The organism is Actinophytocola algeriensis (assembly GCF_014203735.1).
In the GTDB taxonomy this organism is placed as follows: domain Bacteria; phylum Actinomycetota; class Actinomycetes; order Mycobacteriales; family Pseudonocardiaceae; genus Actinophytocola; species Actinophytocola algeriensis.
On sequence record NZ_JACHJQ010000008.1, the window covers coordinates 286,839 to 331,692 of the forward strand.

At 71.0% G+C, this 44,854-nt stretch carries 39 protein-coding genes and 2 pseudogenes (1 of these 41 running past the window's edge); 16 read left to right on the forward strand and 25 right to left on the reverse strand.

What is annotated here, in order from left to right:
- On the forward strand, window positions 1-39 hold the end of the coding sequence (locus tag FHR82_RS34915) for an MAB_1171c family putative transporter (protein WP_184814879.1). It extends 1,065 nt beyond the left edge of the window; 39 of the gene's 1,104 nt are visible here — the last part of the coding sequence; its start codon lies off the left edge, out of view; it ends in the stop codon at window positions 37-39.
- On the opposite strand, the gene FHR82_RS34920 is transcribed toward FHR82_RS34915, so the two are convergent.
- Window positions 25-591 carry a hypothetical protein gene (locus tag FHR82_RS34920; protein WP_184814880.1) on the reverse strand — a complete coding sequence of 189 codons (567 nt, stop codon included), beginning with the start codon at window positions 589-591 and terminating at the stop codon, window positions 25-27. The genes FHR82_RS34915 and FHR82_RS34920 overlap by 15 nt on opposite strands.
- A gap of 92 nt (window positions 592-683) precedes the next feature.
- Between FHR82_RS34920 and FHR82_RS34925 the strand changes: the two genes are divergently transcribed.
- A complete protein-coding gene (locus FHR82_RS34925) occupies window positions 684-1,109 on the forward strand; it encodes a DUF1707 SHOCT-like domain-containing protein (RefSeq protein WP_221464663.1) in 426 nt (141 codons plus the stop codon).
- Here FHR82_RS34925 and FHR82_RS34930 read toward each other — a convergent pair.
- Window positions 1,106-1,519, reverse strand: coding sequence for a CBS domain-containing protein (locus FHR82_RS34930; RefSeq protein ID WP_184814881.1), 414 nt, complete (start codon window positions 1,517-1,519; stop codon window positions 1,106-1,108). The two genes, FHR82_RS34925 and FHR82_RS34930, sit on opposite strands and share 4 nt — an antisense overlap.
- A 442-nt stretch (window positions 1,520-1,961) precedes the next feature.
- The gene (locus FHR82_RS34935) at window positions 1,962-2,324 is read right to left on the reverse strand and encodes a DUF5997 family protein (RefSeq protein ID WP_184814882.1); all 363 of its coding nucleotides are present in this window, start codon (window positions 2,322-2,324) and stop codon (window positions 1,962-1,964) included.
- Window positions 2,325-2,372: 48 nt separating this feature from the next.
- On the opposite strand from FHR82_RS34935, the gene FHR82_RS34940 reads away from it, so the two are divergent.
- Window positions 2,373-3,071 carry a LysR family substrate-binding domain-containing protein gene (locus FHR82_RS34940; RefSeq protein ID WP_184814883.1) on the forward strand — a complete coding sequence of 233 codons (699 nt, stop codon included), beginning with the start codon at window positions 2,373-2,375 and terminating at the stop codon, window positions 3,069-3,071.
- A 42-nt stretch (window positions 3,072-3,113) separates the two neighbouring features.
- Here the strand turns inward: FHR82_RS34940 and FHR82_RS34945 are convergent, their stop codons facing one another.
- From FHR82_RS34945 to FHR82_RS34960, 4 genes are all read right to left on the reverse strand, one after another.
- On the reverse strand, window positions 3,114-3,782 hold the full coding sequence (locus FHR82_RS34945; RefSeq protein ID WP_184814884.1) for a response regulator transcription factor: 669 nt from the start codon (window positions 3,780-3,782) through the stop codon (window positions 3,114-3,116).
- Window positions 3,779-5,209 carry a sensor histidine kinase gene (locus FHR82_RS34950; RefSeq protein WP_225943848.1) on the reverse strand — a complete coding sequence of 477 codons (1,431 nt, stop codon included), beginning with the start codon at window positions 5,207-5,209 and terminating at the stop codon, window positions 3,779-3,781. The genes FHR82_RS34945 and FHR82_RS34950 overlap by 4 nt, the downstream gene beginning before the upstream one ends.
- The gene (locus FHR82_RS34955; protein ID WP_184814886.1) at window positions 5,193-5,528 is read right to left on the reverse strand and encodes a hypothetical protein; all 336 of its coding nucleotides are present in this window, start codon (window positions 5,526-5,528) and stop codon (window positions 5,193-5,195) included. The genes FHR82_RS34950 and FHR82_RS34955 overlap by 17 nt, the downstream gene beginning before the upstream one ends.
- A 102-nt stretch (window positions 5,529-5,630) precedes the next feature.
- A complete protein-coding gene (locus FHR82_RS34960) occupies window positions 5,631-7,328 on the reverse strand; it encodes a tetratricopeptide repeat protein (protein ID WP_184814887.1) in 1,698 nt (565 codons plus the stop codon).
- 512 nt (window positions 7,329-7,840) lie between these two features.
- Here FHR82_RS34960 and FHR82_RS34965 point away from each other — a divergent pair.
- Window positions 7,841-9,433, forward strand: a complete 1,593-nt coding sequence (locus FHR82_RS34965; protein WP_184814888.1) for a glucuronyl esterase domain-containing protein — start codon at window positions 7,841-7,843, stop codon at window positions 9,431-9,433.
- An 84-nt stretch (window positions 9,434-9,517) separates the two neighbouring features.
- On the opposite strand, the gene katG is transcribed toward FHR82_RS34965, so the two are convergent.
- The 4 genes from katG to FHR82_RS47725 form a co-directional block, all read right to left on the reverse strand.
- The gene (katG, locus tag FHR82_RS34970; RefSeq protein WP_311771419.1) at window positions 9,518-11,752 is read right to left on the reverse strand and encodes a catalase/peroxidase HPI; all 2,235 of its coding nucleotides are present in this window, start codon (window positions 11,750-11,752) and stop codon (window positions 9,518-9,520) included.
- A 34-nt stretch (window positions 11,753-11,786) separates the two neighbouring features.
- Window positions 11,787-12,215: a Fur family transcriptional regulator gene (locus FHR82_RS34975; protein WP_184814889.1), complete on the reverse strand. Its 429-nt coding sequence runs from the start codon at window positions 12,213-12,215 to the stop codon at window positions 11,787-11,789.
- 54 nt (window positions 12,216-12,269) lie between these two features.
- Window positions 12,270-12,938 carry an HNH endonuclease family protein gene (locus FHR82_RS34980; protein ID WP_311771420.1) on the reverse strand — a complete coding sequence of 223 codons (669 nt, stop codon included), beginning with the start codon at window positions 12,936-12,938 and terminating at the stop codon, window positions 12,270-12,272.
- A 63-nt stretch (window positions 12,939-13,001) separates the two neighbouring features.
- Window positions 13,002-15,368, reverse strand: coding sequence for an SGNH/GDSL hydrolase family protein (locus tag FHR82_RS47725; RefSeq protein WP_311771421.1), 2,367 nt, complete (start codon window positions 15,366-15,368; stop codon window positions 13,002-13,004).
- 135 nt (window positions 15,369-15,503) lie between these two features.
- Here FHR82_RS47725 and FHR82_RS34990 point away from each other — a divergent pair, with 135 nt between their 5' ends.
- Together FHR82_RS34990 and FHR82_RS34995 are read left to right on the forward strand one after the other, a co-directional pair.
- Complete coding sequence (locus FHR82_RS34990) at window positions 15,504-16,445, forward strand: DUF5829 family protein (RefSeq protein WP_221464665.1); 942 nt, start codon at window positions 15,504-15,506, stop codon at window positions 16,443-16,445.
- Between the two features lie 39 nt (window positions 16,446-16,484).
- Window positions 16,485-17,792, forward strand: a complete 1,308-nt coding sequence (locus tag FHR82_RS34995; protein ID WP_184814890.1) for an MGH1-like glycoside hydrolase domain-containing protein — start codon at window positions 16,485-16,487, stop codon at window positions 17,790-17,792.
- Here the strand turns inward: FHR82_RS34995 and FHR82_RS35000 are convergent, their stop codons facing one another.
- Window positions 17,793-18,281, reverse strand: coding sequence for a glutathione peroxidase (locus FHR82_RS35000; protein ID WP_184814891.1), 489 nt, complete (start codon window positions 18,279-18,281; stop codon window positions 17,793-17,795).
- 133 nt (window positions 18,282-18,414) lie between these two features.
- Here FHR82_RS35000 and FHR82_RS35005 point away from each other — a divergent pair, with 133 nt between their 5' ends.
- From FHR82_RS35005 to FHR82_RS35015, 3 genes are all read left to right on the forward strand, one after another.
- Entirely contained in the window at window positions 18,415-19,149 is a 735-nt protein-coding gene (locus FHR82_RS35005; protein ID WP_184814892.1) for an SGNH/GDSL hydrolase family protein, read from the forward strand.
- Window positions 19,150-19,164: 15 nt separating this feature from the next.
- Window positions 19,165-19,620, forward strand: a complete 456-nt coding sequence (locus FHR82_RS35010; protein WP_184814893.1) for a hypothetical protein — start codon at window positions 19,165-19,167, stop codon at window positions 19,618-19,620.
- 152 nt (window positions 19,621-19,772) lie between these two features.
- Window positions 19,773-20,648 (forward strand): DMT family protein, encoded by an 876-nt coding sequence (locus tag FHR82_RS35015; protein WP_184814894.1) that lies wholly within the window; start codon window positions 19,773-19,775, stop codon window positions 20,646-20,648.
- An 85-nt stretch (window positions 20,649-20,733) separates the two neighbouring features.
- On the opposite strand, the gene FHR82_RS35020 is transcribed toward FHR82_RS35015, so the two are convergent.
- Window positions 20,734-21,573 (reverse strand): poly(ethylene terephthalate) hydrolase family protein, encoded by an 840-nt coding sequence (locus tag FHR82_RS35020; RefSeq protein WP_225943849.1) that lies wholly within the window; start codon window positions 21,571-21,573, stop codon window positions 20,734-20,736.
- A gap of 135 nt (window positions 21,574-21,708) precedes the next feature.
- On the opposite strand from FHR82_RS35020, the gene FHR82_RS35025 reads away from it, so the two are divergent.
- The gene (locus tag FHR82_RS35025; protein ID WP_184814895.1) at window positions 21,709-23,202 is read left to right on the forward strand and encodes a serine/threonine-protein kinase; all 1,494 of its coding nucleotides are present in this window, start codon (window positions 21,709-21,711) and stop codon (window positions 23,200-23,202) included.
- Here FHR82_RS35025 and FHR82_RS35030 read toward each other — a convergent pair.
- Together FHR82_RS35030 and FHR82_RS35035 are read right to left on the reverse strand one after the other, a co-directional pair.
- Entirely contained in the window at window positions 23,194-24,465 is a 1,272-nt protein-coding gene (locus FHR82_RS35030; RefSeq protein ID WP_184814896.1) for a wax ester/triacylglycerol synthase domain-containing protein, read from the reverse strand. The two genes, FHR82_RS35025 and FHR82_RS35030, sit on opposite strands and share 9 nt — an antisense overlap.
- A gap of 30 nt (window positions 24,466-24,495) precedes the next feature.
- A complete protein-coding gene (locus tag FHR82_RS35035; RefSeq protein ID WP_184814897.1) occupies window positions 24,496-25,311 on the reverse strand; it encodes a hypothetical protein in 816 nt (271 codons plus the stop codon).
- 148 nt (window positions 25,312-25,459) lie between these two features.
- Here FHR82_RS35035 and FHR82_RS35040 point away from each other — a divergent pair, with 148 nt between their 5' ends.
- Window positions 25,460-26,650: a hypothetical protein gene (locus FHR82_RS35040; RefSeq protein ID WP_184814898.1), complete on the forward strand. Its 1,191-nt coding sequence runs from the start codon at window positions 25,460-25,462 to the stop codon at window positions 26,648-26,650.
- Here FHR82_RS35040 and FHR82_RS46720 read toward each other — a convergent pair.
- The 4 genes and pseudogenes from FHR82_RS46720 to FHR82_RS35055 form a co-directional block, all read right to left on the reverse strand.
- Window positions 26,638-26,838: a DUF397 domain-containing protein gene (locus FHR82_RS46720; protein ID WP_311771422.1), complete on the reverse strand. Its 201-nt coding sequence runs from the start codon at window positions 26,836-26,838 to the stop codon at window positions 26,638-26,640. The two genes, FHR82_RS35040 and FHR82_RS46720, sit on opposite strands and share 13 nt — an antisense overlap.
- The gene (locus FHR82_RS45385; protein ID WP_221464666.1) at window positions 26,741-27,781 is read right to left on the reverse strand and encodes a helix-turn-helix domain-containing protein; all 1,041 of its coding nucleotides are present in this window, start codon (window positions 27,779-27,781) and stop codon (window positions 26,741-26,743) included. The genes FHR82_RS46720 and FHR82_RS45385 overlap by 98 nt, the downstream gene beginning before the upstream one ends.
- Before the next feature lie 31 nt (window positions 27,782-27,812).
- Window positions 27,813-28,286, reverse strand: a pseudogene (locus FHR82_RS35050) (helicase HerA-like domain-containing protein); the annotation flags it as partial.
- 22 nt (window positions 28,287-28,308) lie between these two features.
- Window positions 28,309-30,195: pseudogene (locus tag FHR82_RS35055) on the reverse strand (MMPL family transporter); the annotation flags it as partial.
- Window positions 30,196-30,473: 278 nt separating this feature from the next.
- Here FHR82_RS35055 and FHR82_RS35060 point away from each other — a divergent pair.
- Window positions 30,474-33,437 (forward strand): alpha-L-rhamnosidase-related protein, encoded by a 2,964-nt coding sequence (locus FHR82_RS35060; protein ID WP_184814900.1) that lies wholly within the window; start codon window positions 30,474-30,476, stop codon window positions 33,435-33,437.
- Window positions 33,438-33,501: 64 nt separating this feature from the next.
- Entirely contained in the window at window positions 33,502-35,136 is a 1,635-nt protein-coding gene (locus tag FHR82_RS35065; RefSeq protein ID WP_260418155.1) for a rhamnogalacturonidase, read from the forward strand.
- On the opposite strand, the gene FHR82_RS35070 is transcribed toward FHR82_RS35065, so the two are convergent.
- Entirely contained in the window at window positions 35,121-36,086 is a 966-nt protein-coding gene (locus FHR82_RS35070) for a helix-turn-helix transcriptional regulator (protein WP_184814901.1), read from the reverse strand. The two genes, FHR82_RS35065 and FHR82_RS35070, sit on opposite strands and share 16 nt — an antisense overlap.
- 54 nt (window positions 36,087-36,140) lie before the next feature.
- Here FHR82_RS35070 and FHR82_RS35075 point away from each other — a divergent pair, with 54 nt between their 5' ends.
- A complete protein-coding gene (locus tag FHR82_RS35075; RefSeq protein ID WP_184814902.1) occupies window positions 36,141-36,866 on the forward strand; it encodes an alpha/beta fold hydrolase in 726 nt (241 codons plus the stop codon).
- Window positions 36,867-36,914: 48 nt separating this feature from the next.
- Here the strand turns inward: FHR82_RS35075 and FHR82_RS35080 are convergent, their stop codons facing one another.
- The 3 genes from FHR82_RS35080 to FHR82_RS35090 form a co-directional block, all read right to left on the reverse strand.
- On the reverse strand, window positions 36,915-38,045 hold the full coding sequence (locus tag FHR82_RS35080; protein WP_221464668.1) for a right-handed parallel beta-helix repeat-containing protein: 1,131 nt from the start codon (window positions 38,043-38,045) through the stop codon (window positions 36,915-36,917).
- Window positions 38,042-38,809: a GH12 family glycosyl hydrolase domain-containing protein gene (locus FHR82_RS35085; protein ID WP_221464669.1), complete on the reverse strand. Its 768-nt coding sequence runs from the start codon at window positions 38,807-38,809 to the stop codon at window positions 38,042-38,044. The genes FHR82_RS35080 and FHR82_RS35085 overlap by 4 nt, the downstream gene beginning before the upstream one ends.
- 149 nt (window positions 38,810-38,958) lie before the next feature.
- Window positions 38,959-39,552 carry a TetR/AcrR family transcriptional regulator gene (locus FHR82_RS35090; protein ID WP_184814904.1) on the reverse strand — a complete coding sequence of 198 codons (594 nt, stop codon included), beginning with the start codon at window positions 39,550-39,552 and terminating at the stop codon, window positions 38,959-38,961.
- Between the two features lie 61 nt (window positions 39,553-39,613).
- Between FHR82_RS35090 and FHR82_RS35095 the strand changes: the two genes are divergently transcribed.
- Window positions 39,614-40,927: a family 1 glycosylhydrolase gene (locus FHR82_RS35095; RefSeq protein WP_184814905.1), complete on the forward strand. Its 1,314-nt coding sequence runs from the start codon at window positions 39,614-39,616 to the stop codon at window positions 40,925-40,927.
- Here FHR82_RS35095 and FHR82_RS35100 read toward each other — a convergent pair.
- Both FHR82_RS35100 and FHR82_RS35105 read right to left on the reverse strand, forming a co-directional pair.
- A complete protein-coding gene (locus FHR82_RS35100) occupies window positions 40,897-42,042 on the reverse strand; it encodes an AI-2E family transporter (protein ID WP_184814906.1) in 1,146 nt (381 codons plus the stop codon). The two genes, FHR82_RS35095 and FHR82_RS35100, sit on opposite strands and share 31 nt — an antisense overlap.
- A gap of 56 nt (window positions 42,043-42,098) precedes the next feature.
- Complete coding sequence (locus FHR82_RS35105; protein ID WP_184814907.1) at window positions 42,099-43,772, reverse strand: DEAD/DEAH box helicase; 1,674 nt, start codon at window positions 43,770-43,772, stop codon at window positions 42,099-42,101.
- 107 nt (window positions 43,773-43,879) lie between these two features.
- On the opposite strand from FHR82_RS35105, the gene FHR82_RS35110 reads away from it, so the two are divergent.
- Entirely contained in the window at window positions 43,880-44,851 is a 972-nt protein-coding gene (locus FHR82_RS35110) for a hypothetical protein (RefSeq protein ID WP_184814908.1), read from the forward strand.
- The last annotated feature ends 3 nt before the right edge of the window (window positions 44,852-44,854 follow it).

Consider the following 44,854-nt stretch of genomic DNA (forward strand, 5'->3'; position numbering starts at 1 on the left):
TACCGCGACCTCACCCCACCGGACCTACACGTGACGTAGACAGATCGTGTAGTCCAGGTACCCACCCCAGGCACCAGGGTCATCCCACCCGTGCCACCCGTCCGAACCACAGAACGACGGATCGAACGTGTCCGAGTCGTACCCCGACACGATGTGCGTCGCGTTCTCGCAGTCCGTGAACACCGGATCCGACTCCTCACCCACACCCACACCCACCAGACAGTCGTTCGTCCTGGCGACACCACCGTCGTTCCCGTACCGGAACGTCAGGCACACCCGCGCGTCGTCGAAATCCACGCTCATCCGCACCCGCACGTCGTTGCCGCAGTCATCGGGATCCGTCACCCCCCGCAACACGTTCAGCACCTCGAACACGTAGTCCTCGCACGGCACCACCGACCAGTCCCCACCAGGCGCCTCCGCCCACGCACACTCCCCGGGCACCGCGTCGTACACCGAGCCGTACTCCTCCTCGGCGGTCGTCTCCTCCTCCTCCGTCGTTACCCGGCCCATCCCGCCCCGGCCCAACTCGGCCAGCACGCGGTACCGGCCCACCTCCCGAGGGTCCGACGCCCCCAGCGCTCCGATCATGACCCGGACGCTAAGCACGCCAGATGAGGTTCCTGTGACACACCAGCGCCCGCACTTACCGGCCACCGACCACACGATGACATCCTGTGCACATGGGTCGTGACGAGATGCGCGCCGCCGACAGCGATCGCCAGGCGGTGGCCGACAAGCTCAAGAAGGCACTCGACGAAGGCCGCCTCGAGCTGGCCGAGTACGACGAACGCCTCCAGCAGGCCTACGCGGCCAAAACCTACGGCGACCTCGACGGCCTGCTCGACGACATCCCCGGCACCGCCCCCGCCAGAACCCACACCACCGACCCGGCCCCACACACGGCCACCCCACTGCCCGCGGTCAGGTCCGAACGCGCGGGACAGCTCGTCAAGGCATGGCTCGGCGGCTTCGGCGGCATCTTCGTCGTCGGCACGGTGATCTGGCTGGTGTCCAGCATCGGCTCCGGCCACCCGCAGTACTTCTGGCCCGTCTGGCTCCTCATCCCCATGGTGCTCGGCGCACTCGGCCGATGGCGCCGAGGCTAAGGCACCCGCACCGGCAAGCCGGGCAACGTCACCGCACCGAACGACTCCCGCACCTCCGCGGACCTGCGCGCCCGCCGCAGATCCCGCCTCGACACCACACCGACCAGCCTGCCGTCCCAGTCGGTCACGAACAGCCGCCGCAACCCGGTCCTGGCAAGCACACCCGCCGCGAAACTCACCGGCTCGTCGGCATGCACCGCCCGCACCGGCGACCCCATCACCTCCACCGCGTGCCGCCCCCGCGCACGCACCCACCGCTCCGGCCCCACGAGATCCGCCTCGGACACCACCCCCAGCGGCAGCCCATTCCCGTCGACCACCGGCAACGCCCGCAGCCCACTCTCGGACATCGCCGCCACCACCGCCCCGACCGGCATCTCCGGCACGACGGTCACCACACGCCTCGTCATCACCGAAGCCACCGTCATCTCGTCCACTACTGCCGCCTCCTCAACCCCTGAACAGAGCAGACCCGCCAGCACCGGCCCGGACAAGGGGACCAATTCCCCTATCAACGGAGCCCAAAGACCCGTAACGACGGGCACACGCCAGAAGAGCGCTTTCACGGCGCAGGGGCCACGGTTCGGCTCGCACCGGACACAGTCGTCGCCGCCCGTCAGAGACGAGGACGGAAACCGGCCGAGCCTGATTCTTCCCTTCGTGGCTTCTTGTGAACGGGGCTCGTTGTGCGTTGCTGTGGCCCAGTGACATTTTGGCACTAAAATCGGACATCTATATAGCTAATAGTAGTTAATTATGAACGGAAGCCAGGCATGTGCCCATCGGGCCACAGGGCGAAGCATCAACCGGCAGGGACCGAAGTCCTCAGCCGTGCGACAGCCACGTCACCGCTCAGGGGCGCGGGCGGGACAGCTCGTTCCTGACCTCGTTCTGGATGGCGCGCTCGCGCTGCAGCCACTCCGGGTTGTCCGCCTTCAGCGCGTCGATCTGCTCGGTCGTCAGCGCTTCGGTGACACCGGCGCGGGCCAGGCCGCTGATCGACACCCGCAGCTTCGCGGCGACGACCTGACGCGGGTGCGGGCCGTTGCGGCGCAGGTCGCGCAGCCACTCCGGTGGGTCGGACTGCATGGCGTTCAGATCATCGCGCGAGACGACACCCTCCTGGAACTCGGCGGGGGTGGCCTCGAGGTACACGCCCAGCTTCTTCGCCGCGGTCGCGGGCTTCATCGTCTGAGGGGTCTTGCGCGCCGTCATGGCGAGGAGGGTAACGGACGCACCCCACACTCCCGGTAATCTGCCCACGTGACGGCACCAACGACGTTCACCCTCGGTTACGTGCCCGGGGTGACACCCGCGAAGTGGGTGCGGACCTGGCAGGAGCGGGTGCCCGGTGTGCCGCTGGACCTCGTGCAGGTGTCCGCCGCCGACGCGGCCGCCCTCGTGCGGGACCGGGACGCCGACGCGGTCCTCCTGCGGCTGCCCGCCGACCGGGACGGGCTGCACGCGATCCCGCTCTACACGGAGACGACCGTCGTCGTCTTCCCGAAGGACCACCACCTCGCCGCGGCCGACGAGGTGTCCACCGAGGACATCGGCGACAGCCTCGTGCTGCACCCGCACGACGACACCCTCGACTGGGCCGCGCCGCCCGGGAAGGTCGCCGACCACCGACCCGACACCACCAAGGACGCCGTCGAACTGGTGGCCGCCGGGGTCGGGCTGCTCGTCGTCCCGCAGTCGCTCGCCCGGCTGCACCACCGCAAGGACCTCACCTACCGGCCGCTCACCGACGTGCCGCAGTCCCGCGTCGCGCTGTCCTGGCCGGAGGCCGAGACCACCGACCTCGTGGAACAGTTCATCGGGATCGTGCGGGGCCGCACGGTCAACAGCACCCGAGGCGCGCAGCCGGAACCGGTGAAGAAGCAGCGGAAAGCCAAGCCGGTCACCAAACCGGCGGCCCCCAGGCGGGGTCAGACCCGCAAGCCGCGCCGCCGGTCCTGAGCGCGCCACCCCCGTCGAGCCGATCGTCGACGGTCGGGGACGTCACGGTCCGAGGCGGTAGCCCATGCCGCGGACCGTGGTGATCCGGTCGTTGCCGATCTTGCGGCGCAGCGCGCGCACGTACACGTCGACCACGTTGGAGCCGGGGTCGAAGTCGTAGCCCCACACGTGCGAGAGCATCTGCTCGCGGGTCAGCACCTGGCTCGGGTGCCGCAGGAACAGCTCCAGCAGCGCGAACTCCCGCGCGGTGAGGTCGACGGTGACCGCACCGGGCAGCTGCGCGCGCCTGGTGCGCAGGTCCAGCGACAGGTCACCGGCGCGCAGCACGGTCACCTCGGGCGCCCGGTCCGTCGGCCGCAGTCGCAACCGGACCCTGGCCAGCAGCTCCTCGAACCGGAACGGTTTGGTCATGTAGTCGTCGGCGCCGCCCTCCAGCCCGGCGACCGTGTCGTGCACCGAGTCGCGCGCCGTCAGGATGATCACCGGCGTGGTGACCTTGGTCTCCCGCATGGCGCGCAGCACGGCGAACCCGTCCCGGCCCGGCAGCCCGAGATCCAGCACGACCAGGTCGAAGTCGCCGGTCACCGCCCAGGACAGCGCGGTGTCGCCGTCGGCGACCACGCTGGTGCTGAACCCGTTGGCACGCAACCCCTTCTCGACGAACGACGCGATGCGCTGCTCGTCCTCGGCGATCAGGATCCGGCCGCTCATCCGACTTCCTCCACAATGGACGGGAGTTCGACACCGACCGTAGTACCCCGGCCCGGTTCCGACATTACGTGCACGACCCCGCGGTGTGCCTCGGCGATGGCCTTCACGATCGCGAGCCCGAGACCCGCGCCGCCCTGGTCCACGCGGCCGCCTGCGCCCCTGGCGAACCGGTCGAAGATCCGGCTCAGCTCGTCGGGTGCGATGCCGGACCCGACGTCGGTGATCCACAGCGACACCGACCCGCCGCGCAGGCTCGACCCGAGGCGGATCTCGTCGCCGGGTGTGGTGTGCTGCACGGCGTTCTGGGCCAGCTGCACGACCGCCTGCGTCACCCGCTGCGGGTCGAGCCACGCGTCGCCCTCGGCCACGGACTCGAGCTGCCAGGTCCGGTCGCCGAGCGCGCGCACCTTGGCGTCGATGTCGACGGTCAGGTCCGCGACCGGCACCCGTCGCGGGCGCAGGAAGTCCGGGCGCTGCGCGCGGGCCAGCAGCAGCAGGTCCTCCACGATCCGGCTCATCCGGTCGAGCTCGTCGGTGCACAGCCGGACCACCTCGGCCCGCTCGGCCGGGTCGTCGCCCATGACCTCCAGGTGCCCGCGCACGATCGTGATCGGGGTGCGCAGCTCGTGGCTGGCGTCGTCGATGAACTCGCGCTGCGCGGTGAACGCCTGCTCCAGCCGGTCGAGCATGGCGTTGAACTGCTCGGCCAGTGCGGCGATGTCGTCGCGGCCGTGCATCGAGATGCGCTGGGTGAGGTCCTCTTCCGTGATGCGTGCGGCGGCCTGCCGGACCGTGCGCACCGGCGCGAGGATGGCACCCGCGACGAGCCACGCGACGGCCACCGCGACCACCAGCCCGACGGCGCTGACCAGCACGAGGACGGTGACGGTCTCCTGGGTCTCCGCGTGCGGGCCGGCCATGAAGTAGCCGGTGACGAACCAGCCGCGCGCCCCGTCCTGCGTCACCGCGGTGATCTTGGCCCACCGGAACGCCCCGGCCGGGGTCACGTGCTCGCCGTACGTGCCGGGCGCGGCGACGAGGTCCCGCAGCAGCCGCCGGTCGTCGAGGACCTCGTAGGGCGGCTCGCCCTGCTGGACCGCGTGCAGCCGGTCGGTCACCACCACACCGAGGTGGACCTCGTCCGCGTCGGGGTACTGCATGGCGAGATGTGCCTGCAGCAGCTGGCCCGGGTCGTCGATCCGGAGGCCGGTGGCCGGGTCCTTGGCCCGTTGCGCGAAGGTGACGAACTCCCCAACCTCCTGTTCGATCGCCCGGTTCGCCCGGTCGTCCACCCCGGATCCGAGCCGCTCCGCGATCACGAGCACGACGGTCGCGAGGCACAGCGTCATCAGGCCGACCAGCCACGCCATGATCCGCACGCGCGCGGGCACCCGGGTGCCGCGCAGGCGCTCAGTCGTCGCTGTCATCGCCGTCATCGCCGTCATCGCCGCTGTCGTCGTCGTCATCGTCGTCGTGGACGGGCGGTGGAGGCGGTACGACCGTGGTGCGCGGCGGGGGCGGCGGGGGCTGGGTGGTGGTCAACGCGGGCGGGGTGGTCCTTGGCGGCAGTGTCGTGGGCGGGGTGGTCGGCTGCGGTGGGGCGGACTCACCGATCGTGACCTGCGGCGTCACCTGCGGCGGCTCAGCCCGCCCGGTGAGGGAGAAGACCGCGAACACGGCCGCGAACAGGGCAGCGGCCGCCACCAGGAGGGCTGCCGTTCGCCGCGACGGGATCACACGGCCCACCCTGGGTCCTGAGGTCACCGCCAACATGAAGCCATCATGAGAACTTCTTCATGAAGCTCCCCGGGGCGATGCCATCCCGTCGAGCGTTGGGTGGGCACGGCATCAGGCGTGCGTGGTGCACTCCGCGATGGCCGCGTGCAGTTCGGTGGTGAAGTCGGTGTCGGCGCCGTCGTCCAGCGACAGTGCCGCGGTGAAGTCGGCCGCGGCCGACTGCCAGTCGCCGAGTTCGCGGTGGGCGTGGCCTCGGTTGTAGCGGGTGACGGGGTCGTCGGTGACTGCCAGTGCCGCGGTGAGGTCGTCGACCGCCGATGGGATGTCGCCGCGGTCGAAGTGGGTGGTGGCGCGGTTGACCAGCGCCTCCGTGAGGTCCGGCCGGGCTTCGAGCGCCTGGGTGAACAGGTCGGCGGCGGTAGCGAGGTCGCCGCGTTCGGCGTGGACGAGGCCCAGAGCGCACAGCAGGTGCGGGTCACCGGGTGCGGCGGCCAGGCCCGCGCGGGCGTCGGTCTCCGCACCGTCCACGTCGCCCTGTTCGTACCGCAGCGCGGCGCGGTTGGTCAGCGCGTCGACGTGGGCCGGTTCCTGGGCGAGGACACAGTCCAGGTCGGCGAGCGCGGCGTCCGGTTCGCCCGTGGACTGGAGCAGGTCCGCGCGGTTGTAGTACGCCTCCGGCAGGTGCGGGTGCCACCGGATCGCCGCCGTGCAGTCGGCGATCGCCTCCTCGACGCGGCCCTCGGCGCGCAGCAGCGACGCGCGGTCGGTGTAGTACTCGGCGTTGTACGGGTCCAGCGCGATCACCGCGTCGAGATCGGCGAGTGCCGCGGCCGGCCTGCGCAGCGCGAGGTGGACCTGGGCGCGGTTGTGCAGCAGCCGCGCGCGGTCCTGGCGCCGCTCCCCCTCGGCGAGCACCCGGTCGAGGGCGGCGAGACCGTCGTCGATGGTCCGCAGCGCGCGGTCGTGGTCACCCGCCTTGCTGTCCAGCAACGCGAGGCCCTGACCGTGGAAGACGGACAGGACCGTCCGTCTCGGCTCGGGTAGCTCAGCGGCCAGGGCCATGGCCCGTTCGAGCCAGTCGCGCGCGGTCGCCGGGTCCGCGGGCAGGTGGCGGGTGTGCAGCACGCCGAGCGACGCGGACGCCGACATCACGATCGCGGGGTCGTCGGTGGCGGCCACCGCCGCCAGGTACAGGTCCCGTGCCGCGGCGGGTTCGCCGAGCGCGGTCAGGCAGGTCGCGAGGCCCGTGGTGAACGCCCACCACAGCCCGAGGTCCGTCGCGGGCGTGGTCCGGTCGCGACCGTGGGATGCGACCCGGCGCCCGTGGTCGTAGAAGCCCCTGGCGATGCTGAACCCCAGCGTGGCACGGAGTTCAGCCGGATCCTGGTCGGGCTCGGCCGGACTGGTCCTGCCGAGCGTCAGCGTCAGCCCGGGCACGGGGCGCAGCGCGTCGAGCAGTTCGACGACGGTGCCGTCCGCGCGGTCGGTGTTGGCGAACGCGACGGTAGCGGGTTCGACGGCGGCCCACGCGCGGACCAGCTCGGCGAGGCCGAACGCGAGCGCGCGGGTGCGTGCCGCCGGGTGGAAGCGGATCTGGACGTCGGCCGACTCGTCGAGCGCGGCCGCCGCCGACGCCGGCAGCACCGGCGCGAGACCGGGCACGGCGCTGACCAGCTCGACCGCGTGCCGGTCGACCAGTTCCGGTGCGCGGCCGAGGAGTTCCGCGACGACGACCTCGAGGAACTCGCCGGCACCGGCATACGGCCCGCCGGCCCAGGCGTCGCAGTCGAACGGTCCGTACTCCTTCATGGCACTCCCCGGCCGCGGCGGTCAGGTCACCAGCACCACTCGATCCACAGCCTGCGCGAACCCGCCGTCAACTTCGTGCTGCCCGCCTTCTTCGCGGTCACCTTCTTCATGCCAACCTCCCGGACACCGTGGCCATCATGATCACCGGGACGGTACCCGCGGCCGAACACACTGGTACAGAGCCATTCGCGGGAGCGCGGGCACGGTTTTCGCAGCGTGCACGGGGGCCCGCATACGTCCGCACGGCCGAGTCGCGTCGGCCCTTACGGCCCACCGGTTCGGGCTCGACCTTCGTGTGTGGGCCCGAAATTTCCGGAACATTTCGCACCGAATTCGCTGCTTCCGCCGAAAGGTTGACCGTATCTCGGGCATTGATCTAGCATAATTCCGAAACATTGTCGATAATTTCGAAATGCATCGACTCTCGCGGGCACGCGACGGTTCCTCATTTCACGGCGTCCTTTGTGGATGCCTGGTTTGTCGTGCCGCCATGACCCGGAAGGAGAGCCCTGATGTTCACCAGATCGATCGTCGCGGGGGCCGTGGCGACGCTCGCGATCGCGGGGGCCGTGTCGGTGGCCGCGAGTCCGCCATCCGAGGAGGTCGCCACCGGGGTCACCGTCACGGCCGCCGGTGTCGAGGACGACGGTGTGGACTGTCCGGTGACCCTGCCCGGCTCGCTGACCTCGGACTCCCGGCTGCCCGACCCGTTCACGAAGATCAACGGCAGCCGGCTCACGGCGAAGTCCGAGTGGCGGTGCAGGCGCGCGGAGATCAAGCGGCTCGCGGAACGGTACGTGTACGGCGAGAAACCCCCGAAGCCGTCGAGTGTCACGGGCACGGTGTCGAGCGGCAACATCACGGTGAACGTGTCGCAGGGCGGGCGGAGCGCGAGCTTCTCCGCGGGTGTGCAGCTGCCCAGTGGGTCCGGGCCCTTCCCCGCCGTGGTCGTGATCGGCGGGTTCGGCGCGGACACCGCGACCATCCGCGCGGCCGGTGCCGCGGTCATCAGCTACGACCCCCTGGCCGTCGGGCGGGAAGGCACGCCACGCAACAACAAGCAGGGCGCGTTCTACACGCTCTACGGCTCGGCGAGCAGCACCGGGCTGCTCGCCGCGTGGGCGTGGGGTGTCAGCCGGATCATCGACGTCATCGAGCAGTCCGGCGGCTCGGTGCTGCGGGCGGACGCGACCGGCGTCACGGGCTGTTCGCGGTACGGGAAGGGCGCGTTCGCCGCAGGTGCGTTCGACCAGCGGATCGCGCTGACCATGCCGATCGAGTCGGGCAGCGCGGGCGCACCCATCTTCCGCGGCCTCCCCGGCGAGTCGGGGTCGCAGCCGCTGAGCAGTGCCTACGGCGAGCAGCCGTGGCTCGGGGACGCGTTCGGCTCGTTCACCTCCAACCCGGCCACGCTGCCGGTGGACACGCACGAGGTCGTCGGCATGATCGCGCCGCGCGGCCTGTTCATCATGGAGAACCCGCACGTCGACTGGCTCGGTGCCCGCTCGGGCAGCGTGGCCGCGCTCGGCGGCGCGGAGGTCTACAAGGCACTCGGCGCGGGTGGCAACATCAGCTACTGGTCCGACGTCCAGGACGGCACGCACTGCGCGTCGCGGTCGGAGTGGCGCACGCCACTGCAGCAGAGCATCCAGCGGTTCCTGCTGGGCACGGGCAGCGCGCCAGCGGTGTTCCGGATCTCGAGCCGGAAGGCCGGCAACCTCGCCGAGTGGCGCACCTGGCAGACGCCGACCCTGTCCGACGGCCCGACCGACCCACCGCCGGCCGACCCACCGCCGGCCGACCCGCCGCCGGCAGACGGCTGCACGGCCACGGCGTCGGTCAACCAGTGGACGGGCGGATTCGTCGCCACGGTCCGGGTCACCGCGGGTGCCGCGGCGGTCAACGGGTGGACCGTGACGGCGACCCTGCCGTCGGGCGCGACCATCGTGAACAGCTGGGAGGCGACCCGCAGCGCGGGCACCGGCACGGTCGCGTTCACGAACGTCGGGCACAACGGCGCGATCGCCGCGGGCCAGTCGGTCGAGTTCGGGTTCCAGGGCACCGGGACCGGCACGGGCATGACACCCGGCTGCGCGGCCGGGTAGTCCGAAGTGGACTGAACAGCGAACCGCCCCGGGGCTGCGGAAGCAGGCCCGGGGCGGTTCGCTGTTCAGTCGGTCAGCGGGAGATCAGCCCAGGTCGAACCGGTCGGCGTTCATGACCTTGTCCCAGGCGGCGACGAAGTCGCGGACGAACTTCTCCTCGGCGTCGTCGCTCGCGTAGACCTCGGCGACCGCACGCAGCTCGGAGTTCGAGCCGAACACCAGGTCGACGCGGCTGCCGGTCCACCTGACCTCGCCGGTGGCGCGGTCGCGGCCCTCGAAGATCTCGCCGTCGCCGTTCGCAGGCGTCCACTCGGTGCCCATGTCCAACAGGTTCGCGTAGAAGTCGTTGGTCAGCGACCCCGGCCGCGAGGTGAACACGCCGAGCGAGGACTGCTCGTAGTTGGCACCCAGCACCCGCAGGCCGCCGACGAGCACCGTCAGCTCCGGCGCGCTCAGGCCCAGCAGGTTCGCACGGTCGATCAGCAGGTACTCCGACGGCAGCCGGTTGCCCTTGCCCCGGTAGTTGCGGAACCCGTCCGCCTTCGGCTCGAGCGCCGCGAACGACTCGGTGTCCGTCTGCTCCTGCGACGCGTCGGTGCGGCCCGGCGTGAACGGCACCCGCACGTCGTGGCCCGCGTCCCTGGCGGCCTTCTCGACCGCCGCGGCGCCACCCAGCACGATCAGGTCGGCCAGCGAGATCTTCTTGCCGCCGGTCTGCTCTGCGTTGAAGGCCTGCTGAACGCCCTCGAGCGCGGTCAGCACCTGCGCCAGCTCGTCCGGCTGGTTGACCTCCCACTCCCGCTGGGGCGAGAGGCGGATGCGGGCGCCGTTGGCGCCACCGCGCTTGTCGCTGCCGCGGAACGTGGAGGCCGACGCCCAGGCGGTGGACACCAGCTGGGACACCGACAGACCCGAGGCGAGGATCCGCTCCTTGAGCGCGGCGACGTCGTCGGCGTCCACGAGCTCGTGGTCCACGGCGGGCACGCGGTCCTGCCAGATCAGCTCCTCCTGCGGCACCAGCGGGCCGAGGTAGCGCTGGATCGGGCCCATGTCGCGGTGGGTCAGCTTGAACCAGGCGCGGGCGAACGCGTCCGCGAACTGGTCCGGGTTCTCGTGGAACCGCCGCGAGATCGGCTCGTAGATCGGGTCGAACCGCAGCGCGAGGTCGGTGGTGAGCATGGTCGGCGGGCGCTTCAGCTCACCGGTCTCCGGGTCGGGGATGGTGTTCGCCCCGGCGCCGTCCTTCGCCACCCACTGGTTCGCGCCGGCCGGGCTCTGGGTCAGCTCGTACTCGTAGCCGAACAGGTTGTCGAAGAAGCCGTTGCCCCACCGCGTCGGCGTCGAGGTCCAGGTGACCTCGAGACCGCTGGTGATGGCGTCGCGGCCCTTGCCGCTGCCGAACGAGTTCTTCCAGCCGAGGCCCTGCTCCTCGATCGAGGCGCCCTCGGGCTCGGCACCGACGTACACGTCGGGGTCGGCGGCACCGTGCGTCTTGCCGAAGGTGTGGCCACCCGCGATCAGCGCGACGGTCTCCTCGTCGTTCATCGCCATGCGGCGGAACGTCTCGCGGATGTCCCTGGCCGAGGCGAGCGGGTCGGGGTTGCCGTTGGGGCCCTCGGGGTTGACGTAGATGAGGCCCATCTGGACGGCGGCGAGCGGGTTCTCGAGCTCGCGGTCACCGCTGTAGCGCTCGTCGCCCAGCCAGGTGCGCTCCGGCCCCCAGTACACGTCCTCGTCGGGCTCCCATACGTCGGCGCGGCCACCGGCGAAGCCGAAGGTCGTGAAGCCCATGGTCTCCAGGGCGCGGTTGCCCGTGAAGATCATCAGGTCGGCCCAGGAGATCTTGCGGCCGTACTTCTTCTTGACCGGCCACAGCAGACGGCGGGCCTTGTCGAGGTTTCCGTTGTCCGGCCAGCTGTTCAGGGGTGCGAAGCGCTGCATGCCGGCACCGGCGCCACCGCGACCGTCCTCGATGCGGTACGTGCCCGCGCTGTGCCACGCCATGCGGACCATCAGGCCGCCGTAGTGGCCGAAGTCGGCGGGCCACCAGTCCCGCGACGTGGTCAGCACCTCGTCGACGTCACGCGCGAGCTCGTCGAGGTCGACGCTGTTGAACTCGGCCGCGTAGTCGAAACCGGGGTCCATGGGGTCGGCGACCGGGGTGTGCTTGCGCAGGATCGCCAGGTTCAGCCGGTTCGGCCACCAGTCACGGTTGCTCCCACCCTCGGTCGGGTGGTTGAAACGCCCCGTGGAGACCGGGCACCCACCGGCACCCAGCTCGTTCATCTCTCCGACGCGGGCGTCAGGACTGTCAGACACAGGAATCCTTCCGGGATGGGAACGTTCGTGTTGTTCAGGAACGGGTGGTGGAGCAGCCGGGGCACAGGCCCCGGTAGACGACCTCGGCCTCGTCGATCACGAACCCGTGGTCGTCGGACGCGGTCAGGCAGGGGGCGGCACCGACGGCGCAGTCGACGTCGGCGATGGCACCGCAGGACCGGCACACGACATGGTGGTGGTTGTCCCCTACTCGCGCCTCGTACCGCGCCGCGGAGCCCGGTGGCTCGATCCTCCGCAGCAGCCCGGCGGTGGTGAGCGCACGCAGGACGTCGTAGACGGCCTGGTGGGACACCCCGCCGAGATCCGAGCGCACGATACCGATGATCGAATCGGTGTCGGCGTGCGGATGGGCGTGCACCGCGGACAGCACCGCCAGGCGGGGGCGCGTCACACGCAGCGCGGCGCCGCGCAGCATGTGTTCGAAGTCCGATGTCACGGGCACGGCCGCAGTCTTGCGACTTTTCTGGAACCAGTCAAGTCTTGACTTCAGTCGATTTCAGGTCCGCGGGCAGTGGGTGAGCACGCCCCGCAACGCGGCCAGCTCGTCGCGGTCGACGGTCAGGTCGTACTTGTCCTTCGTGAGCACCCAGCGGATGGCGTACGCGCAGCGGTCCCGCTCCGGCAGCCAGGTCGCCGGATCCTGGTCCCCCTTCTGCCGGTTCGAGGTCGCGGACACCACGATGAGCTGGTCGAGATCGTTGGCGAACGCCTCCCGCTGGTCGCGGTTCCACGTCCTGGTGCCGCTGCGGGCCGCCTCCGCCAGCGGCACCAGGTGGTCGAGGTCCGTCTCGCTCGCGTCGTGGATCACGAGACCGTCGTAGCTGGACACCCAGGTGCCTGCGGTCGCCCGGCACTCGTCGTCGGTGACCACGTCGGTGCCTTGCCGTTGGAGCGCAATCTCGCGGGTGTTGCAGCTGTTGCCCTGTCCGGACCAGTGCGGCCACTGGTCGCGGTCGTAGCGGAAGCCGGTGTCCTCCTCCGCGACGGTCAGCGTGTCGAGCGTGGCGACCGCCGTCGCGGGATCGGCCGGCAGCGGGCCCTCCGGCGGACTCTGGTCGGCTTCGGTCGGGTTGTTGGTGAACCACCAGACGGCCACCGCCACCGCCAGGGCGACGAGCAGCCCCAGCAGGCGGTGGGTACTCCGGGAGCGGGCGCGTGGGGACACGGCGTGATCATCGCATTCGGACGGACGTTCTCCGGTGAGCGAAACGCTTGTGCGGGTGCCGGGTCAGCGGAGGACGCGCAGGTCGATCTCCTCCGCCATGGCCCGGTAGCCCGCGTCGGACGGGTGGAGGTGGTCGCCGGAGTCGTAGGCCGGTGCGATGCGTTGTGGGTCGGCCGGGTCACGGACCGCCGCGTCGAAGTCGATCACCGCGTCGAACACACCGCTCGTCCGGATGAAGTCGTTCACCGCCTGCCGCACCGATTCGCGCTCGTCGTTGTAGGAACGCCAGCCCTTGAACGGGGTGATCGTGCCGCCGACGATCCGCAGCCCCGCCGCGTGTGCCTGCGCGGCCACCTGTCGCAGCGCGGCGCTCAGCGCCACCGGGTCCGGGTGTGCCAGGTTGCCGATGTCGTTGATGCCCTCGAGCAGGATCACGGTCCGCGCGCCGGTCGGTGCCAGCATGTCGCGGGTCAGCCTGGCGAACGCGTTCGGGCCGCCGATTCCCGTTGTGCTGTCGAGGATCCGGTTGGCGCTGATGCCGCTGTTGACCACGCTGAGCCGGGTCGGGCCCGGTCGTGCGGCCAGCCGGTCGGCGAGCACGTCCGGCCACCGGACGTTCGCGCTGGTCGTGGACTTGTCGCCGTCGGTGATCGAGTCGCCGAAGGCCACCACGGCACCGTCCACGGCCGGAGCGTCGACCTCGACGGCCGTGACGTAGTGCCACGCCGGGGTCGGGGTGGTGAACGCGCTGCCCCGCTCGTCCGCCGCGTGGTCACCGCCCGAGGTGAGGAACGACGTCTGGTACGCCCTCGGGTGTGCGGTCACCGGGCCGGACGGGTCCGGGGTGAACACGGTGACGAGCAGGTCACCGTCTTCGGGCACCGCAAGGGAAACCGGGTCGCTCAGCACCTCGGCACCGGCGGGGATCGTCACCGACGGCGCGCCGTCGAAGGTCACCGCGCGCATCGTGCCCGCGACCGCGTCCGGCGCGGTCGGGCGGGCCGCTACCGCCAGCGTCACGCGGCCCATCGTCACCGGCACCGTGCCGTACACATTGGACAGGCGGATGCGGGCCGCGCGCCCGCCGACGCTCGTGTGCACGATGTTGCGGATCGAGTGGTTCGGTAGCCCCTGGTCGGTGCCCGGCAGCCGCTGTGCCATCGCCGTGTGCCACGTGCCGACCCAGTCCCCCGTGCGCCCTGGCCGGAGCTGGTCGAGGCGCACGGCCCCGGCCATCGCCCGGTAGCCGGCGTCCTCGGGGTGCAGGTGGTCGCCCGAGTCGTACTCGGCCCGCAGCCGGTGCGGGTCCGCCGGGTCGCGCAGCGCGGCGTCGAAGTCGGCCACCGCGTCGAACGCGCCGCCGTGGCGGACGAACTCGTTGACCGCGAGCCGCACGCCCTCCAGTTCCTCGGTGTAGTTGGAGGAGCCCGCGAACGGTGTCAGCGTGCCGCCGATGACCCGCAGTCCCTTCGCCTTCCCCTGCGCGGCGACCTGTCGCAACGCGGCGATGATCGGCGCCGGGTCGCGGTGCTGCGGCTGGCCGCCGATGTCGTTGATGCCCAGCAGCACCACCATCGCGCTGGCACCGGGCACGGACAGCGCGTCCCGGTCCAACCTGGACAGCGCGTTCGGGTTCCACGTGCTGTTGAGCAGCCGGTTCGAGCTGATGCCCGCGTTGACCACGCCCGTCCTGGCCGGGCCGGGCGCCGCGATCAGCCGGTCCGCCAGGTAGTCGGGCCAGCGGTGGTTCGCGTTGCGCGTCGAGCCGTTCCCGTCGGTGATCGAGTCGCCGAACGCGACGACGGTGCCCTCCGCGCGGCCCTGCACGTCGACACTGCCGACGTACGGCCAGAAGCCGACCTGCTCGGTGAACGCGGCACCGCCGGCGTCGGCGGCGTGGTCACCCGCCTGCGACAGGTAGGAGGTCTGGTTGGCGACCTGGTGGTAGGTCACCGGTCCCGACGGCAGCGGCGTGTACACGCTCACGAGCAGGTCGCCGTCTTCTGGCACCGCAAGGGAAACGGGGTCGCTCAGCACCTCGCCGCCCGCCGGGATGGTGAACGACGACGCGCCGCCGAAGGTCACCACGCGCATCGTGCCCTCGACCGCGTCCGCGGCGTCGGGCCGCGCGGCGACGGCGACCGTCACCGCGTCCATCCGGACCGCGGCGGTGCCGAGCACGTTGGTCAGCCCGACGCGCACCCGCGAGCCACCGACGCTGGTGTGCACGACGTTGCGGATCGTCCGGTCCGCGTACCCGGTGCCGACGTTCGGCACGGTGCCCGACGCCGAGGACGCCCACGTGCCCACCCAGTCACCCGGTGGGGCGGCCGGTCCGGCGCCGGCGGCGGGGCTCGTCGACCCGAGCACTCCGAACACCATGGCCAAGACCACGCCTGACGCCATCGCCGCCCTGCGGACGTAGGACATGGGACCTCCTCGCGGTAGTGGGCACCGCGAACGAGTGCACCGACAGACCTCTCCTCACGTCAAGGGATGTCCGGTTTTCTGTCCGACGACCACGGGTCAAGCGCGATTCGTGAGCGCCCCTCCTACGATGGCCCCATGTGCAAACGCGGGGTTTCGCGCACCCTCATGGCCATCACCGTCGCCGTACCGCTGCTCGTCGCCGGAGTCGCCGACGGGCAGGCCGAGAGCGGACAGCGGTCATCCGGCGGCCTGCTGCACTACAACCACGCCTACGGGGTGCTCGACCGCGACACCGCGCACGCCATCGAGCACTCCGACTACCTGCGGCGGTTCGCCAACTTCGAGCTGCGGACCACGACCGGCGCCGACGGCGCGACGTGGACCGGCCGCTACCTGCTCGGCCGCGAGACCTACCTCGAACTGTTCGCGGAAGGCGATCTCCCCGGCCAGGACGGCAGAGCCGGCGCGGGTGGCATGGGCCTGTCCACCGAGTGCGCCGACGACCTGCCCGAGGTCACCGCCGAGCTGCGCGACGAGGGCGTGGCGGACCCGATCGAGTTCAGCCAGACCCGCGACTTCGGCGACGGCGACCCGGTGCCGTGGTTCGACTCCCTGTTGACCACGCAGCGGTACGACGCGTTCGGGGTCTGGGCCATGGAGTACCGGCCGGAGTACTTCGCCGACCCGCGCAGCAGGACCGAACCCCCGGACCACCCCGGCGACGTGGGCCGCGAGCGCTACCTGTCCGACGACTACCGCGGCCACGTGATGCGCGACGTGACCGGCATCCGCATCGCGGTCACCGCCGGGGACCTGGCGAACACGGTGCCGCTGCTGCGGGCGGGCGACTTCGCGGTCCGGCACCGCCCGGACGGCGGCGTGACCGCCCGCGGCAGCGGCACGACGATCCGCTTCGACGTCGTCCCCCTGCACCAGACCGGGCTGCGGGAGGTCGAGATGTCGCTCAACCACCCGGTCTGGGAGCGGCACGAGGAACGCATCGGCCGCTCGACGCTCGTCGTCGGCCCGTTCGCCCGCGCCGTGTGGACCTTCGCGGGCCCGCACGACACGCCGTAGCCCGGAGCCGGACCGGCGGGTGGCCGGTACGTTGCTCACGTGGTGACACCGGCGCTCGACAGTGGTCAGCGAGTCCACGACGAGGCGTACACCAAGGCGGTGCGGGACGTCGCGGACAGCGTCGCGGGGCGCGTGTTCGTCGCGGGTGAGTCGTGGCCGACGCTGTGGGTGCGGGACGCGGCGTACGCGATCGACCTGGGCGCCGGGTTGCTGCACCCCGGCGTAGCGGGTACGTCGATGCGTCGTGTCGCCGACGGCGGCCGGTGGGAGCAGGACCGCGCCGCGCACTTCGGCCGGTGGCCGAACCTCACCGACGCCATCGTCGGCGCGGTCGGCGCGTGGGCCTGCTATGAGGCGACGGGCGACCTGGACTTCCTGTCGAGGAGCCACGAGGTGACCCGCGCCAGCCTGGCCAGGGCGGAACAGGAAGCGTTCGACGGTGGGCTGTTCCGGGGCTGCGCCAGTTTCATGGAGTCCAACAGCGGCTATCCCCCGCGGTTCGCGTTCCGCGGCCGCGCGGTCGGCGCGACGAAAGCCTTGAGCACCAACGTGCTCCACTACCGCGGCTACACGATCGCGGCCCGCTCCGCGACGCTGCTCGGGCAGGACCCGGCGCCGTTCGAGACCAGGGCGGCCGCGCTGAAGCAGGCGATCAACGAGCGGCTGTGGGTGCCGTCGCGGGGCCGCTACGCGTACTACGAGGACGCCGACGGCCGCGTCTCGGACCGGTGGGAGGGGCTCGGCACCGCGCTGGCGGTGCTGTGGGGCGTCGCGGACGACGCGCAGGCCGTCTTCCGCGCGGTCACCCCGACCCCGCACGGCCTGCCGTGCCTGTGGCCGCGGTATCCCCTGTGGTCACGGTGGCTGGTCAAGGACGAGTACAACTACCACAACGGGACCGTGTGGCCGTTCGTCCAGGGCTACTGGGGCTGGGCCGCAGCCACCCACGGCGCGACCGACGTGTTCGCGGCGGAGCTGGCGGCACTCGCCGACCTGGCGGCCCGCGCCCCGACGTTCCACGAGTTCTACCGGCCAGCCACGGGCAGCCCCGGCGGCTCGGCCCGGCAGTTGTGGAGCGCGGCGGGGTACCTGGCGCTGGTCCACCGCGGCCTGCTCGGTCTCCGCGTCGACGATGACGGGCTCCGGTTCGCCCCGGTGGTTCCCGAAGGGTTCACACGGGTGCGGCTGTCGAACCTGCCGTACCGCGACATGACGCTGGACATCACGGTGACGGGGACCGGCAACACCGTCACGTCCTGCGCGGTGGACGGCGTCGAACAGTCCACGATCCCCACCACACTGACAGGCCACCACCGCGTCGACCTCACCGTGGCGGACGGGCCCTGACTAGGACTCGCTGAGCGCCTTCTCGACGGCGGTGACCAGCGCGGGATCCTCCGGCGTCACCGCCGGTCGGAAGCGGGTGACCCTGCCGGCGGCGTCGACCAGGAACTTCTCGAAGTTCCACTGGATGTCGCCCGCCGCGCCGTCACTGTCCTGGGTGGTGACCAGCTCCGTGTACAGCGGGTGCCGCGCGTCGCCGTTGACGTCGGCCTTCGCCATCATCGGGAAGGTGACGCTGTAGGTGGTGGAGCAGAAGGTCTGGATCTCCTCGGCCGTGCCGGGCTCCTGCCCGCCGAACTGGTTGCACGGGACGCCGACCACCGAGAAGCCGCGGTCGGCGTAGCGCTCGTGGAGCGCCTCGAGACCCCGGTACTGCGGCGTGAGCCCGCACTTCGAGGCGACGTTGACGATCAGGAACACGCGACCGGGCAGACCGGCGAGGGTGGCCGGCTCACCGGCGAGGGTCTGCAGCGGGATGTCATGGAGAGGCACACCCCGACCCTATCCGTTTGTACGGATCGCACAAAAACCGGTGCGCCCCGCGGCATCCGGCCGAATTTCATTGCCTGGACTTCCCGCAGATATCTAGCATCACCGGTTTGTGAGACGCATGACGATTTCGGTCGTGATTTCGATCATTGTTTCCCTGTCCCTGGTCATACCGGCGGCCGCGCTCGAAAGACCGGCCGATGCCTGGTACGGACTCGAAGAACAAGGCGGGCCGTGGCACCCGGGCATGTACGTCATCGGCGACAGCATTTCCAACGGCGTCCCCTACGTCGCGACGGGCACCGCGGACGGGGCGCACGTGTGGGTGCGCTGGCAGGCCGGGTGGTCCACCTACCCGCACCGCAGGACCCTGTGGGGCGCGAGCAACCTCGACTCCTTCACCGACGCCGCACGGAGCCCGGCGTCGGTGGTGTTCGTGCAACTCGGCACCAACGACACCGGCTGCATGCGGGCGGGCAACGCGCTCTGCGGCGGCGACCACCCCGTCGACGAGGCCGCGCGGCAGAACGAGAAACTGCGGATGGTCATGGAAACCACGGCGGCCGCACGGCAATTGATCGACGCCGGGAAGTGCGTCATCTGGGCGGGCACCAGAGAAATCGACCGCGCCGGTTCCGCACAGGTCGACGCGGCCGACTTCAACGCCTGGCTCAGAAATATGCAAGGTCAGTTTCCCGGGCGTTTCCACTACGCGGACTACCACGCGTACTCCTTCGACAACGCCGCTCTCCGCCACAGCCTCGACGAGGCCCCCGGCGCCGACCGGGTCCACCCCGTGACCGCGGCGGGCAGGCAGGCGATCGCGAACCTCGCCGTCTACCTGGCCCGCGCCCTGTGCCACATGCCATGACAACCGGAGGACACCATGATCCGAAGACTCCTGGCCGTGCTCGTCCTCGCTGGCTCGCTGGTCGTCGCCGTGCCGGGGAGCGCGTCAGCGGCCGGCCAGTGCCCGAACCCGTTCTGGGGCATCTTCTGCCCGACGCCGTACCTGTCGACCGGCTACGGCGCGGTCGCGCAGGCCACCCAGCTCTCCGCCGCGGGCGCCGACGCGCGGTTCGGCATGTACAGCCCGATCACCGGCGCGTTCTCGCCTTCGACGGACTGGCTGGACCTCGTCAAGAACAAGTGGGTCGAGCTCGACGCGGTCAAGTCGACCGACAACGTCGTCGCGCCGATCAAGGGGTACGCCACGGTCGCCACCCCACTGGGTGAGGCCTCGTGGGTGACCCAGTATTTCTTCGGTTACGGCCGGTGGGGCATCTACAACCTCAACACCAAGCTCTTCTATCCCGAGAGTGACTGGTTCCCGGTCTCCTGACCGAGTGGGGGCGGTCACACCGGATCCGCCCACACCGTCGCCCCCGGGGCGCTACCCTCCGTAGGTAGAGCTCCGGGGGTTGCTCATGCCCTCGCACGTCCGAACGCGGACGCTGGACCACCCCGTCCGCCGGGCGAACCGAGAAGAGTGGCATGGCCGACCTGATCATCACCATCTCACTGTGCATCGCGGTCGCGATCGCCTATGCGACGGCGGCGCTCATCCAGGCCCGCTACGCGCATCTCCCGGTCGTCCAGCTGCTGCGCATCCCCCAGTTCTGGCTGGCGCTCGCACTCAACGCGCTCGGCGCGGCACTGCACGTGACGTCCCTGGCCTTCGGTCCGCTGTCGCTGATCCAGCCGCTGGGCGTGCTCACGCTCGTCATCGCGGTCCCGTTGGCGGCGGTCACCGCCCAGCGGCGGGTGACCAGTCTCGAACTGAAGGGCATGACGAGCACGGTCATCGGCCTCGCGGGGCTGGCGCTGATCATCACGACGACGGGCACGACGCAGACCCTCGCCCCCACCGAGCTGATCGGGCTGCTGGTCGCCACGGTGGCCGTCGTCGCCGTCCTGGGTTTCGCCGGGCACCGGCCGGGCGCGTCGACGCTGTGGGAGGCCACCGCGGGCGGCGCCGCCTACGCGGTGTGTTCGGCCCTGTGCCAGACCGTGGTGGTGACGACCGGTGAGGACGGCGCCGGGGTGCTGCTGCGGCCGATCACGATCGTGGCGGTCATCGGCATCGCCGTGTTCGCGGTCGTCGCGACGCTGCTCACCCAGCGTTCCTACCGCAACGGGCTCGCCGCTCCCCTGGCCGTCACGAACCTGGTCAACCCGGCCACCGCGACCGTCATCGGCGTCGTCCTCCTCGGTGAGCACCTCGCCACCACGCCCGTCGAGGTCGTCATCGCCGTCGTGTGTGCCCTGCTCGCCGGCCTGGGCGTGTCCCAGCTGGCCCGTGCCCGCGACGTGGTGCCGGGCCCTACGGCACCCGCCCCGCGTGAGGACGTACCCGCGGGTCGCGCCTGAAGGGTCGGTTCCCCGCGCCGCCGCTGCCGGGGCTCGGCGCGTGACAGCCGCGGCCCGCCCGGCGAGGGCGGGCCCAGCAGTCACGTCAGCTCAGGTTCTTCTGCAGCACGTCCCAGTCGGTGGCGCACAGACCGCAGTCCGGGCCGACGAACTGTGCCCTGCTGGTGGGGTCGCCCTTCAGCTGCCACTTCAGCCAGTGGCCGCCGACGCGGCCGAACTCGCCGCCGTTCGGCTGGTCGAACGTGCCGAAGTGGCCGACGTCCAGGTTGCCCATGAACGCGGGCAGCCCGGCGGGGAGCCGGCCCCAGTCGTCCATCGCGTTCGGGTACGCGATGTCGCTCGGGCCGCCGATGAAGTACGCGATCGGGGCACGCAGGCGGGACAGCAGGTAGTTCTGGCTGTCCCGGAGCAGTCCGCTGTTCCACAGGACCGTGGTGGTGATCCGGGGGTCGTCCGCCACCTCGTAGGTCTCGATGCCGCCGCAGGACTGGCCCATGACCGCGACCTTGCTGGTGTCGATCCTGCCGCGGTACTTGCTGCCGATCCGTGAGTTCTCCGCGATCGCCCAGTCGATCGAGTCGATGAGCATGTCGGAGTCGGTCGATCCGGAGCCGCCCGGCCTGCCGTTCGCGATGACGAGGAACCCGTGCGAGGCCCACTCGGTGAGGATGTTCTGGAACCACGTGCCGTCCGCGCGGCAGGCCCCGTTGCCCCACGCGACGATCGGCAGCCGGACGTTCGTGGGCAACGTGTTCGGCCGGTAGATGGTGTGGTTCGCCAACCGCAGGGTCGTCTCGTACCCGGCGGAGTACGGCCCCGAACCGGCGAGGACGGACGGCGGGGCGTCCGCCGTCGCACTGACCGTGCCCGAGGTCAGCGTGCCGAGCAGGAGGAGGGCGACGGTGATGGCACTGCGCATTCTCATGGGCTGCTCCACTGTCGGTGATGGGGTGCCGCCATTGTGTGGCCGGAATTCGTTGTGCATCCAGGGAAAACGGGCAAGACCGGTGAAACCGCCGATGCGGTGCGTGATGGGGCGCGGACGTACGACAATGGGTGGATGCTGAGTCCTGGCGAGCAGGTCGGCGCTTATCGCGTGGTCGAGCAGGTCGGTGCGGCAGGGACCACCGCCGACGTGTACCGCGCCCGGAACCAGGCCGGTGACGACGTCGCGCTGAAGCTGCTCTGCGAACCGACGTCCCAGGCCCGGCGCGAGGCCGACGTCGTCACCGGCCTCGACTACCCGAGGATCGTGCGCACGTACGAGGTCCTCGAGTACGACGGCCACCTCTGCCTGGTGCAGGAGTGGGTCGACGGCCCGGCACTCGAGGCGCTGCTGGCGCACGGCCTGAGGCTCGGTTACCCGGAGACCCTGCGGATCGGGCGTGACCTGGCGGCCGCGCTGGCGTACGCGCACGCACTTGGTGTCCTGCACCGCGATGTCAAGCCCGCCAACGTGTTGCGCGCCCCGGACGGCCACTTCAAGCTGGTGGACTTCGGCGCGGCCGGCATGCTGGACTCCGCCACCGGCCGCACACGGGCGGGCCAGATCGCGGGCACCCCCCTGTACATGTCGCCCGAACAGGCCGTCGGCATCCCGCAGACCGCCGCCTCGGACGTCTACGGCCTCGCGCTGGTGTTGTTCCAGTGCCTCCACGGCACGGTGCCCGGCGCGAACTCGGCGGACTACCTCGAACTCCTCGGCGCCCGGACCAGCACGACGGTCGAGGTGCCGCCGTCGCCGCTGCAGCCCCTCCTCCAGCGGTGCCTGGCCACCGATCCGCTGCTACGACCCCAGTCCGCGGGGGAGGTGCTCACCGAGCTGGACCGGCTCGCGGGGCCGGACGCGCTCGACTACCAACCGCCGTACCACTTTCCGCAGCAGTACCCACCGTTCGACTGGGCAGGCCCGAACAGCTACCCACCACCGGCCGGGATGGGTCAGCACGGCGTCCCGCACCAACTCCCGCCGTACGAGACGCCGGGCTGGCAACCGCCGTACGGGGCGGGGCAACTCGGTGTCCCGCCGGCGAGCAGGCGCGGCATGAAGGTGGCGGCCGTCGCCGCGGCTGTCGTGGTCCTTGGACTCCTCGCCGCGCTGCTCGCGTTCCTGGACACCGGTGCCTGGCTGCGGGTCGGTGCCGGGGTGGTGGTCGTGCCGGTCGCGTTGCTGGTGGCGTGGCGGGTGCGGCGGCTCACGGGCCGCGCGCCCGACGCCGAGCGCCGGGCGGTCGGCATCCTCACCGGCGCGGAGTCGCGAACCGCGCTCACCGAGTCGATGGTGCTGGAGATCGACCAGGTCGTCGCCAGGCTCAAGGGGCTCGACGCGAGGCTTCTCGGCCTCACCATGGTGCTGCTCATCCGCGAGGCGGAGGAGGCGAAGAAGTCCGCCGACCGGGTGGCCGCGCTCGTGCAGATGGTGACGCTCATGGAGAAGCTGACCAGGCAGCTCTCCCCCTGGTACGTGCGGCACAAGGAGGCGATCGCCACCGGCATCGCCATCGTGGGTTCGCTCGCCGGCGTGGCGAGCGTCGTGAGCGGTTTCCTACGCTGACGTCTCCACCGCCCGGGGGACGTGCACGCGGTGCAGTTCGTGCAGGGCGTCGGTCCAGTGGGTGGTCAGGTCCACCGGGGAGGGGGCGCCTTCCGGAGCCAGGACCGTCAGAGTGGCGCGGTCGCCGTAGGTGGCGAAGAACGCGAAGCACGCGTGCGCGGGCGGCAGCCACGGCAACGCGGTGACGCCCGTGACCTGCTGTCCCAGCAACGAAAGCGGTGCCGTGACGCGGATGCTCGACAGCGTCATCGCGACGCGGGTGTGGTCGGTGACGCGCAGCATGGCCCAGCCCGCCGCCTTGCCCGCGCCTCGGGTGATGGTGCTCCACACCCGGCGGTACCGGGCCGTGCGGCGACGGGCCGCCGCGACGCGCACGACGCGCAGGCGTTCGTCCGGGGTCGCGGTGCCGCACGGGAGGTCCGCGCGCATGAAGCCCAGGCGGTTCACCTCGGCCGGGTCGCCCGGGTCGCGGGCGTCCACCGGGATGTTGACCGGCCTGCGGGACGTCTCCGGCCTCGGCTGCCACCGGTCCAGGGCCGCCGACATGGCCGACAGGTGGACCTGGTTCACCGTCGCGCCGGTGCGGTTCGCGATGTCGGTGAGCAGCGCGAGGTCGGTCTCCGCCGTGGCCACCTCGCGGCCGGGGCCGTACTGGCGCAGCCGCACGGGGGCAGCACGCTTGCCGCGCCACAGGTCCAGCGCGATCGGCAGCAGCGCGGGCCAGCCGCGGGGCCGGTGCTTCCCCGCGGTGGCGGGGAGGTCGTCGTCACCCAGCAGGGTGCGGACCGTGCGCAGAGCGGCGGCCGCGTCCTGGCGGGCGTGGTGCACGAGGTAGTAGAGCCGCCAGCCGTCGTCGTCCGGGGTGAGCCACAGGCCCCACGGCGGGCGGGCCGGGTCCTGCGTGCCCAGGATCTCCCCCGCCGACAGCACGCCGGGGTGCGGCGGCAGCGTCCGGACGTGGTGGGCGATGTCGAAGTCCGGGTCGCGTTCCCACTGGACCGAAGCACGGGCGACCAGCCGTTCGGTCAGCCGCGGGAGGCGGGACAGGCGGGCCGCGACCCGCTCCCGCACTTCCTCGGCGGACGGGCACGGCCCGGAGAACCGGAACACCAGCCCGAACCAGATGTCGGCCGGGTCCGGCGCGAGCTGTCCGAGCCGCGCGAACGCCGTGCCGAGGAAGTCAGCGGGAACTGTCGACGAGTTGTCCATGCGCCATGCCTTCACCGAGTCCGAAAGATGGGCGAAGTATTCGGTGGCCGGCATGACTTCGGCATGACTCCTGGTCGCCGCGCCCTACGACCAGTTGCCCGCCAGCGGGACGTCGGTCGGGCCGCCGTACTGGACGGTCACGTCCGCGTTGCCGGGACTGTTGGCGTTGCGGAGGTAGAACGTCATGTTGGGGACCCGGTAGGTGCTGATCGTGTCGTACGGGTCGCCGTCCCAGTTGCCGACGAGCGGGGTGTCGGCGGGCGCGCCGTACTTGACCGTGCCGTCCGCCGGTCCGTTCGAGTTGCTGTTGCGCAGGTAGAACGTCTGGTTCGGCACGCGGTACGTGCCGATCGTGGTGGTGCCGTCGCCATCCCAGTCACCGGCGATCGGCACGTCGGCCGCGTTGCCCCACGCGAACGTGATGTCCGCGGGCCCGGTGGTGTTCGAGTTGCGCAGGTAGAAGAACCGGTTCTCGGGCCGGTACACACCGATGGTCGTGGTGCCGTTGCCGTCCCAGTCGCCGACGATCGGGACGTCGCCGCCGTTGCCGAACCTGGCGACGGCGTCCGCGTTGCCCCTCGTGTTGCTGTCGCGGAGGTAGAAGGTCCCGTTGCCAGGCCGGAAGGTCCCGATCGTGTCGATGCCGTCGCCGTTCCAGTCACCGGCGAGCGGGGTGTCGATGAACGCCCCGTACTGCACGGTGATGTCGGCCTGCCCCGGCGTGTTGGAGCCGCGCAGGTAGAAGGTCGCGTCGCTGACGCGGTACACGCCGATCGTCTGGGTTGTGTCCGCGGCCGGTCTCGGCTCGGGCGCCGGTGCCCCCGACGCGGTGGGTGCGAGAGCGACGGCGCCGCAGACGGCCGCCGTGGCGGCAGCGGCAGCACGCATGGTGGATTTCATGATTTCCTCCCCAGGATTTCCGGTGTTCCGGTGCCATGGGGGACGTGTGGGGGGTGGCGGCGTTGCGTCGGCTTTGGCTATTGCCCGGCCGGGCAGATCCTCACTAACGTGTAGCACGATCTGTGAATTTCCGACCACAGGGGGCGTTATGTCAGGACGCCGGATCGCCACACGTTCGGGACTCGCCGTCGCGGTGCTCGCCGCCGGGTTGCTCCTCGCCCCCGGTACCGCCGCCGCGGCCGTTCCGACCAACCTTCCCACCAGCCAGTACACCCTCAGCGCGAACTACGGCCAGTTCAACGCGATCAACACCGCACTCGTGTCGACGCTGGGCACCGCGTCCGTGCACACGGTGATGACGAACGCCAACCACGACCGCACGGGGCTGCCGTCGTCGTTCTCGATTCCGGGTCTGGAGACCGGTTTCCGGTTCGACAGCGCGGACAACTCGGACTGCAGGAGCTACCCGCAGGGCATCACGACGAGCCGTGACGCGGTGGGCACGGCCGACAGCGGCAACTACGACGGCCACCAGCTGGTCGTGGTCAGCTGGTACACCGACGGCGCCTGCGGTGGCAGCACGGAACGCAGCAGGCTCACGATCGTCGACTGGGACGCCACGTACCCCAACAAGTACCGCAAGGTCCTGCTCGTCGAACCGACGGGAACCGCGACCACGCCGAACTTCAAGGACATCCCGATCCACGCGGGCGGAGTCTCCTGGTACGGCCACTACCTCTACGTCGCCGACACCGGGCGCGGGATGCGCGTGTTCGACATGCGCAAGATCCTCAAGACCAACACCGGCGGCACCGCGGACCAGATCGGCAGGCAGCCGAACGGCGCGTACTACGCCCACAACTACGCCTACGTGCTGCCGCAGGTCGGCACCATCACCTCGAACACCACGTCCGGCACGTCGCTGCGGTGGTCGACGATCTCGCTCGACCGGGTCAGCAGGTCGATGGTCGTGACGGAGTACACCTGCCAGTCGTGCACCAACTACCCGAAACGCGCACCGAGGGCGATCCGCTACCCGTTCGGCTCCGGCGGCACGTTCGCCGCGTCGACGACGGCGAGCCAGGCGCTCCAGCTGCCCTGGTACAACCTCAACGGCGTCGCGTCCCACAACGGGCGGTGGTGGTTCGCGTCATCCGGCCAGAAGCAGCTCTACTACTGGACACCGACCGCGGGCTCGACCACGTACGGCTGGGTGAGCGGCGCGGAAAGCATCTCCTACTGGGAGGACGACACCAACCCGGACCTGCTGTGGACGCTGCAGGAAGGGGTCGGCAACCGCAACGTGTTCGCGGTGACGCAGGCGACCTACGACGGCTGAGGCACGTCCTGGACGAGCCGGTGCCACGCGGCGGCGGGGACGGTCAGCATCGGGCCGTCGGTGTTCTTGGAGTCGCGGACCAGCACCCCGTCACTGGTAGATGGGGGTCGGTGGCTCCACGCCACCTCGACGCAGCTCGTTCCTTCGCCGCCGCTGTAGCTGCTCTTTCGCCAGGAGGTCTGCGACACGCCGTTGACTCCCTCGGTCGTACTCGTCGGCCAGACCGGCCGCGAACTCCCGGGATTGTCCCTCATTCAGGGCGACGTCCGCGAGCATGGGCATCAGCTCGCGGTAGCTGCGCACATAGCCGGGATCGTCGATGATCAGGCCACCATCGCAGAGATTCTCCAGGTACACCATCGGGCGGTGCTCCTGGAACTCCATCAAATGAAACGCGCCGCCCAGCGCGGACCGCTCTCCCGCCGCACTGGGCACGACCCGCAGTGAAACGTGGTCCATCGCCGCGGTGAGCACCAGGTGCAGCAACTGCTCGTGCATAACCTGGTCGGAGCCGACCCGGAGCCGCAGTGCGTGCTCGTGGATGAAGAAGGTGAACCGCGCTGGATCGGGCAACGACAGAATTCGCCGTCGTTCCATCCGGGTACGCACCGCGCCAGCCACCCGGTCCTCGTCGATGTCAGGTTTGACGGCGGTGACGAGCGCGCGGGCGTACTCGGGTGTCTGCAACAGGCCGTGGATCACTTGCGGCTCATAGATGATCGAATGCTCGGCCGACGACTCGTGGAAGATCAGCGACTGGAGTGACCCGTCGATCCGCTTGTCCGACAGGTAGTAGCCCTCCTGGCATTCGGCCACCCTGGCGAAGTCCACGATCGGCTGCACCTCGGACAGCCGCGCCCCGCACATCACCGTGTACTGGATGACGTCCGTCGTGGTCGACGGCCGCCGCCCGCTCTCCATGCGCGAGACCGTCGCAGGCGACCAGCCCAGCCTGCGTGCGAGCGCGTCCCCGCTCAGCCCTGCCTTCTCCCTGACGCGACGCAACATCCCACCCAGTTCCCGGTAGGCGGCCGACGCGTGACGAATGCCCATACCGGTCACGCTATGACGAAGCACCGACAGAAAGCGGGGGCGCCGCGCCAGGTCCACCCCATGGTTGTACTCCGCCACAGGTCTTTCCCCGGTGGCAAGGCAGGAGGCGTCAGCGGCGGCGGGTGCCGAACAGGCCGCGGGTGATCTCGCGGCCGACGGTGCTCGCGGCCGACCGCAGGAACGACTTGACCGCCTTGTTGCCCATGACCTTCTCGGCGAACCCCGGTTCGTCCTCGTCCTTCCGCGCGGCTTCGGGCTTCTCCGCCGGTTTCCCAACAGGTTTCCCGGCCGGTTTCCCGGCCGGCGCGGCGGCCTTCTGTGCCATGCGCTCGTAGGCCGACTCCCGGTCGACGGTCTCGGCGTACGTGCCGTGCAACGCCGACGCCGCGGCCGCCGCCTTGATGGCGTCGTCGCCTATGGTGCCCATCAGCGACCTCGGCGGCCGAAGCCGGGTCCACGCCACCGGCGTCGGCGCACCGGTCTCGCTCAGCACCGTCACGATCGCCTCGCCGATGCCCAGTGACGTCAGTGCCTTGTCCAGCTCGTAGTGCGGCGTCGTCGGGTACGTCTTCACAGTCCGCGCCGATGGCGTCCTTCGTGGACCTGAGGCCCACCGCCTCGCGGATGCGGCTCACCACGAACACGTGGTAGTCCATCGACAGCCCGAACAACGTCACGAACAGGATCACCGGCAGCCACGCCGTGATGCCGCCCGTGGACGTGAAGCCGAGCAGACCCTCCGCCCAGGTGTTCTGGAACACCAGCACCAGCAGGCCGTACGCGGCACCCGCCGACAGCAGGTTCAGCCCGATGGCGGACAGCGCGATGACCGGGGCGCGGAACGCCCACAGCATCACCAGGAACGTCAGCAGCAGCACGAACCCGATCACCCACGGCAGCGCGCTGGTCATGGACTCGACGAAGTCGTTCTCCCCCGCGGTCTGGCCGCTCACCGCGAACTCCGCGCCGGCGACCGCGCCGATCGTGGCGGGCAGCAGCGTGGCCCGCAGCCGCTCGAGCGACTGGTCGGCCTCGGCGGAGCCGCCGTCGTGCGGGATGCCCGCCGAGATCAGGTAGATCCGGCCGTCGCGCGCCGGCGTGACCTCCGGCGGCTGGTCGTGCGCGAAGCCGGGGTCGTCGGCGATGCGGTCGAGCAGCCTGCCGACCGCGGCCTCGCCGTCCGCCGTGGCCGACGCGGGCACCCGCACCGCGATCTGGTGCGACGCGCCGGTGCTCGGGAACGCCTCGGTCATCCGGTCGTAGGACCGCATGATCGGGATGCTGCGCGGCAGGTCCGCCTCGGACGGCGCGTTGAGCGTCATGCCGAACGCGGGCACGGCGAGCGCCCCGAGCAGGCCGACCCCGACCACGAGCGTGGTCTTCGGCCGTTGCAGGCTCGGTCGCAGGACCGCACCCCAGAACTTCGACGTACCGGCGTTGTTCCGCATGGAAAGCCGCCACAGGAACGGGATCCTGGGCTTGTCGACCCACCGGCCGAGCTTCGCGAGCAGCGCGGGCAGGACGGTGATGGAGCCGATCATGGCGGCCAGGACGACCATGATGGTGCCGACGGCGATCGAGGAGAACACGACGTCGTTGACCACGAACATGCCCGCCATCGCGACGGTGACGGCGATGCCGGAGACCACGATCGCGTGCCCGGAGGTGGCGGCCGCGATCTCGACCGCGTCCACGTGCCCGGCGCCCTTCGCGCGTTCCTCGCGGTCGCGGCGCACGTAGAAGAGCGAGTAGTCCACGCCGACGGCCATGCCGATCAGCAGGATCATGCTGGCGGTGTTGTCGGTCGCGGGAATCAGGTGCGAGGCGAGTGCCGACAGCCCGAGCGCGGCCCCCACCGCGGACATCGCGAGCAGCACCGGCACACCGGCGGCGATCAGCGCACCGAAGACCACCAGCATGATCACCAGCGTGACCGGGATGCTGATCAGCTCGGCCTTCTGGAAGTCGTCCCCCAGCGTCTCGGTCAGCGCCTTGTCCAGCGACGCGCCGCCGACCTGTTCCACCCGCAGGTCGGGGTAGTCCTTCTGCACGGCCGCGGTGGTGTCGAGCAGCGCGCCGACGCGGTCCTCCGCGGTCTCCCGGTCGCCCGCGATCGCCACGTTCACGAGCACCGCGGTGCCCTTCGGGGACGGCACGGGGTCGCTCACGTCGCCCACGTCGCGCAGCCCGGACATCCCGGCACGCACGTCGTTCGCCGCGGCCGTGGCGCGAGCGGAGTCCAACTCGCCGTCACGGGCGGAGATCAGGACGTTCTCGGTCGCCGGGCGCGTGAACCCGGCCTCGTCGACGATGCTCTGGTAGGTGGCGAGCTCACCCGTCGGGTTGTCGTCGAAGTCGGCCTGCTTCGTGCCGACAGCCTGCCCCGCGCCGATGCAGATCGCCACGAACAGCAGCCAGGCGCCGATCGCGCGCCACGGGTGCTCGGCACTCCATCTGGCGACCCGCACGGTCAACAACGGCTTCCCCATCATGATCCCCTCGTTCCACGGTCTTCGTGCAGACCCAAGGTTCGAGCACGGGGCGGCTGCCGTGCTCCGGGCTTACCCGGGACCGGCCTCAGGGATCACCCTGAAACCCGGAGTGTGATGCGACGCTCCCGGAATGCAGCCGGATCAAGGCCAGGACCTGGGGAAAGGCCTTGCCTCAACGGTTTTGCGGAACGAGCCCCTTGTCCCGACGGCCTCGGCACCGTTACGGTGGCGACCTAGAACGTTTCAAGACGTGACTGCCGGTCACAGGAGGCTCGCCGATGCGCCCCAGACCCGGTTCCCCCGTGCTCGCCGCGGTTCTCGTGTTCCTCGCGGCCCTCCTGACGCCCGGCGCCGCGCTCGCGGCCCCCGGCAACCACCCACCCGGCGCACCCGCCCGCCTGACGGTCGGCGATCTGACCGATCCACTCGCGGTGGAGGGTGCGCCGCGGTTCGGCTGGCTGCCGAGGGATCGCGACCGCGGCGAGGTGCAGACCGCCTACCAGGTCGTGGTCACCGGCGCGGACGGCGTCGTCTGGGACAGCGGCAGGGTCACCTCGTCACGGCAGTCCTGGGTCGCCGGACCTGACCTCGAACCCGGCAGCACCTACCGCTGGACGGTGCGGACGTGGGACCGGCACGGTGTGCCGTCGCCCTACGCGCGGCCCGCGTCGTTCGACACCGCCCTGCGGGACGCCGACTGGTCGGGTGCGGCCTGGATCCGCCGCCCCGCCACGGGCAACGACGCCGCCAACGAGTGGACGCTCGCACGGAAGGTCGTCCCGGTCGGCCGGGGGGAGATCGTGCGGGCCCGCGCCTACGTGTCGGCGACCAGCGACTGGGAACTGCTCGTCAACGGTGTCTCGGTCAGCCGCGGCAGCTCCTACGGCTACCCCGGTGAGGGCTACTACGACGTCACCGCGCTGACGAACCTGAAGCCGGGCGAGGCCGCGGTGATCGGCATCCGCTACCACTACTGGACCTGCCGCTGCCAGGGCCGCGCCAACGGCCCGCAGTCACCGGAGGGCCCGTCCGGGCTGCTCGCCAAGATCGTCGTGGACCACGCCGACGGCACTCGCGAGACCACCGTCTCGGACGGCTCGTGGCGGCTCACGAAGGACACCGCCCAGGACGTCACCACGCTGACCTACCGCAACTCCGACGCCGGTGACCGTGTCGAGTACGTCGACGCCACGCGGGAGACCACCGGGTGGCACTCCCCCGGGTTCGACGACAGCGCGTGGACCGCCGCGACGGTCACCGGCCCGCACCCGAGGCCGAACCCGCCGAGCTGCACCGGCTACGGCTCCGCGCCGTGCGCGTTCACGCACCTGCGTCCCCAGCAGGCACACCTGCGGTACGAGACCGTCCACCCGGTGTCGGTGCGGCGGCTGCCCGACGGCACGGTCTTCGCGGACTTCGGCGAGGTCGTGGCCGCGGTCCCCCGGGTCCGCTTCGAGCACGGCACCGCGGGCCACGCGGTCACCATGACGACGAGCTACCGCCGCACCAACAGCACGCTGACCGCCGCCACCGACGCCGGTGCGCGCAGCGTGTCGGTGGCGGCGACGGCGAACGTCCACCCCGGCGACGAGATCACCGTCGACGCCCCCGCCAACGGATATGGACCGGGTGCGCCGGAGACGCGCGTGGTCACCGCCGTCGATCCACAAGGGACGGTGGCGCTCGACCGGCCGCTGCGCCGGGCGCACGCCGCCGGAGCCTGGGTGGAGAACTCGCGGGCCGGGACGTCCGGGCTGGACACCCAGGGCAGCGACATGCGGTTCCACTACACGCAGAAGGCGGGCGAGCAGGTCGCGCAGCCGTTCACGTACTGGGGCTGGCGGTACCTGGAGATCAGCGACCCCGGCGAGCACCTGTCCGCACGCGACATCGCGGCGGTGACGCAGGCGACCGACGTCGCTCCGGCCGAGGCGGCCACGTTCTCGAGCGACAACCCCACGCTCGACGCGGTGTTCGACCTGATGGCGCACTCCGCGCTGTACTCGGCGCAGAACGTCTTCCTCGACACCCCGACCCGCGAGAAGGGCCAGTTCCTCGGCGACACGATCGACCAGTCGTTCGCGACCATGGAGGCCCTGCACGAGCGCGCCCTCACGCGGCAGGCGATCGTCGAGTTCATGGGCTCGCAGGACCGCTTCTGGCCGAACGGCGCGATGAACGCCGTCTACCCGAACGGTGACGGCAAGCGCGACATCCCCGACTACACGGAGATGTTCCCCGAGTGGGTCATGCGCTACCACCTGCTGACCGGCGACGACGACCTCGTCCGGCAGGCGCTCCCGGCCATGCGGCGGGTGGCCGACTACATCTCGGCGGCGGTGGACAGCCGTGGGCTGGTGACGAACCTGCCCGGCGGTAGCGGGGCCTACGCGAACGGGATCATCGACTGGCCCGCACCGATGCGCTATGACTCGGTGATCACCGGCAACGCCAGCCGCACGGTGGTCAACGCGCTGGCGGTCGGCGCCTTCCACGCGGTCGCGGACGGTGCCGAGGTCGTCGGCGACCCGGTGACCGCCGCCGAGTACCACCGGCGCGCGGCGGCGCTCACGGCCGCCATGAACGAGCACCTGACAGACCCGGCCACCGGCTACTACGCCGACGGGCTCACCGCCGACGGGCAGCGGATCCCCAACTCGTCGCAGCACGCGCAGAGCTTCCCCGTGGCGTACGGCGTCGCACCGGACCGCGACCACCTGGCCGCCTATATCGGTGACCTGGGCATGCGCCAGGGACCGATGACGTTGCGGCAGCTGCTGTCCGCCGTTCCCCCGGAGACCGTCGTCCGGCTCCTCACCGACGCGACCGGCGAGGGCCCGGCGCAGGTCCTGGCCGAGGGCGGCACGTTCCTGTGGGAGCAGTGGCGGCCCGGCTGTCCCGTGGCCGGGTGCCGGGGCACGCAGGTCGACCAGAACAGCAGCGAGAGCCTCTCCCACGGGTGGGGTGCGGCCGGGATCAGCGCGATCCTCCAGTCGCTGCTGGGGTTGCGGGTGACCGGGCCGGGCGCGGAGACGCTCACGATCGCCCCGCCCGCGTCGGGTCTCGCCCATGCCCGCGGTACCGCGTGGACCCAGCGCGGCCCGGTGACCGTCGCGTGGCGGCGCGCCGCGGAGAAGTTCTCGGTGGACGTCACGCTGCCGGTGAACGTCACCGCGACGGTCGTGCTGCCCTCCGGTGAGCGGTTCACCGCCGGGTCGGGCCGCAGCCACTTCCAGTCCTAGTGCTGTGTCCACTTGCGTTGGCCGAACCCGGCAATCCTCAGTGACACAGCACCAGGGAGCACAAATGTCCAGATCACCGAACCGCCGCGACGCGCTCCGGATCGGAGTCGTCGGCGCCACAACGGGTGTGGTCGCACCCCTCGCCATGACCGCCGACGCCAGCCCGTCCGGCGGCCCGCTCTTCGACGTCACGAGGTACGGCGCCAAGGGCGACGGGAAGACCATCGACTCGCCCGCGATCAACCGGGCGATCGGCGCCGCCGTGGCCGCCGGTGGCGGCACGGTGTACTTCCCGTCCGGCACCTACGCGAGCTACTCGGTGCGGCTCAGGAGCGGTGTCACCCTCCACCTCGACCGCGGCGCGACCCTGCTGGCCGCCGCACCCGTGGACGGCACGGGGTTCGACCCGCCGGGCGACGGCGCGGGCAACCCGTACCAGGACTTCGGGCACAGCCACTGGCGCGCCAGCCTCATCTGGGGCGAGAACCTGACCGACATCGGCATCAGCGGCCCCGGCCGGATCGACGGCGCCGCGCTGGTGCGGAACATGTCCGCCGACAGCCCGCCCGGCACCGGCGACAAGGCGATCGCGCTGAAGCTGTGCCGCAACGTCGTGATCCGCGACATCACGATCGTGCGCGGCGGGCACCTGTCGATCCTGCCCACCGGCGTGGACAACCTGACCATCCACAACGTGCGGATCGACACCATCCGCGACGGCATCAACGTCGACTGCTGCCGCAACGTGCGGATCTCGGACTGCACGGTCAACACCCACGGCGACGACGCGATCGTGCTGAAGAGCAGCTACGCACTGGGTTTCCCGCGCGCCACCGAGAACGTCACGATCGCCGACACGATGGTCAGCGGCTACGACGTCGGCACGCTCGTCGACGGCACCTACGGCCGCGACGACCCCGCCGCGGCCGACCGCGACGGACCCACCGGGCGGATCAAGTTCGGCACCGAGTCCAACGGCGGCTTCCGCAACATCGCCATCTCGAACATGATCTTCGAGCGGTGCCGCGGCCTCGCGCTCGAGACCGTGGACGGCGGTCTGCTCGAGGACGTCACGATCAGCAACATCACCATGCGGGACGTGTCGAACACCCCGTTCTTCCTGCGGCTCGGCGCCCGGATGCGCGGACCGGCCGGCCGCGAGATCGGCAAGCTGCGCCGGATCAGCATCAGTGACGTGACCGTGCACAACGCGGACCCCCGGTACCCGTCGATGATCGTCGGCCTGCCGGGCCACGACGTGGCGGACGTGCGGCTGTCGAACATCCGCATCCACATGCGTGGCGGGCTGTCCATGACCGAGGCCGCAGAGCAGCCGCCGGAGCTGATCAACACGTTCTTCGCCGAGCCGGGCGCTCGCGAGCCGTACGCCGTCCCGGACCGGCCGCAGGCGTACCCGGAGCCGTCGATGTTCGGCATCCTGCCCGCGTGGGCGTTCTACATCCGCCACGCCACGGGTGTCCAGCTGGACAACGTGACCGCGCGGTTCGACGAGCCGGACACCCGGCCCGCGGTGGTGTGCGAGGACGTGCGGGACGTGGAGTTCCACCACGTCCGGCTGTCCAAAGCGGACGGTGCGCCGACGTTCGTGCTGCGCGACGTCACGGACTTCGCCCTGCACCAGGGCCGCCCGGTCGAGGAGGCCCGGATCCCGGGGCACGTCGATCACCGGGAGCTGTGAGCGCCCTCGGTCAACCGCTCGGCCAGGCGGACCACCTCCGCGCGGAGCTCGTCCGGGTACTCGATCGCGAAGTCGCACCCGAGCCACGCGAGCACCCCGGCCACCCACTCCAGGCGGTTCGCACGCAGCAGCAGGCGAACCCCGTCCTCGGTCCCGGTCAGCGTCGCGACACCGGCCGGGAGCTTCTCGCGCACCTCGGCGACCGTCGTGCCGAGCAGCAGCACGGAAGCCTCGTACGGGTACGCCACGTCCGCGAGCCCAGCCAGGACTCTGGCGGTCGGGTCGAAGTCGGCGGGCACCTCGAACGAGCCGGGCACCAGCTCGGCCGCGGCGATGCGGTCGAGGCGGAACGTGCGCACCTCGCCGCGCAGCGAGTCCAGACCCGTGACGTACCAGCGGCCCGAGTGGAACACCAGCCCGTACGGCTCGACCCGCCGCTCGCTCGCACTCCCCCGCCAGCTGGTGTAGGTGATCGCGACGGGCTGGTGGCGGCGGGCGGCGTCGGCGAGCACCAGCAGCACGGCGGTGCCCGGCGGGCTCGTCTGCCACGCGGGCGCGGTGAACGCGGCCGAGGACAGCAGTGCGTCGAGCCTGCGGCCGAGTGCCTCGGGCAGCACCCGCCGCACCTTCGCGGACGCGCTGTCGACCGCCGCGCCGGCCGCCGTCACCAGGCCCGCGCGGCGCCCGGCGACGAGACCGAGCACGACCGCCACGGCCTCGTCGTCGGTCAGCATGAGCGGCGGCAGCTTGTAGCCGGGCATCAGCCGGTAGCCGCCGTACCGGCCGCGGCGCGACTCGATCGGGATGCCGAGGTCGGTGAGGTGCTGGGCGTAGCGCCGCAGGGTGCGCTCGTCGACGCCGAGGCGGCCGGCGAGCGTCGAGACGGTGTGCGTGCCGCCGTTCTGGAGCAGTTCGAGCAGCGCGAGCACCCGGGCCGTGGGTCGGGTCACAAGGCCGACAATACCGGGCGGGTTCTGCCCGGTATCAGTCATAGCGTCCTGGGCATGACGACATATGTGCTGGTCCCTGGTTTCTGGCTCGGTGGGTGGGCGTGGCGGTCAGTCGCCGATGACCTGCGGGCGCGCGGTCACGAGGTGCACGCGGTGACCCTCACCGGTCTCGGCGACCGCGCGCACCTGGCGCGGCCGGACGTCGACCTGGACGTGCACGTCACCGACGTGCTGAACGTGTTGCGGTACGAGGACCTGACCGACGTGGTGCTGGTCGGCCACAGCTACGCGGGTGCGGTGGTCGTCCCGGCCGTGGCGGACCGCGCGCCGGAGCGGGTCGCGAAGCTCGTGTTCGTCGACACCGGCCCGCTGCCGGATGGCACCGCGCAGTGCGAGTTCGACGAGCCCGACGAGCAGGCGGCGACCGCGGAGCTGGTCAAGGCCCACGGCGACGGGTGGCGCCTGCCCCCGCCGCCGTGGGAGCAGCTCGCCGAGGAGGTCGGTTTCGACAAGGACGCCCTCGCTGCCCTCGTCGAGCGTTCCGTCCCGCAGCCGTGGGCGACCGCGACCACGCCGGTGACCCTCACCGGCGTGTGGGAGAAGCTGCCGCGGCTCGGCATCCTGTGCGGCTTCACCGAAGAACAGGCCCGTGCCATGGCGGCGGCGCCGATGTTCCGGCACATGGCGGGTGACCGGTGGGAGTTCGCGGAGCTGCCCACCTGGCATTGGCCGATGTTCTCCCGTCCGGCGGACCTCGCGGAAATCCTGCACGGCGCATGACGCCGGCGAAGGCGTGTTCGGGAGTGTTCCCGAACACGCCTTCAGCCATCAGCCGCACACGTTCATGCTCGTGTTGTTGAGCACCAGGTTGCGGAAGACCGTGTTCGTGCCGCACGGGCTTTCCTGAATGGCGTTGTTGGTGACCGTCATGTTCTGGATGTAGATGTCGGCGTTGTTCGGGAACTCGCTCCGCGCGGCGAGCCGGATGCCGCCACCGCCGGACACGGTGCCGCTCTGGCCCGCGATCGTGACGTTGTAGCAGTTCTCCACGAGGATCGCGTTGTTGCCGGTGTTCGCGATGTCGACCCGGTCCACGACCAGGCCACCGCTCTCGGACACGCAGAAGATCCCGCGCCCGCCGCCACGGGCGCGGACCGTGCCGACGCGGACGTTGGTGGGATAGGAGTTCCCGATGCGCCCGTTGCGGTTCGCGACCCGGAACGCGGCGTACCCCGTGCCGGTGCCCGCGTTCTCCGCGTCCACCGTGCCGACCGTCGCGTTGATCGTGTCGTTCAGCAGCAGGCCGGAGTCCCGCGTGTTGCGTGCGGTGACCGTGCCGATGGTCAGCCCGTCCACGCCGTAGGTCTCCACGCCGTGGGTGCCCGTGCCGGACACGTACACGTTGTCGATCCGGATGTTGCGGCTGCGCACGCTCGTGTTGCCGCGGTTGTCGATGCGGATGCCGAGCCCGCCGGACAGGCGCATGTCGATCTGTCCCAGCACGACGTTGTCCACGTTGCGCAGGAACACGCCGTACAGCGGGGCGCCGGTGAGCTTCAGGTGCTGCACCTCGATGTCCCGCGTGCCGCGCGAGTAGACCGGTGCCTGGTCGCCGGACCCGGAACCGGTCACGTTGATCGTGCCGCACGAGTCCAGGACGGTGTAGCTCGGCAGGGAGATCCGCGACCCGGCGCTGATCGTGCCGCCCTGCCACACCACGACCCGCTCCTTGCTGGTGCGGCCCGGGGTGAGGCTGCTGACCGCGGCCTGCACGGCCGCGCGCATGTCCGATCCCGTGTAGACGGTCGTGCCGCCGCGGCGGGCGGTCCACGTGCTGCCGTTCAGGTAGGCCTCGGCGTGGAACGACCCGCTGCCGCAGTCGGCCGCGACGGCGGTCTGCTGTGGCACCCCGAGCAGTGCGGCCACCGTGGCGACGACTGTCGCGATCGCGCGCTTCACCGGATGTCCGCGGTGTAGGCGTCGGTGTCGAGCTGGCCGTTGCCGGTGAACACCTCGGTGCCCGCCTCGATGCTCGACAGGTACTTCGTGTTGCTCACCCACCCCCGGCTGACGAGGTGGCCGAGGAAGTCCTGCATGTGCAGCGTCGCCGAGGACGTGTTGGACCGCCGGACGAAGGAGAAGACGTTCCAGCCGATGTTGCCGCGGTAGAGGTCCCACGTGGTGCCCGCGATCGTGACGGTGCCCTGGAGCGTGCCGAGCGGGCCCGCGCCGCCCGCGCGGTAGAGCCAGATCATCACCTCGTCGGTCGGGTTGTGCTGCCAGTCCGGGTTGGGGATGTCGTGCAGCCACAGGTCGTAGGCGACGTTCATGGTCCCCGAGCCGGAGACCCGGTAGCGCCAGTCGGTGTAGATGTCGCGGCCGGCGTTCAGCCGCACCGGCAGCTCGTGGCCGGTGGTCTTCCAGCCCCAGTGCCAGCCGAGCACGCTGCTGGTGAAGGACTTCACCTGGTTCTGCTGGCCGGACCAGCCCCAGCTGGTGCCCCAGCCGATGGTCGAGCCCTGGTAGTTGTCCCACAAGCACTGCCAGCCGGAGCCGGAGTCCTGGCCCCACAGGTTGTTGTTGAGCCAGTACTTGCCCGCGGTGATCGAGCCGAACGGTTCACACGTGTTGGCCGCCGCCGCTGCGGGGCCGGGAGGTACGACGGGTACGGCGGTGAAGACGACAGCGGCGAACGCAGCTGTCAGCAGGGACCTCCAGCGCACCGGGATCACGCCCTTTCCTGGGTCGTTTTGTGCGCGCTCCATCGAATTGACGTCGAAGCGCTTCGACGACGTTTCGACAGATTCGATGATCGAATCCGCGGAAACGTGTAACAGGAATATTAAGGCGAATTGCCACGCGCGGACAACGGTCAGCGCAGACCGGTCAGCATTTCCAGCGCGTCGACGAACGCGTCGTGCCGCACGGTGTCCGGCGCGACGTGGGCGAGGGTGGCGATGCCGTTCTCCATCGCGAGCACGATCGCCGCCAGCTGTTCGGCGGGTACCGGCAGGTCGGCCGCCCTGGCCCGGATCGCGTCGGTGTACCAGGCGATGCCGCGCCGCTCGTACTCGGCGAGGCGCGGCGCGACCTCGGGGTTGCGCAGCGCGTAGAGCCGGAACTCGGTCAGCAGCAGGAACCGGTTGCGGTCGGCGAACCGGTTGCCGGGAAGCTCGCGGAGCCGGTCGAACGCGTCCCGCACCGACGGGCTCTCCGCGTTGATGCGCCCACCGTGCTCGATGTCGTCGTCGAGCCACCGGTCGAGCACGGCGAGGAACAGGTCGTCCTTGCTGGCGAAGTTGGCGTACACCGCGCCGCGGGTGTAGCCGGCCCGCTCGGCGATCCGCTCGAGCGTCGTCGCACCGAACCCGTGCTCGGCGAACACCTCCTCCGCCGCGTCGAGCAGCCGCGTGCGGGTCTGGGCGACGCTCTCGGTGCGGCTGAGCCGCTTGACACGGGCTGGCACACCGCTAGCGTAGCTCACATACACGGATGTATCTGGATTCGCCGACGTATCCGGAGGAACCATGCGCCGCCGCCCCGTCCTCGGTCTCGTCGTCGCTCTCCTGGCGGGCGCGGTCTCCGCCGTCGGCGCGCCACCGGCGCAGGCCGAGGAGCCGTTCCTCTGGGGCGTGGCCACCTCCGGTTACCAGTCGGAAGGCTCGGCACCGGACAGCAACTGGCGGCGCTACGAGCAGTCGGGCACCTCGTCGATCGAGGAGCCGTACCGGAACGCGGTGGACTTCCGCCACCGGTACGCCGAGGACATCGCGAACGCGAGGGCCCTCGGCGCGCGGGTGTTCCGGTTCGGTGTCGAGTGGGCGCGGGTCGAGCCGCGCGAGGACGTCGTCGACCAGGCCGAGCTGGCCTACTACGACGACGTGGTCGACCACGTGCTGGCGGCGGGCATGCGGCCCATGATCACCCTCGACCACTGGGTGTACCCGGGCTGGGTCGCCGACCAGGGCGGCTGGGACACGCAGAAGACCGTCGACGACTGGCTCGCCAACGCGCGTCGCGTCGTGGACCGGTACAAGGGCAAGGGCGCCATCTGGATCACCGTCAACGAACCGACCGTGTACGTGCAGAACGAGATCGAGAACGGCGGCATCCAGGCGTGGCAGGCACCGTGGATGCAGTCGCGCCTGGTCACCGTGCACCGCAGGGCCTACGACCTGATCCACCAGCTCGACCCGGGCGCGATGGTGTCCAGCAACGCCGCCTACATCCCGGGTGTGCAGGCCGCGCTCGACGCGACGTTCGTCGACCACGTCAGGGACAAGCTCGACTTCGTGGGCGTGGACTACTACTACGGCGCCAGCCTCGACAACCTCAGCGCGGTGCACGGCGTGAACGGCGAGTTCTGGAAGATCGACCCGCAGCCGGACGGCATCTACTACGTGCTGCGGTACTACGCGCGGAAGTTCCCGGACCTCCCGCTGTACGTGGTGGAGAGCGGTATGCCGACCGACGACGGCCGCGCCCGCCCGGACGGCTACACCCGCGCCGACCACCTGCGGGACCACGTCTACTGGGTGCAGCGCGCGAAGGCCGACGGCATGGACGTGATCGGCTACAACTACTGGAGCATCACGGACAACTACGAGTGGGGCAGCTACCGGCCGCGCTTCGGTCTGTACACAGTGGACGCCCGGTCGGACCCCGCGCTCAACCGCCGTCCGACCGACGGGGTCGCCGCCTACCGGTCACTGGTGGCAGGCGACGGCGTGCCCGCAGGCTACCGCCCGGTCAAGGCGCCCGCGGTGTGCTCGCTCGTCGACGGGCTCGACAGCTGCCTGCGCCCGGCGCCCTACCCCGGCCCGCTCGCGCCGCTGGGCTGAGTCTCGCCGACGGCTTCGCTGGCCTCGCCGGTTTCGCCGGTTTCGCTGGTCGTTTCGTCGTCGTCGGGTGCCTGTTCCCGCAGCGTGAGGTACACCGACCGGACGACGGCCATCACCGGCACGGCGAACAGCGCGCCGACGATCCCCGCCAGCTCCACGCCGACGGCGACCACGAGGATCACCGCGACCGGGTGCAGCTTCACCGACTTGCTCACCAGCAGCGGCTCGAAGACGTTGCCCTCCAACTGCTGCACGAGCACGACGACGCCGATCACGATGAGCGCGATCAGCGGGCCCTGCGCCACGAGCGCGACCAGCACGGCGACCAGGCCCGTGACGAACGCCCCGACGATCGGCACGAACGCGCCGAGGAACACGAGGGCGGCCAGCGGGAGCACCAGCGGCACGCCGGTGATCCACAACCCGAGCCCGATGCCGACCGCGTCGATGAGGGCGACGAGCACGGTCACCCGGACGTAGCGGGTCAGGTCGGTGAACGCGCGGCTGCCCGCACGGCGGACCAGGCCGCGGTGCCGCGCGGGCACCGGGCTGGTGACGCCCCGCCACATCCGGTCGCCGTCGTGCAGGAAGAAGATCAGCAGGAACACGACGAGCACGAACCCGGCGAGCATCGCACCCGCGGTCGACAGCACGCCGAACGCGCCGGACGCGATCGTGGACCGGTTGCGGTTGAACCAGTTCTGCCCCTCGGCGAGCATCGACTCGAGCTGTTGACCGGTGAGGCCCAGCGGCCCGTCGGTGAGCCAGCTCCGCAGCTGCTGGTAGCTCTCGCCGAGCTGCTTGCCAAGATCCGGCAGCCCGGCGACGAGCGTGGCGACCATGAACCAGACGAGCCCGCCGAGCGCGGCGATGCCGACCAGCAACACGATCGCGGCCGCGAGCGCCTTCGGCACCCGGTGGCGCACGAGCAGCGAGACGCCGGGCGACAGCAGCGCGGCGACCAGCACCGCGACCGCGACCGGCGCGACCACGATCATCAGGCGGGTGACGACCTGTCCGAGCACCCACAGCGTCGCCGCGATGACCAACACGTACAGGCAGGTGATCGCGGTCCGCCGCAACGCGCTGCCCGACCGTGGCGTTTCGGTGCTCATCGCTGACAAGGTAGCCGCATCGCCGAGGTTCAAACCACTTGTGAGGCCCGGAAGAGCTACCGCTTCTGGAACCGCTCCCTGCGCACGGTGGCCCGCCTGCCCTTGATCGTGCTGCCCCGCAGCGCCGCGACCACCTCGTCCGCGGCCGACTCCGGCACCTCGACGAGGGAGAACCGGTCGGCGATCTCGATGGTCCCGATGTCGCGGCCCTTGAGCCGGGACTCGCCCGCGATCGCACCGACCAGGTCCTGTGGCCGCACTCCGGCCGCCCGGCCCGCGCCGACGAACAGCCGCACCATGCCCCGGCCACCACTGCGCCGCCGGTCCCTGCCGCCGCCTTCCTTGCCGCCGCCGTCCCGGCCCTCGGGTTGCGCGTACGGCGTGACCTCGGGGATCTCCTGCTCGTCCGCCGCGGCACCGCCCGCCTCGTGCGCGAGCTTGACGGCGGCGAGCGCCACCTCCACGATGTCGAACTCCTCGGCGAGCTGCTCGATGACCGGGCGGAAGCGGTCGAGGTCGTCCTCGAGGAGGCTCTCCCGCAGCGCGGCCCTGGTCAGCTCGAGCCGCTGCGCGCGCAGGTCGGCGACGCTCGGCAGCTTCTCGACGGCGATCCGCTGCCCGGTGACGCGCTGGATGCTCTTCAGCATCCGGTGCTCGCGCGGGTCGGCGAGGGTGATCGCCACGCCTTCGCGCCCGGCCCGGCCGACCCGGCCGATGCGGTGGGTGTAGGTGTCGGGCGCGCTCGGCACGTCGTAGTTGACCACGTGGGACAGCTGTTCGATGTCCAGTCCGCGCGCGGCCACGTCGGTGGCGACCACGAGGTCGGCCGTGCCCGCGCGGAGCCTGCCCACGACCCGGTCGCGCTGCCCCTGGTCGATGCCGCCGTGGAGCGCCTCCGCGCGGTAGCCGCGGCCGTTGAGGGTCTCGGTGAGCTGGTCGACCGCCTCGCGGGTCCGGCAGAACACCACCGCCGCGGTCGGCGCGTGCACGTCGAGCACGCGGCCGAGCGCGGCCGGCTTGTGACCGCGTGGCACCACGTACGCGACCTGCCTGATCAGCGCGGTGTCGTCGTCTCCGACCGTGGCGGCCTTGCCCAGCTCGACGCGGGCAGGCTCGTGCAGGTGCCGCTTGATCATCCCGTTGACGCGGGCCGGCATCGTCGCCGAGAACAGCAGGATCTGCCGCTCCTCCGGCACGTCGGCCAGGATCGACTCGATGTCCTCCGCGAAGCCCATGTCGAGCATCTCGTCGGCCTCGTCCAGCACGACCATCTCGAGCCTGGTCATCGCGAGGGTGCCGCGGGCGATGTGGTCGAGCGCACGGCCGGGGGTCGCCACGACGACGTCGACGCCGCGGTCCAGTTCCCGCAGCTGCCTGCCGATCGGCTGCCCGCCGTACACCGGCAGGACCCGTGCGCCGAGCCCACGCCCGTAGCGGTGCATGGCCTCGCAGACCTGGACCGCCAGCTCCCTGGTGGGCACCAGCACCAGCGCGGCGGGTTCCTTGTCCTGACGCGGCAACCCGATCCGGTTCAGCACGGGCAGCGCGAAGGCGGCCGTCTTGCCGGTGCCGGTCGCGGCCTGTCCTACGAGGTCCCGTCCGGCCAGAACCTGCGGAATCGCCTCACGCTGGATGGGGGTCGGCTCCTCGTAGCCGAGCCCGGTCAGCGCCTGCAGCAACTCCGGTCGCAGCGCCAGGTCGGTGAACCCCGCCGCGTTCGCGGTCGTCATGATCTCTCCTCTGCTCAGGCCACAGAGCGTAACTCCCGGGAACGGAACGGACGTTTCCGCAGTCGTAGGCGGCAGCGACACGGTGTGAGACGAGCGGGAGGCCCCTGGTGACGTACCCACAGCAGCCCTACGGCGGGCAGGACCCGTATGCCGGCCAGAGCGGCTACGGCGGATACGGCGGTTACGGAGCCCCGCCACCTCCACCACCGAAGAAGAACACGGGAGCCGTCGTGGCCGTGGTCGCGGTGGTCGTGGTCGTGCTGGCGGCGGTCGGCATCACCGGGTTCGTCGCGCCCGGCTTCTTCCTGAGCGACTCGGAGACCCCGGTCGGCGAACCCTCGACCACGAACACGACCACGTCGTCCTCCGAGAAGCCCAGCGGCGACGGCGCGGAGGACGCGCTCGCCGCGGTCACCGACGGTCTGGACTCCCAGGACAAGGACGCGCTGGAGGAGGTCGCCTGCGCGGACGCGGAGACCATCGTGGGCGAGGCGATCGACGACGCCGAGAACGTGACCGGCGCTGAGCTGACCGACACCGAGGAGGTGTCCGACGACGAGGTCAGGGGCACCGTCGAGATCTCGGTCGACGACCAGTCCGGCGAGTTCGAGGTCACGGTCGTCGCCGACGGCGGCGACTGGTGCTGGCAGGACATCGCGGCGGTCGGCGGGCCGACCACGAGTGAGCCGACGAAGCCTTCGGGGTCCGAGCCGTCCACCAAGCCGTCCGGACCGGGCGGCACGCCCACCGCGGATGGCAAGCCGGTCCCCGCGGAGGCCCTGGCCGCCATGACGAAGTTCCTCGACGCGGTCAACACCGGTGACGCGGCCGCCGCGAAGGGCACCCTGTGCGCGGACGCCATCAACACCGCCGCGGACGTCGACGAGCTGATCGGCTACGACCCGGCCCTGGAGATCGACCCGACGATGGACGGGATCTCGTCCGGCAGCGAGTCCGTGCAGCTGTACCTGCGGGGCACCGCGAAGGGCCAGGAGCTGGAGGGCTACTCCACGAACCTGTGGGTGGTCAGCTACGACGGCCCGTGGTGCGTGCACGGGTTCCGCGCGGTCGTCATCTGAGCG

Excerpts from the sequence above, each read along its gene's own strand:
- FHR82_RS34960 (WP_184814887.1), bottom strand. The coding sequence starts at position 7,328 with ATGAAGGAGTACGGACCGTTCGACTGCGACGCCTGGGCCGGCGGGCCG.
- FHR82_RS35040 (WP_184814898.1), top strand. The coding sequence starts at position 25,460 with ATGTCAGGACGCCGGATCGCCACACGTTCGGGACTCGCCGTCGCGGTG.
- FHR82_RS34950 (WP_225943848.1), bottom strand. The coding sequence starts at position 5,209 with ATGACAGCGACGACTGAGCGCCTGCGCGGCACCCGGGTGCCCGCGCGC.
- FHR82_RS35100 (WP_184814906.1), bottom strand. The coding sequence starts at position 42,042 with ATGAGCACCGAAACGCCACGGTCGGGCAGCGCGTTGCGGCGGACCGCG.
- FHR82_RS35105 (WP_184814907.1), bottom strand. The coding sequence starts at position 43,772 with ATGACGACCGCGAACGCGGCGGGGTTCACCGACCTGGCGCTGCGACCG.
- FHR82_RS34965 (WP_184814888.1), top strand. The coding sequence starts at position 7,841 with ATGTTCACCAGATCGATCGTCGCGGGGGCCGTGGCGACGCTCGCGATC.
- FHR82_RS35030 (WP_184814896.1), bottom strand. The coding sequence starts at position 24,465 with ATGCCGGCCACCGAATACTTCGCCCATCTTTCGGACTCGGTGAAGGCA.
- FHR82_RS35020 (WP_225943849.1), bottom strand. The coding sequence starts at position 21,573 with ATGAGAATGCGCAGTGCCATCACCGTCGCCCTCCTCCTGCTCGGCACG.
- FHR82_RS35015 (WP_184814894.1), top strand. The coding sequence starts at position 19,773 with ATGGCCGACCTGATCATCACCATCTCACTGTGCATCGCGGTCGCGATC.
- FHR82_RS35095 (WP_184814905.1), top strand. The coding sequence starts at position 39,614 with ATGCGCCGCCGCCCCGTCCTCGGTCTCGTCGTCGCTCTCCTGGCGGGC.
- FHR82_RS47725 (WP_311771421.1), bottom strand. The coding sequence starts at position 15,368 with ATGTCCTACGTCCGCAGGGCGGCGATGGCGTCAGGCGTGGTCTTGGCC.
- FHR82_RS34990 (WP_221464665.1), top strand. The coding sequence starts at position 15,504 with ATGTGCAAACGCGGGGTTTCGCGCACCCTCATGGCCATCACCGTCGCC.
- FHR82_RS35060 (WP_184814900.1), top strand. The coding sequence starts at position 30,474 with ATGCGCCCCAGACCCGGTTCCCCCGTGCTCGCCGCGGTTCTCGTGTTC.
- FHR82_RS34945 (WP_184814884.1), bottom strand. The coding sequence starts at position 3,782 with ATGAGCGGCCGGATCCTGATCGCCGAGGACGAGCAGCGCATCGCGTCG.
- FHR82_RS34935 (WP_184814882.1), bottom strand. The coding sequence starts at position 2,324 with ATGACGGCGCGCAAGACCCCTCAGACGATGAAGCCCGCGACCGCGGCG.
- FHR82_RS35065 (WP_260418155.1), top strand. The coding sequence starts at position 33,502 with ATGTCCAGATCACCGAACCGCCGCGACGCGCTCCGGATCGGAGTCGTC.
- FHR82_RS34925 (WP_221464663.1), top strand. The coding sequence starts at position 684 with ATGGGTCGTGACGAGATGCGCGCCGCCGACAGCGATCGCCAGGCGGTG.
- FHR82_RS35010 (WP_184814893.1), top strand. The coding sequence starts at position 19,165 with ATGATCCGAAGACTCCTGGCCGTGCTCGTCCTCGCTGGCTCGCTGGTC.
- FHR82_RS34920 (WP_184814880.1), bottom strand. The coding sequence starts at position 591 with ATGATCGGAGCGCTGGGGGCGTCGGACCCTCGGGAGGTGGGCCGGTAC.
- FHR82_RS34930 (WP_184814881.1), bottom strand. The coding sequence starts at position 1,519 with ATGACGAGGCGTGTGGTGACCGTCGTGCCGGAGATGCCGGTCGGGGCG.
- FHR82_RS35075 (WP_184814902.1), top strand. The coding sequence starts at position 36,141 with ATGACGACATATGTGCTGGTCCCTGGTTTCTGGCTCGGTGGGTGGGCG.
- FHR82_RS35035 (WP_184814897.1), bottom strand. The coding sequence starts at position 25,311 with ATGAAATCCACCATGCGTGCTGCCGCTGCCGCCACGGCGGCCGTCTGC.
- FHR82_RS35025 (WP_184814895.1), top strand. The coding sequence starts at position 21,709 with ATGCTGAGTCCTGGCGAGCAGGTCGGCGCTTATCGCGTGGTCGAGCAG.